At 64.1% G+C, this 55,365-nt stretch carries 53 protein-coding genes and 11 pseudogenes (1 of these 64 only partly in view); 41 read left to right on the forward strand and 23 right to left on the reverse strand.

What is annotated here, in order from left to right; genetic code table 11:
* Positions 1–106: 106 nt before the first annotated feature.
* Positions 107–463, forward strand: a pseudogene (locus tag A8M77_RS27300) (ATP-binding protein); the annotation flags it as partial.
* 53 nt (positions 464–516) lie between these two features.
* Here the strand turns inward: A8M77_RS27300 and A8M77_RS27305 are convergent.
* Positions 517–771: a transposase gene (locus A8M77_RS27305; protein WP_086924614.1), complete on the reverse strand. Its 255-nt coding sequence runs from the start codon at positions 769–771 to the stop codon at positions 517–519.
* Positions 772–1,074: 303 nt separating this feature from the next.
* On the opposite strand from A8M77_RS27305, the pseudogene A8M77_RS36995 reads away from it, so the two are divergent.
* Positions 1,075–1,501, forward strand: a pseudogene (locus A8M77_RS36995) (ISL3 family transposase); the annotation flags it as partial.
* A 21-nt stretch (positions 1,502–1,522) separates the two neighbouring features.
* On the opposite strand, the gene A8M77_RS27320 reads toward A8M77_RS36995, so the two are convergent.
* Complete coding sequence (locus A8M77_RS27320; RefSeq protein ID WP_086924617.1) at positions 1,523–1,780, reverse strand: hypothetical protein; 258 nt, start codon at positions 1,778–1,780, stop codon at positions 1,523–1,525.
* A 440-nt stretch (positions 1,781–2,220) separates the two neighbouring features.
* Here A8M77_RS27320 and A8M77_RS27325 point away from each other — a divergent pair, with 440 nt between their 5' ends.
* From A8M77_RS27325 to A8M77_RS35590, 5 genes and pseudogenes are all read left to right on the forward strand, one after another.
* Positions 2,221–2,565, forward strand: a complete 345-nt coding sequence (locus A8M77_RS27325) for a DegT/DnrJ/EryC1/StrS family aminotransferase (RefSeq protein ID WP_086924618.1) — start codon at positions 2,221–2,223, stop codon at positions 2,563–2,565.
* Positions 2,541–2,897, forward strand: a pseudogene (locus A8M77_RS36635) (formyltransferase family protein); the annotation flags it as partial. The gene A8M77_RS27325 and the pseudogene A8M77_RS36635, both read left to right, overlap by 25 nt.
* 46 nt (positions 2,898–2,943) lie before the next feature.
* Entirely contained in the window at positions 2,944–3,288 is a 345-nt protein-coding gene (locus A8M77_RS36640) for a hypothetical protein (RefSeq protein ID WP_202820668.1), read from the forward strand.
* Positions 3,289–3,293: 5 nt separating this feature from the next.
* Positions 3,294–4,197, forward strand: a pseudogene (locus tag A8M77_RS27335) (4-deoxy-4-formamido-L-arabinose-phosphoundecaprenol deformylase).
* Between the two features lie 237 nt (positions 4,198–4,434).
* Positions 4,435–4,614, forward strand: a complete 180-nt coding sequence (locus tag A8M77_RS35590; RefSeq protein WP_143694770.1) for a hypothetical protein — start codon at positions 4,435–4,437, stop codon at positions 4,612–4,614.
* Between the two features lie 406 nt (positions 4,615–5,020).
* Here A8M77_RS35590 and A8M77_RS27340 read toward each other — a convergent pair whose 3' ends face one another.
* From A8M77_RS27340 to cadR, 8 genes are all read right to left on the reverse strand, one after another.
* Positions 5,021–5,866, reverse strand: coding sequence for a ChbG/HpnK family deacetylase (locus A8M77_RS27340; RefSeq protein WP_238136987.1), 846 nt, complete (start codon positions 5,864–5,866; stop codon positions 5,021–5,023).
* 85 nt (positions 5,867–5,951) lie between these two features.
* Positions 5,952–7,514 (reverse strand): ArnT family glycosyltransferase, encoded by a 1,563-nt coding sequence (locus A8M77_RS27345; RefSeq protein ID WP_086924619.1) that lies wholly within the window; start codon positions 7,512–7,514, stop codon positions 5,952–5,954.
* On the reverse strand, positions 7,511–8,557 hold the full coding sequence (locus tag A8M77_RS27350) for a glycosyltransferase family 2 protein (RefSeq protein ID WP_086924620.1): 1,047 nt from the start codon (positions 8,555–8,557) through the stop codon (positions 7,511–7,513). Before A8M77_RS27350 ends, A8M77_RS27345 begins: the two co-directional genes overlap by 4 nt.
* Positions 8,554–9,114: a phosphatase PAP2 family protein gene (locus A8M77_RS27355; RefSeq protein ID WP_086924621.1), complete on the reverse strand. Its 561-nt coding sequence runs from the start codon at positions 9,112–9,114 to the stop codon at positions 8,554–8,556. Before A8M77_RS27355 ends, A8M77_RS27350 begins: the two co-directional genes overlap by 4 nt.
* A 621-nt stretch (positions 9,115–9,735) precedes the next feature.
* A complete protein-coding gene (locus tag A8M77_RS27360) occupies positions 9,736–10,503 on the reverse strand; it encodes a glycosyltransferase (protein WP_086924622.1) in 768 nt (255 codons plus the stop codon).
* 381 nt (positions 10,504–10,884) lie between these two features.
* A complete protein-coding gene (locus tag A8M77_RS27365) occupies positions 10,885–12,201 on the reverse strand; it encodes a phenylacetate--CoA ligase family protein (RefSeq protein ID WP_086924658.1) in 1,317 nt (438 codons plus the stop codon).
* Positions 12,202–12,441: 240 nt separating this feature from the next.
* Positions 12,442–14,388, reverse strand: a complete 1,947-nt coding sequence (locus A8M77_RS27370; protein ID WP_086924623.1) for an FTR1 family protein — start codon at positions 14,386–14,388, stop codon at positions 12,442–12,444.
* Between the two features lie 106 nt (positions 14,389–14,494).
* On the reverse strand, positions 14,495–14,899 hold the full coding sequence (gene cadR, locus A8M77_RS27375; protein WP_086924624.1) for a Cd(II)/Pb(II)-responsive transcriptional regulator: 405 nt from the start codon (positions 14,897–14,899) through the stop codon (positions 14,495–14,497).
* 92 nt (positions 14,900–14,991) lie between these two features.
* On the opposite strand from cadR, the pseudogene A8M77_RS37390 reads away from it, so the two are divergent.
* The 17 genes and pseudogenes from A8M77_RS37390 to A8M77_RS27455 all read left to right on the forward strand — a co-directional run.
* A pseudogene (locus A8M77_RS37390) lies at positions 14,992–15,207 on the forward strand (cation transporter); the annotation flags it as partial.
* A 39-nt stretch (positions 15,208–15,246) separates the two neighbouring features.
* Entirely contained in the window at positions 15,247–18,144 is a 2,898-nt protein-coding gene (locus tag A8M77_RS27380) for a heavy metal translocating P-type ATPase (RefSeq protein WP_086924659.1), read from the forward strand.
* Positions 18,141–18,779, forward strand: a complete 639-nt coding sequence (locus A8M77_RS27385) for a phosphatase PAP2 family protein (protein ID WP_086924625.1) — start codon at positions 18,141–18,143, stop codon at positions 18,777–18,779. Before A8M77_RS27380 ends, A8M77_RS27385 begins: the two co-directional genes overlap by 4 nt.
* 13 nt (positions 18,780–18,792) lie before the next feature.
* Positions 18,793–19,296: a signal peptidase II gene (gene lspA, locus A8M77_RS27390; RefSeq protein WP_158101003.1), complete on the forward strand. Its 504-nt coding sequence runs from the start codon at positions 18,793–18,795 to the stop codon at positions 19,294–19,296.
* A 72-nt stretch (positions 19,297–19,368) separates the two neighbouring features.
* Positions 19,369–20,118 carry a DeoR/GlpR family DNA-binding transcription regulator gene (locus tag A8M77_RS27395; protein ID WP_086924627.1) on the forward strand — a complete coding sequence of 250 codons (750 nt, stop codon included), beginning with the start codon at positions 19,369–19,371 and terminating at the stop codon, positions 20,116–20,118.
* A 76-nt stretch (positions 20,119–20,194) separates the two neighbouring features.
* Positions 20,195–20,677, forward strand: a complete 483-nt coding sequence (locus A8M77_RS37490) for a MerR family transcriptional regulator (RefSeq protein WP_443272756.1) — start codon at positions 20,195–20,197, stop codon at positions 20,675–20,677.
* 318 nt (positions 20,678–20,995) lie between these two features.
* Positions 20,996–22,186: a glycerate kinase family protein gene (locus A8M77_RS27410; RefSeq protein WP_086924629.1), complete on the forward strand. Its 1,191-nt coding sequence runs from the start codon at positions 20,996–20,998 to the stop codon at positions 22,184–22,186.
* A 254-nt stretch (positions 22,187–22,440) separates the two neighbouring features.
* A complete protein-coding gene (locus A8M77_RS27415) occupies positions 22,441–22,824 on the forward strand; it encodes a hypothetical protein (protein WP_086924630.1) in 384 nt (127 codons plus the stop codon).
* Between the two features lie 188 nt (positions 22,825–23,012).
* On the forward strand, positions 23,013–23,321 hold the full coding sequence (locus A8M77_RS36235) for a hypothetical protein (protein WP_158101004.1): 309 nt from the start codon (positions 23,013–23,015) through the stop codon (positions 23,319–23,321).
* On the forward strand, positions 23,318–23,890 hold the full coding sequence (locus tag A8M77_RS27420; RefSeq protein ID WP_158101005.1) for a TRAP transporter small permease subunit: 573 nt from the start codon (positions 23,318–23,320) through the stop codon (positions 23,888–23,890). Before A8M77_RS36235 ends, A8M77_RS27420 begins: the two co-directional genes overlap by 4 nt.
* Positions 23,887–25,302: a TRAP transporter large permease gene (locus A8M77_RS27425; RefSeq protein WP_086924632.1), complete on the forward strand. Its 1,416-nt coding sequence runs from the start codon at positions 23,887–23,889 to the stop codon at positions 25,300–25,302. Before A8M77_RS27420 ends, A8M77_RS27425 begins: the two co-directional genes overlap by 4 nt.
* Positions 25,303–25,800, forward strand: coding sequence for a signal peptidase II (gene lspA, locus A8M77_RS27430; protein WP_086924633.1), 498 nt, complete (start codon positions 25,303–25,305; stop codon positions 25,798–25,800).
* A 23-nt stretch (positions 25,801–25,823) separates the two neighbouring features.
* Positions 25,824–26,384, forward strand: coding sequence for an MAPEG family protein (locus A8M77_RS27435; RefSeq protein WP_143694774.1), 561 nt, complete (start codon positions 25,824–25,826; stop codon positions 26,382–26,384).
* 58 nt (positions 26,385–26,442) lie between these two features.
* On the forward strand, positions 26,443–26,946 hold the full coding sequence (locus A8M77_RS27440; RefSeq protein ID WP_086924635.1) for a peroxiredoxin family protein: 504 nt from the start codon (positions 26,443–26,445) through the stop codon (positions 26,944–26,946).
* A 75-nt stretch (positions 26,947–27,021) separates the two neighbouring features.
* A complete protein-coding gene (locus A8M77_RS27445; RefSeq protein WP_238136988.1) occupies positions 27,022–27,621 on the forward strand; it encodes a thiol:disulfide interchange protein DsbA/DsbL in 600 nt (199 codons plus the stop codon).
* A gap of 52 nt (positions 27,622–27,673) precedes the next feature.
* The gene (gene ccsB, locus A8M77_RS27450) at positions 27,674–28,990 is read left to right on the forward strand and encodes a c-type cytochrome biogenesis protein CcsB (RefSeq protein ID WP_086924637.1); all 1,317 of its coding nucleotides are present in this window, start codon (positions 27,674–27,676) and stop codon (positions 28,988–28,990) included.
* Positions 28,991–29,207: 217 nt separating this feature from the next.
* Positions 29,208–29,480 carry a DUF5666 domain-containing protein gene (locus A8M77_RS27455; protein ID WP_086924638.1) on the forward strand — a complete coding sequence of 91 codons (273 nt, stop codon included), beginning with the start codon at positions 29,208–29,210 and terminating at the stop codon, positions 29,478–29,480.
* Between the two features lie 199 nt (positions 29,481–29,679).
* Here the strand turns inward: A8M77_RS27455 and A8M77_RS27460 are convergent.
* From A8M77_RS27460 to A8M77_RS27470, 3 genes and pseudogenes are all read right to left on the reverse strand, one after another.
* Positions 29,680–29,969, reverse strand: a pseudogene (locus A8M77_RS27460) (aquaporin); the annotation flags it as partial.
* Positions 29,970–30,055: 86 nt separating this feature from the next.
* Positions 30,056–30,643: a plasmid pRiA4b ORF-3 family protein gene (locus A8M77_RS27465; protein ID WP_192871689.1), complete on the reverse strand. Its 588-nt coding sequence runs from the start codon at positions 30,641–30,643 to the stop codon at positions 30,056–30,058.
* Positions 30,640–30,897 (reverse strand): annotated as a pseudogene (locus A8M77_RS27470) (transposase domain-containing protein); the annotation flags it as partial. The gene A8M77_RS27465 and the pseudogene A8M77_RS27470, both read right to left, overlap by 4 nt.
* Positions 30,898–31,165: 268 nt before the next feature.
* Between A8M77_RS27470 and A8M77_RS27475 the strand changes: the two are divergent.
* Entirely contained in the window at positions 31,166–32,365 is a 1,200-nt protein-coding gene (locus tag A8M77_RS27475) for an IS110 family transposase (protein WP_086924660.1), read from the forward strand.
* On the opposite strand, the gene A8M77_RS27480 is transcribed toward A8M77_RS27475, so the two are convergent.
* On the reverse strand, positions 32,253–32,933 hold the full coding sequence (locus A8M77_RS27480) for an IS66 family transposase (protein ID WP_158101006.1): 681 nt from the start codon (positions 32,931–32,933) through the stop codon (positions 32,253–32,255). The genes A8M77_RS27475 and A8M77_RS27480 overlap by 113 nt on opposite strands.
* On the opposite strand from A8M77_RS27480, the pseudogene A8M77_RS37495 reads away from it, so the two are divergent.
* Positions 32,922–33,237, forward strand: a pseudogene (locus tag A8M77_RS37495) (transposase); the annotation flags it as partial. The gene A8M77_RS27480 and the pseudogene A8M77_RS37495 sit on opposite strands and share 12 nt — an antisense overlap.
* 213 nt (positions 33,238–33,450) lie before the next feature.
* Here the strand turns inward: A8M77_RS37495 and A8M77_RS27485 are convergent.
* On the reverse strand, positions 33,451–33,723 hold the full coding sequence (locus A8M77_RS27485; protein ID WP_086924640.1) for a TFIIB-type zinc ribbon-containing protein: 273 nt from the start codon (positions 33,721–33,723) through the stop codon (positions 33,451–33,453).
* A gap of 196 nt (positions 33,724–33,919) precedes the next feature.
* A complete protein-coding gene (locus tag A8M77_RS37500; RefSeq protein ID WP_443272740.1) occupies positions 33,920–34,189 on the reverse strand; it encodes a copper-binding protein in 270 nt (89 codons plus the stop codon).
* Here A8M77_RS37500 and A8M77_RS27495 point away from each other — a divergent pair.
* From A8M77_RS27495 to A8M77_RS37510, 5 genes and pseudogenes are all read left to right on the forward strand, one after another.
* Positions 34,171–34,439 (forward strand): annotated as a pseudogene (locus A8M77_RS27495) (winged helix-turn-helix domain-containing protein); the annotation flags it as partial. The gene A8M77_RS37500 and the pseudogene A8M77_RS27495 overlap by 19 nt on opposite strands.
* Before the next feature lie 31 nt (positions 34,440–34,470).
* Positions 34,471–34,689 (forward strand): hypothetical protein, encoded by a 219-nt coding sequence (locus A8M77_RS27500; RefSeq protein WP_086924641.1) that lies wholly within the window; start codon positions 34,471–34,473, stop codon positions 34,687–34,689.
* A gap of 459 nt (positions 34,690–35,148) precedes the next feature.
* Entirely contained in the window at positions 35,149–35,340 is a 192-nt protein-coding gene (locus A8M77_RS37505) for a histidine kinase dimerization/phospho-acceptor domain-containing protein (RefSeq protein ID WP_443272743.1), read from the forward strand.
* A gap of 87 nt (positions 35,341–35,427) precedes the next feature.
* Positions 35,428–36,192 (forward strand): hypothetical protein, encoded by a 765-nt coding sequence (locus A8M77_RS36245; protein ID WP_158101008.1) that lies wholly within the window; start codon positions 35,428–35,430, stop codon positions 36,190–36,192.
* Positions 36,193–36,253: 61 nt separating this feature from the next.
* On the forward strand, positions 36,254–36,409 hold the full coding sequence (locus A8M77_RS37510) for a hypothetical protein (RefSeq protein WP_158101009.1): 156 nt from the start codon (positions 36,254–36,256) through the stop codon (positions 36,407–36,409).
* Between the two features lie 187 nt (positions 36,410–36,596).
* Here the strand turns inward: A8M77_RS37510 and A8M77_RS37285 are convergent, their stop codons facing one another.
* Together A8M77_RS37285 and A8M77_RS27520 are read right to left on the reverse strand one after the other, a co-directional pair.
* The gene (locus A8M77_RS37285; protein ID WP_086924644.1) at positions 36,597–36,800 is read right to left on the reverse strand and encodes a disulfide bond formation protein B; all 204 of its coding nucleotides are present in this window, start codon (positions 36,798–36,800) and stop codon (positions 36,597–36,599) included.
* Between the two features lie 24 nt (positions 36,801–36,824).
* Positions 36,825–37,436 carry a TlpA family protein disulfide reductase gene (locus A8M77_RS27520; protein ID WP_158101010.1) on the reverse strand — a complete coding sequence of 204 codons (612 nt, stop codon included), beginning with the start codon at positions 37,434–37,436 and terminating at the stop codon, positions 36,825–36,827.
* Between the two features lie 155 nt (positions 37,437–37,591).
* Between A8M77_RS27520 and lpdA the strand changes: the two genes are divergently transcribed.
* The 7 genes and pseudogenes from lpdA to A8M77_RS37000 form a co-directional block, all read left to right on the forward strand.
* Positions 37,592–39,001 (forward strand): dihydrolipoyl dehydrogenase, encoded by a 1,410-nt coding sequence (gene lpdA / locus A8M77_RS27525; protein ID WP_086924646.1) that lies wholly within the window; start codon positions 37,592–37,594, stop codon positions 38,999–39,001.
* A gap of 128 nt (positions 39,002–39,129) precedes the next feature.
* Positions 39,130–39,852, forward strand: a complete 723-nt coding sequence (locus A8M77_RS27530) for a cytochrome b/b6 domain-containing protein (protein WP_158101011.1) — start codon at positions 39,130–39,132, stop codon at positions 39,850–39,852.
* Positions 39,853–40,000: 148 nt separating this feature from the next.
* Complete coding sequence (tnpA, locus tag A8M77_RS27535) at positions 40,001–40,396, forward strand: IS66-like element accessory protein TnpA (protein WP_143694776.1); 396 nt, start codon at positions 40,001–40,003, stop codon at positions 40,394–40,396.
* 5 nt (positions 40,397–40,401) lie between these two features.
* A complete protein-coding gene (gene tnpB / locus A8M77_RS27540) occupies positions 40,402–40,758 on the forward strand; it encodes an IS66 family insertion sequence element accessory protein TnpB (RefSeq protein ID WP_443272760.1) in 357 nt (118 codons plus the stop codon).
* Positions 40,759–40,829: 71 nt separating this feature from the next.
* Positions 40,830–42,377 carry an IS66 family transposase gene (gene tnpC / locus A8M77_RS27545; protein ID WP_143694777.1) on the forward strand — a complete coding sequence of 516 codons (1,548 nt, stop codon included), beginning with the start codon at positions 40,830–40,832 and terminating at the stop codon, positions 42,375–42,377.
* Positions 42,374–42,961, forward strand: coding sequence for a plasmid pRiA4b ORF-3 family protein (locus A8M77_RS27550; protein WP_202820667.1), 588 nt, complete (start codon positions 42,374–42,376; stop codon positions 42,959–42,961). Before tnpC ends, A8M77_RS27550 begins: the two co-directional genes overlap by 4 nt.
* A gap of 44 nt (positions 42,962–43,005) precedes the next feature.
* Positions 43,006–43,195 (forward strand): annotated as a pseudogene (locus A8M77_RS37000) (glycosyltransferase); the annotation flags it as partial.
* Between the two features lie 596 nt (positions 43,196–43,791).
* Here the strand turns inward: A8M77_RS37000 and A8M77_RS27565 are convergent.
* The 4 genes and pseudogenes from A8M77_RS27565 to A8M77_RS27580 form a co-directional block, all read right to left on the reverse strand.
* Positions 43,792–45,945 (reverse strand): protein-disulfide reductase DsbD family protein, encoded by a 2,154-nt coding sequence (locus A8M77_RS27565; protein WP_086924651.1) that lies wholly within the window; start codon positions 45,943–45,945, stop codon positions 43,792–43,794.
* 420 nt (positions 45,946–46,365) lie between these two features.
* A complete protein-coding gene (locus A8M77_RS27570; protein WP_086924652.1) occupies positions 46,366–46,764 on the reverse strand; it encodes a copper-binding protein in 399 nt (132 codons plus the stop codon).
* Positions 46,761–46,997 carry a hypothetical protein gene (locus tag A8M77_RS37290; RefSeq protein ID WP_086924653.1) on the reverse strand — a complete coding sequence of 79 codons (237 nt, stop codon included), beginning with the start codon at positions 46,995–46,997 and terminating at the stop codon, positions 46,761–46,763. The genes A8M77_RS27570 and A8M77_RS37290 overlap by 4 nt, the downstream gene beginning before the upstream one ends.
* Before the next feature lie 25 nt (positions 46,998–47,022).
* Positions 47,023–49,121 (reverse strand): annotated as a pseudogene (locus A8M77_RS27580) (copper-transporting P-type ATPase).
* 367 nt (positions 49,122–49,488) lie between these two features.
* Between A8M77_RS27580 and A8M77_RS27585 the strand changes: the two are divergent.
* The gene (locus A8M77_RS27585) at positions 49,489–49,740 is read left to right on the forward strand and encodes a hypothetical protein (RefSeq protein ID WP_086924654.1); all 252 of its coding nucleotides are present in this window, start codon (positions 49,489–49,491) and stop codon (positions 49,738–49,740) included.
* 54 nt (positions 49,741–49,794) lie between these two features.
* On the opposite strand, the gene A8M77_RS27590 is transcribed toward A8M77_RS27585, so the two are convergent.
* Positions 49,795–50,667 (reverse strand): hypothetical protein, encoded by an 873-nt coding sequence (locus A8M77_RS27590; protein WP_086924655.1) that lies wholly within the window; start codon positions 50,665–50,667, stop codon positions 49,795–49,797.
* A gap of 563 nt (positions 50,668–51,230) precedes the next feature.
* On the opposite strand from A8M77_RS27590, the gene A8M77_RS27595 reads away from it, so the two are divergent.
* Both A8M77_RS27595 and A8M77_RS27600 read left to right on the forward strand, forming a co-directional pair.
* Complete coding sequence (locus tag A8M77_RS27595; protein WP_158101012.1) at positions 51,231–51,956, forward strand: 2OG-Fe(II) oxygenase; 726 nt, start codon at positions 51,231–51,233, stop codon at positions 51,954–51,956.
* Positions 51,957–52,817: 861 nt separating this feature from the next.
* Positions 52,818–55,365: the start of a polyketide synthase gene (locus A8M77_RS27600; protein WP_238136991.1), read on the forward strand. Its footprint extends 4,346 nt past the window's final position; only the first 2,548 of its 6,894 coding nucleotides appear in the window; its start codon is at positions 52,818–52,820; the stop codon falls past the right edge of the window.

Consider the following 55,365-nt stretch of genomic DNA (forward strand, 5'->3'; position numbering starts at 1 on the left):
CTGACATCACGTTCCCATGTTGCTGTACATGGGAACGTAGCTTCATGGTCCATGGCGGCCGCCGCAAGGACGGGGTTTATTGAGCGCTTACGAAGCGGCCATCAACCGCCTGGACAACTTCCACCTGCTCATCCTTGACGACCTCGCCTACGTCACCAAGGATCAGGCGGAAACGTCCGTGCTGTTCGAGTTGATCAGCGCGCGCTACGAGCGACGCTCCATGATCATCACGGCCAATCAACCGTTCGGCGAATGGGGCAAGGTCTTCCCGGACCCGGCGATGACCCTCGCTGCCGTGGATCGGCTCGTGCACCACTCCACCATCTTCGAAATGAACGTGGAAAGCTATCGAAGGCGAACTGCCATCCAGCGCAAGCAAAGCGGCCCCGGGCGACCGGCAAGCTACGCGACAACCAAGAACGTTGGCACTGTGACGCCCAGCGTCAATCAAACTTCAACGTAGTCATTGCGCCCGGCAATCAATGCCGGCATCATCACTTCGCCGCGACATCGTTCTCATCCAGATTGTCGTGCGCCTCTCACCCAGATCGTCGCGCCACACTTGACCAGCTGTCGCTCATACAAGCGCACCCAGCTGTTCACCTGGTTCGCGTTGACGCCGCAATCGCGAGCCAGCTTCGCTATCGATACCCCGGGCTCACGACACGCCAAGACCAACTCGCGCTTGGCCTGCTCGTCGTAGATGCTTCGACCATCACGCTTGTGCCCGACAACCAGGCGCTTGGCCAAATCCGAAATCAACTCTGACATTACGTGCCCACGTTCTTGTACATGGTACGTAGCCTCACACTTCGTCGCGCTCGAAGGAAGGGCGTGGTTTATTGCAGTATCCCGGTGTATCCCGGACACTTACCACAAGCCTGCTTCTCGTGCCGGCTGTGCCTTCTGACTCAACCCGTCAATGTACTGAGGATAGGGCGTACGGATCTCGGGATCCGTCGGTCTGCGGGCATGTTTCGACGCGCCCACCGGCAAGCCGTATACATGCATGCAGACCGTTTGACGTCACCGTAAAGAGCTTGCAAAGGCGCACGGTCCATACACGCACTGAAACTAAATGGACCTCAGCACGAGTGCCACTTTCACGTGCGCACGCTGCGCGTCAAGCTGCCCAGCGGCTCGGTTCGCCTGGTCGAGCCCAACTTCGCTGGGCGCCTGCCAAGCTTCACGCTGGCGTTCAGAAGCCTTTTTCCTGATGCTAGCCCAGCAGATGCCCTGATGCCCTTTGCCGCCGTTGCCCGCAACGTGGGCGAGTCCGCCTATTAGGTCAAGGAAGTTTTGCAATCGCTACGTCGAGTTCGCGTTGGGGCTGGCCGACTTCAGCGAAGTCACCGCGCTGGCCATCGACGAGACCTCGCCTGCCCGGGCCCGGGGGCACTACTTGGTGACCTTGGCGGCCGACGCAATCGCTCGCCAAGTGCTCGTCGTCACCGAGGGCCGCGATGCTCAGACCATTGCAGCACTGGCCTGCCATCTTGCCTAACCCTGGACCTTGAGGGCCTCAAGCCCCGCGATCCTGCTGCCATTCTTCCAGCGCGGCCGGTTGCTTCGGCTCCCGGGCTACGCGGATCAGCCAGACGACCCCGTACGCGGCGGTTGTGATGAAGAAAGCAGCGATCGCCGTCCCCGGGTCATGCGTGAGCGCTGCGACGATGCAGCCGACGAGCGCAGAGAACCCCGTATGGTCCCGCCACGACTCGAAGCAGATCAGAGCAAAAAACACCCACATCAAGAAATCCTTGTCCAACACGATAGTCATGAGTAACTCCTTCGGTATCGAGCCCCGATCTTCAGCTACCACCTTTTGGGTCGCAAAGCTGAATCCTGGGAACTATTCATTGGCAGCGCCCTGTTCCGCGATCGCAGGCCCAGAGCGCAAGAAGCCCCGTGACGAAACATTCAGCGGTTGCCGTCAATTGTCTTGGTGCGCCGGCCGGGGGTCTGCGCGCCGCAGCGGGCTCTGGCACGTTGAACACAATAGAACTCAAGCAGCTTAGCCGCCAAACATCCTGCTTGTCCGGCAGCTGCTTTTGGTACTATGCCACGAGTGCCGGCGACAGTGTCTGGCTCCGCGCGCACTCGACCACCTCGCTATTCTTCGACGCGCATAGCGACAGCCATGGTCGGGTTTTTAGTGTGGCCAGCCGTGAAAGGCTCGCTCGGGTAGTCAAACATGGCATCTTTCTGGCACCCACACCAATGGCTGATGGTCGCCCGAGCTGGGCCGGCCGCAAGTTCGGCAGCTTCGGCGACCTGGTGTCGTTCAGCTTCCATGCCAATAAGAACCTCTGCACCGCCGAGGGCGGCTGCCTGGTGCTCAGCAACGAGGTAGAGGCCCGCCGCGTCGAGAAGCTGCGGCCGCAGGGCGTGAGCCGTCTGCCCGACGGCACCATGGACGTCGAGGACTGGGGCAGCAAGGCCAACCTGACCGACGTGGCCGCTGCCATCGGGCTCGGGCAGCTGCGACGGATCGACGATTTCACCGCGCGGCGGCGCCGCTTGGCCGAGCGCTACTTCGCTCGTTCTACTACCGCCAGATGCTGAAGCGGGACTGGCTCACGCTGCCGCCGCGCGGCGCCTTCGACATACACGGCTCGCTGCTGCCGCGCTACCGGGGGCGTGCCCCCGTGAACTGGGCCGTGATCCATGGCGAGCGCGAGACCGGCGCGACCCTGCGCCGGATGAACGAGAAGCCCGACAACGGCGCGATCGTTGACCAGTGCGCCGTGCCGATCCTGCGCGACGACACGGCGCACGAGATGTTCGGCAAGGTCACGGTCGCTGCCGAGATCGTGCTGGCGCGCAGCCTGCCCGCACCTGCTCGACGGCACCGCGGTGGAGCGGCCCCAGACCTGTCGCAGGGCCGGACGGCGGGCGCCAGCAACGCGCCTTCTCCTATGTCGAGAAGGCATCTCGGCGCTGGTGAAGAGCATCGCGAACGAGGGCGGCATCGCCGACGGCAAAATCCACAACATCGGCAATCCCGACAACAACCTGTCGATACGCGCGCTCGCCCGGATGATGCTGGACCTGGCGAGCACCTTGCCCGAGTACCGCGATGCCGCGGCCGCGGTGGAGTTGGTCGACGTGGCGTCCGCAGACTACTACGGCAGCGGCTACCAGGACGTGCTGTACCGCGTGCCCGACATCCGCCGCACCACGGCAGACCTGGGCTGGCGGCCCACCGTCGGCATGCCGACGGCCCTGCGCGAGATGTTCGCCTACTACCGCGACCACGCCGCGGCCGCCGCCGACCTGGAAGCCTGAGAAGGATGGCGCGGATCGCACTGAAGCTCGACGTCGACACCTGGCGCGGCACCCGCGAAGGCGTGCCCGCCCTGGTCCGCCTGCTGACGGCGAAGCGCTGCGGCGCGAGCTTTCTCTTCAGCCTGGGCCCGGACCACACCGGCCGCGCCGTCCTGCGGGTGCTGCGCCCGGGCTTCCTCGGCAAGGTCTCGCGCACCTCGGTGCTCGAGCACTACGGCCTGCGGACCCTGCTGCACGGCTGCCGGGACCGGACATCGGCCGGCGCGAAGCCGCCACGCTGCGCAGCGTTCGCGACGCCGGCTTCGAGGTGGGCGTGCATTGCTGGGACCACGTGCGTTGGCAGGACCGCCTGCTGGGCCGGGACGCCGCCTGGGCCGAGCGCGAGATGCGCCGCGCGCTGCAGCGCCATGCCGAGGTGTTCGGCGCCCCGGCGCGGCTGCACGGCGCCGCGGGCTGGCCGTTCAACCCAGCGGCGGCGCAGGCCGAAACGGCGCTGGGCATCGAGTTCGCCTCCGACACGCGCGGCAGCCACGCCTTCCTCCCTGTGGCGGATGACGGCGCCGCCCTCGGATCGCCGCAGTACCCGACCACGCTGCCGACGCTGGACAGCTCATCGGCGTCGACGGGCTCACGGCGGACAACGTGCACCTCCACCTGTTGGCGCTGACCGGGCAGACGACGCAGGACCAGGTCTACACGCTGCATGCCGAACTCGAGGGCATGAAGCTGCGCCAGGTTTTCGAGCGGCTGATCGCCGGCTGGCGGGCCCAGGGGCACCAACTCGTCGCGTTGGGCGAACTGCACCGCTCCCGCATCGGCGCAGGGCTGCCGCGCCATCGCATCGCGCTCGGCAGCGTCCCCGGCCGCTCCGGACTGCTCGCGCTGCAGGGTGCGGCCTGGCAAAGCTGACCCGGCAGCCGCCGTCGACTGTAGCCCAGCTCCTAGCCCATCTTTCTCGTGCGCCGTGCAAGGCGCTGTTTTTCAGCGGGTGCGAACCCCTCCCGGCAAATGTCGCTCCAGCCGGTAGCAATCGGAGCAATCGTGGAGGTAACGAAGCGGTTGAAGCCTTCGGTGTCGAGGCTAGAGTCCCCCGAATGCGACATTGAGGCATCTGCTGGCCGACCTTCTTCATCTAGGAAGCCCACCATGTTCCATACCCTCTTCTTTGAGTTGACCGCAGCACGTCAGCGATTCGGGGCCATTCGCGGCGGAGTCGAACGCTACTCGCTTCGGAACATCATCGAAGCGCTCAGCCTGCGACAACACCGGCAACGTGGCGCACTTGCTCGGAACGACCCGGCATGGTTCAAATTCCTCGGGTGGTAGCGTGAGGCGGAACCGTCCGGGGTGTTCGTTGGCGGCTCGATGCCTTCGTAGCGATCGATGCGTGATGAGCGCGGCTTGGCGCCATGCACCATTAAGCCATTAAGCCATTAAGCCATTAAGCCATTAAGCCATTAAGCTGTTGAGCAGTGGCGCGAGCGCACTGCAACACTGCAACGTTCCTGTTGGGGGGCGCGCAGACTGGCCGAAGTCTGGCGCCCTCGATAAGTGTCCGAGTTGCCCCGTCGTTGCTTGAGGCCGCCTGAGCGGCGATGGTCCGCTCTTCCTTCTATGGGAGAATTCAATAGTTCAATGACGGATCAAGCCGACCAGTCGACCAGTCGAAGCCGAAGCGCGAAACGCGGCTGCGGGATGCCCAGGCAAGGGACGCGGTTCGGTGGGACTGGGGCTAGGTACGAGCCTCGGAATCGCTGGATGGTTGGCGGGACAGAGGGCGCAGCAGGACCGTGCCCGCATCCGTCTTCATCGGGAAGGCCAGCGTGCGCAACACGGCGTACTCGTGGCGCCGGGCTGCGTCGTGCGCGACCGGGGCCGCATCGCCGAGCGAGGGGTGGCACAGCAACACGTCGCCACTGCGGCAGGCGGTGATCCATTGCTGCAGCCGATGTCGATAGGCCTCGGCGCCGCCGTCGAAGCCATAGACGCCGAGCAGGGCGCGGCTGGTCGTGATGCCGCGCTCGGCGGCCAGCGCGCGCAGACGCCGGCCGCCGAGCGCGAAGACCACGTCGGCCTTCGTCCTGGGAAAGGATCGCACCGCCGCCGGGGCGGTGCTGCGGATCCAGGGCGCCGCGATGCCATAGCGGGCAGCCATTTCTTCCACCAGCGCCTCCCGCACGACCGGCAGTTGGTGCACGTGGCGGTGCCCATCCACGAAGGCTGGGGACCTGCCCATCGCGTCCTCGAATCGCGCGAGTTGTTCCCGGATCTGTGCCCGGATCATGTCGGGACGCAGCAGGCCCAGGTAGCTGGCGGCTATCAGGCCGCGAAGCGCAGGTTCCGCCGGCGAGTCCGACGGCGCCCGGTTCAGGTCGAGGTGAAGTCCGATGTCGGCGGCGGTTGCGTCTATCTCGCGCAGGTCCGCGGCACCGGTCGCCCATGCGCCGCGCAGGACCATGCAGGAAGCGGCGCAGATCGCGGCCCGCGCGACGAGATCGAGCACCGCCGCATTGATGCCCTCGCTCATGCCGAAGTCGTCGGCGCAGATGCAGAGGAAGCGATCGCCGACGGCGTTCACTGGACCGGCTCCGCGCTGCGGTTCGTTCGAGTACCTTCGCCTTCGGCTGTGGTACGAGCCCGCTTCGGAACAGCCGGGCGGGGGCTCATGGCACAACACCCTCGCTCGGCTGCAGGCAGTTCGGATCGCGCGTGGCGCTGCCGGCAAAGCGCCACACGGCGGTGTCCGAGTCGACCGCCACCAGGCGCGCCTGCGCCAGCCAGGGAAGGACCGCGGGCGCGCCGGAAGCGCCGACGAGCCAGGTCGCGTGCGGCACGCACAGCGCCGCAGGGAGCCGGCGCACGTCGATCAGCAAGGCCGCGCTGCGCTCGGAGTCGAATCCGCCGGCCTCGTAGAGCTCCTTGCGCCAGTCGTCGCGCTGGGCCACGGTCGCGGGCGTCCAGTCGGCCGACACCTGCACCGGCTGCCGCAAGCCCCAGTAGAAAGGCAACTCGTAATAGTAGGCGCCCAGCATCAGCACCTGGTCCGCCGGCCCCACCGCCTCGCCGGCCGGCAGCCGCAGCCGCTGGCCGGGCGGGGCCGTCTGCATGGCGAGCCACGCGAGGCCGGCGATGCAGACCAGGCCCGAAGCGACCGCCGTCCAGCGCGGCGCGGAGGACCAGCGGCCGCCCGCCCGGGCCGCAGCCAGGGCCGCCTTCGCGATCAGGTACGCGAGCGGCGGCAGGGCCGGCAGCACATAGCCGACCAGCTTGGAGCGCGGCAGCGAGAAGAAGAGGACGATGCCAACGCACCAGATCCACATCAGCCAGTCCACCTCGGACAGCGGCGCACGCAGGCCACGCAAAGGCCGCAGCGCAGCAGCAGCCCATGCGATCCACGGCAGCGTGAACACCGCGATCACCGGCAGGTAGAACCAGAAGGGGTGCTCGCCGTTGAAGCCTCCGCTCGCGAAGCGGCGCACATGCTGCGTGAGGACGAAGTAGTCGAGGAAGCCGGGATGGCGCACCTGCACCGCCGCGAACCAGGGCACCGTGATCGCCAGCAGCAGCACCCAGCCGGGCGGCCAGGCCATCAGCCCGGCGAGCCGCGGCCGCCGGATGGCCGCGCACCAGGCCAGGAAGATCGCCCCCGGCAGCACCACGCCGATCAGACCCTTGGCCAGCACGCCGAGTGCGGCGAAAGCGAAGGCGCCGGCCAGCGCGATACGCCACGCCCTGCCCTGCGCCTTCGACAACGCCGCATCGGCCGCCAGCAGCAGCGTGGCCGCGATGCAGCCCGCGACCAGCATGTCGAGGTTGGCGAACTGCGCCCCGAGGTAGAAGAAGGGCATGGTGGCCAGCACCACGGTGGCCAGGGTCGCGCGAGCCGGATCGGCCCAGCGGCGCAGGAACAGGAAGAGTCCCCCCGCCGCCAGCGTGGCGCCGATCATCGACGGCAGGCGCGCCGGCCATTCGGAGGCGCCCATCAGCCCCATCGCAGCCGCGCTGATCCAGTAGAAGAGCGGCGGCTTGTGGAAGAAGGGCATCCCGTCCAGCCGCGGCACGAGCCAGTCGCCTGAGCGCAGCATCTCGAAGGCGACGCCGGCGTAGCGCCCTTCGTCCGGCGACATCAAGGGGCGCAGCCCGGCGGTGACGGCGAGCCAGGCGAAGAGGCAGGCCAGCACGAGCCCGGCCCGTACCAGGCCTATCGTTTCGCGCGCCGCCTTCATGGCAGCGGCGCGTCCAGGCCATGGCCCAGCACCTTCTTCACCACGTAGAGCGGGCGGCCCTTCACCTCCACGAAGATGCGCGCGACGTATTCCCCGACGATGCCGGTGGAGATCATCTGGATGCCGATGAAGAACATCAGGCTCACCACGATCGTGGTCCAGCCCGACACGGGGTTGCCCACCAGCATGTGCTCGGCGACGAGGAAGATCCCGTAGACCAGGGCCGGCAGCGCCAGCAGCAGCCCCACGATGCTGACCATGCGCAGGGGCCAGGTGGTGAAGGAGGTCAGCCCGTCGATGGCGAGGCTGACCAGGCGCGCGGTGTTGAAGCTGCTCTTGCCCTGGGCCCGCGGGCTCGGGGTGTAGGGCAGCGCCACTGCCCTGAAGCCGACCCACGCATACAGCCCCTTCATGAAGCGCGTGCGTTCCGGCAGGCTCAGCAGTGCGTCGACCACCCGGCGGTCCATCAGGCGGAAGTCGCCCGCGTCCTCGGGCAACTCGAAGCGCTGCGAGGCGTTCACCAGCTTGTAGAAGAGGCGTGCCCCCATGCGCTTGAGGGCATGCTCGTCCGTGCGCTGCTGCCGCACGGTGTAGACCACCTCGGCCCCCTCCTGCCATCGCTCCAGCATGTCAGCGATCAGCGAAGGCGAATGCTGCAGGTCGCCGTCGAGCAGCACGATGGCATCGCCACGGGCCGCCTGCAGGCCGGCAGTGAGCGCGGCTTCCTTGCCGAAGTTGCGCGACAGGCTGATGCAGAGAAAGCCCGAGAGCTGGCACCAGGCCTCGGCCACGGCGACGGTGTTGTCGGTGCTGCCGTCGTCGACCACGATGATTTCCCATTGGAAGTGCGTGGCCCACAGGGTCTCTTCCAGGTTCGACAGCAGGGCGTTGAGGTTGGCGCCTTCGTTGAAGCAGGGGATGACGCAGGAGATGCTGCGACCGGCCGGCGGGTGCAGGCGCTGCGCGCGCACCGGCCCGTCGTTGGCCGGCACGACGCTTTCGAGTCCCACCGGCGCACTCGATGCTTTCAGCGGGCTGTTCATGATGCCGCGCTCCTCAAGGGCCTCATCTTCGGCGCCATGTGGCGCCGCACCAGATGCTGCAGGCCCAGGAACAGGCCCGCCAGCGCCGCGGCCAGCAGCAGCCCGGCCAGGATGTCGCCCGGGAAGTGGACGCCGACGTGAACGCGCGCCCAACCGGTGAGCACGGCCATCGCGAAGACCGCCGCGCCCGCGCTGCGCAGTGCAGGTCGCGCCAGGCACATCAGCGCGGCCGTGAACATGACCGCCGCATGCGCGCTCGGCAGCGAGCCGCGTGCGCCGTGCGCGATGTAGGCCGGGCTCAGGCCCAGCATGAAGGGGCGCGGCAGGTTCAGCGCGGCAGCGATGGAATGGGCCAGTACCGCCGCCAGCGCCGCGAAGCCCACGACGGCCGCCAGGTGGCTGCGCTGCGGGGGCTGGCGCCAGGCCATCCAGCCCAGCAGGGCCGCACAGAGCCAGGGGCCGCCGACCGCGATGGCGCCGGCCACGACGACCAGCCAGGGGCGGGGTTCGAAGCCGGCGGCCATCCAGTGAAAGAGAAACAGGTCGAGCGCCTTCATGCGGAAAGCCCGAGTCGTGGGATCGGTTGCATGGCCGCGACTTTAGGCGGCGCCCATGAAGCAAATCTGAACGCTGCTTTCAGCTTTGGCGGCACCTGCCGCTGCCCTTCCTCAGGCAGCGAGCGCCGCGATGATGGCGGCGCTCAGTGCGCCGCTGCAGATGCGCAGGTCGTGCCTGTGCCCGCTAAAGGATTGGCCCCGTACTGCGAGCGGCCGAGCCAGTTCTGGGTCATCTCGCCGAACTGGCAGGGCACGCTGAACATCGGTCGCAATTGCCTCAGTCACCCCACACGTCGAGGCTCTCCTTGAAGCGGGACGGGGCGACCTTTCAGACTGGGATCCATTCTCACCGATGCGAGGTACACGGGATTACGACTGCTCGCGACTGCCGGCGCGCCGAACTTGAGGCCTCGTCGTCCTGTTCAAACAGCACGGCTGGCCGCCGCTAGCCATGACTAAAACCTGAAGCCGAAGGGCCCAAACGGGTGCGCTGCAGCGCGCGCCACCTTGTGGCAGCAAGGCTCGGGAAAATGGGGCGGCTCTGGGGCGAACAGCATGCCGGTCTACTCTAAGTGGGCCGAGTTTCCAGCGGCGTAGCTCCGGCGTATCCCTCATTGCGGCTCACTCCTTCCAGTGCTCGGCCACCCATCCCGCGGGGCGGATGAGGCGCCAGCGCCGATTGCGCTTCCCCGCGAGCGCGTCCGGCGGATTGCACTCGCCATGAAAGATCACGATGCGCGCATCCCGCGGCAGGAGAGGCGCGCGCCAGAAATTGCTCGGCCAGGCCGGGATGCAGTGGTACTTGAAACTCGGACACCAGTCCGTCGGCCAATAGGCGAGCTTTCCCTTGCGGTGCATGAAGTCCGAGAGGTACCCCTGCTCGTTTCGGAATGCAGCGCGCACTTCAGGGATGTGTGTCCGGAAATGCTCGAGCACGTCCGCATGGGCGCCAAGCTCGAAGCGGTAGACCGACGAATTGCCCGTCACGCGCCAAGGGCGCTTGTAATCGTGAATGATGAGAAACTCGCCCGGACGCTCGAAGAACACATCCAGGCTGCCGACGATCACCACGTCCAGGTCGAGGAAGAGCGCCGTGCCGCGCAGCCCGTGGAGGTCGGCGCTGAAGGTGACCAGCTTGGTCCAACCGCGCTCGGGGATGCCCGCGGGCAGGTCGAGCGAAGGGATGGACAGGCATTCCACCCCATAGTGAATGCCGCGGGCATCGTCCGTCAGGCAGACGAAGCGGAAATGGCCGCTCAAATGGCGGCGCACCATGGCATAGAGGCGGTTGACGTACTCGGGGCCGTACTTCGTGCCCCATTTCATACACAGGATGTGGCGCTCTGCGCCCAGTGCTCCAGTGAGCGTTGGTTCTTGGGGGGCCATCATTGGATCGTGAAAACTGACGGATCCGATTGGAAACCCTATAGTTACAGCAGAGTCAATAAGGCAGAGGCAACTGCTTGCTTCCGCGGCGCATGCCCTGTTGGTCCCATCGGAAGTCTCCCCCATCTTGACCTTCTGCTGGTTTAGGGCTCGCGATGGCGGAACTCAAGAGGTGCGACGCATGCCGGAAGTGAGCGACGACGACGACAACGACGAGCTGGGCGCCGGGCTGGACAACCTGGCCGATGCGTGGTCGTAGCTGGGATCGCCGCAAACGGCGGCCGCCAAATCTTGCAGGAGGCATCAAAGATCGCCCGGCACGCGAGCAGCCCGCAGGAGGCAAGCTGATCGCAGCAGCGGCAACCCATATCGCAGCAGGCGCGCTCAGTTCTTCAAGGGAATCACGGGCCGGTGCTTGCCGCCCTGTGTCCTCTCTGGTGCACGCTCATCCGCTGTGACGCGAACCGCACGGACCTCGTGGCTTGCCAAGATGCGCTCCACCTCAGTTGTCGCAGCACTGCGTACCGCCCGCTCGTCCTCGCCCGTTTCGGAGGTGACTCGCACAGATAGTGCGTCGGCGGAGGTTTGCACCACCTGGAATGCGTCCAATCCGTTCACACGGTCCTCAAGCGCAGCGAAGCTGAGGAAGGGTATCGATATCCGGCGCCCGCCGGGAGACCCCAACTCCAGGACGTCCGCTGTACGCCCCTCAACACGGATGGCAGGAAATGGGCTGCCGCACTCGCAAGGATCGGGCCGCTGGATGACCCGATCACCGAGGTCATATCGCAGGATCGGCTGCACCCAGTTCGCAAGATTGCTCAGCAACACCGTTTGCGAGCGCACGCCCGGGGCGACCGGTCGCAGGTGAGCGTCCACTGGCTCCAGCAGCGCCCAGTCGCTGTTGACATGCAGCCACCCGTGCGGGCAGCTGTGGCTGAGGAACGTGCATTCAGTGCAGGCGTAGCTGTTGCCGACCTCTGCGCCGAACACTCGCGCGATCCTTGCATATTCGGCTTGTAGGAGCCCTTCGGCCGAAAGCGCGAGCAGGGCCGGTGCGATACGCAGGCGCCCCGCCCCTTGTTCATTGGCCAGCTGAGCTGCCATGCTGGCATAGGGCGCGATGACTGCTGGCTGGAAGTCATTCAGCGCCCGCACGATCTTTGGCAATGGCGTGTGCACCGAGAGTACCTGCAGTCTTCGGTTGCGGCCATGCTTCTCCATGCGCGCGGCCGCGACTGCGGAGGCGAAGTGACCGCCTGTGGCCATCACCATGGAAAGGCGGCCGCCTGACCGGACGATCATCAGCATGTCCCGCCAGGAAAGCCAATCTCCGAGCATGCGGGTCGCGATCGCCTTGGTCACCTTCATCGCTCGCTCGTCCAAGACGAACATGCCCGGTACCCCAGTGGTGCCGGACGTGGTCGCCACCGTGTAGGTCCCGAGAAGTTGCTCGCCTATTCGTTGCACGTCCCGGCTGCAGGCCCGCACTTGATCGAAGGTGAGGCGGGGATCCGTGACCCAGTCATCGAACCGATCCATCAAGGCCTTCTTGGTGGTTACTGGCAGCTGGGAAGGATCTGCGACCGCCGGCGGCACGTCCCAATAGTGTTCGCGGTAGTACGGCGAATGGGCACGCGCATGCGCCACCAGCTGCTGCAGCCGACGCGACTGGAGCCGCCCCAGCGCGACGCTGTCCATTCGGCGAGCCCGGCGAACGCTGAGAATCAGGCCAAGTAAGGATGGAGGGGTGTCCATCCGGAAAAGCTACAACCTCCACCAGATGGAGGGTCAAGCGGTGCAGCGCTGGTGCAGATGACTCCCTGCGCTTTGAAAACGAGCGGCGCCTTCGCCATCGCTCAACCTCGCGTGCGCCCAATCATCATTGTTGGCGAGCAGCTGTCACCCAGGGCCATGCGCTGCCAGGCAAGCCCGTCGACGTCACCCCCGTCCCGGGATCTTGCTCGGCCGCAGGTTGGCGAGGAAGCCCGTGACTGCAATGAGCACCACCACCAACTGGGCGGAAAGCGTCTGCCAGGACGGATAGATTCCAAGCAGCTCGATGCGTGGAACCGCCGCCGGCGTCACATCCAGAAGGCCCGCCTCTTGAAGTTCCGCTACCCCCTTGCCGGCCAGCACGACGGCCAGCAAGGCCACCAGGAGGGAGCTGGCCGCGAAGAACTGGCCAATGGGCAGGCGCGCGCTGGTACGCAGCAGCACCCACGCGATAACCGCGAGCGATGCTGACCCTGCCGCCAGACCGGCCAGCAGCGGCAAGCCATTGCCTTCCGTCCATAGCGCGGCGAAGAACAACACGGTCTCGAAGACTTCGCGATAAACGGCGATGAACGCCAGCGAGAAGAGAAACCAGGCCGCGGTCCGCTGGTTGAGCGCGTTCGTCAGCTTTTCCTTGAGGTAGGCCTGCCACCGCCCGGCAACGCTCTTGCGATGCATCCACATGCCCACGCCCAACAGCACGACCGCCGCGAACAGTGAAGAGAAGCCCTCGGTGAGTTCGCGGCTTGCGCCGCTGACACTCACGAGGTAGGTCGCCGCAAACCACGTCAAGCCGCCGGCGGCGAGGGCCAGCATCCATCCGGCGTGCACGTACTGCAGAACTTCCGGGCGCTCGGCCTTGCGCAGGAATGCGATCATCGCAACGACCACCAGCAGCGCCTCGAGGCCCTCGCGCAGCAGGATGGTCAGCGCAGCGAGGAACATGGTGAGAGAGTCGTTCTCTCCGGGCTCCAGGTCCGACCGCGCGAGCTCCAACAGCGACTGGAGCGCCTGCTCAGCGCTTTCCACCTTGGCGCGATCTCCGGTGCCAATGGCCGCCCGGTAGGCACCCATGGCTGATTCGACCCGGGTGAGCAGCGCCGCGTTTCGGGCACGCAGTGCTGGCTCGAGCGGCTCGAAGCCGTCCAGGTACGCCGACAGCGCCAGCTTGCTTGCTCGCTCGCGATCGCCCTGCATAAACGCAGCCCGACTCTGCGCGAGTCGCTCCTTCGTCGCAGCGATGCCCTGCTGCGAAGCGGCGGCCTCGTCCGGGCGCGACCGCAAGAAGGCGATCACGGACGCTGCGGACTTGGGGTCAACCTTGCTGGCAAGCCCGCTTTCGGAAAGCTGGGCCACTGCGTCGAGCCCGCTCAATGACTCCCTGGTGCGTCGGTCCTCCTTCCAGCGTGCCGCCCCCGCCGTGCGATCGGCGTCGGAATACGATAAACCGCCCACGAAGAACGCCAGCGCCCACCGCTCGTCATCCGACAGGCTGTCCTTGAAGCTGGCCATGGCGGTGCCCTGAACACCCTGCGTCATGACCTGGTAGAGCGCGAGCGGTGATCGGTTGCGGGCGCGCTCCCGGTCCGAGAAATCGGTGGGATGCGGATCAAGGCGCGAGGCCAGCGGCCCATCGCCGGCGCCCCGCTCGCCATGGCATGCTGCGCAGGTGGACTTGAACAGGGCCGCACCGCGTGCGAGGTCCGGGGCCTTCGCAGGTGACAGCGGAAAGGGGTACGCCTTGGCCAGTGCCGCAGCCAGCCCATGGGCGGCATCGGAGACGGTGTTGGCGTCGGACTTCTGCGCCACGAGCTGGCCTAACGTGGCTACCTGGCGTCGAAGCTCCGCAAGCGCCTCCGTGCTTGGAAGGGTCTCCAGCTGCTGCGCGGCGGTCGCGACGAATTCCTTCATCTCCTCGTATTCGGATGCGCTCTCGACCTTCCCGTCGCGCACTGCGCCCTGGTAGTCCACAGCGACATAGTCGAGCAGTTGCCAGATTTGCCTGGCCTTGTCGGTCGCCGGCGCGTCGGCACCCCAGGATGGCCAACATGCCATGGCCAGTAGCGACGCCAGCACCAGCACCCGATTGCGGAGGAAGCCGAGAACGATCATGTTGTTGTATTGCGAATATGAAGTATTCTCATTTTAGAACCGAACGGCACATCCGCCCGCGACGGGTCGAGGGGTCCTCCCAGCGCGTCAGGCTGAGGACGAGCCTTCAGGCCGAATGCTGCTGCGCCAGCCCGTTGAGGATGCCGCAATCCTTTGCTGATCGACTGGAAGCGCAAGAATGGCGCAGTTCCGAGAGCTGCCGTTCCAACTCCTTCAGGTCCCGGATCTTGGCGCGCACCTGCGCGATATGGGCATCCACCAACTCGTTGACCTCGCCGCAGCCCACTTCGGGACGATCACGGAAACCCAGCAGCTGCCGTACTTCTTCCAGGGTCATGTCCCTGGCCCGGCACCTGCGGATGAACTGCAACCGTTCTAGGTGACTCTCGTCATAGAGCCGGAAGTTGCCTTCGCTGCGCGCGGGCTGGGGCAAAAGGCCCTCCCCTTCGTAGAAGCGAACCGTCTGCACGAGGCAATCGGCACGTTTTGCAAGTTCACCGATACGTAGCATGTCAATCTCCCAGAAGACTTGACTTTATACCAACTAGAGGTTGTTCAATCGAGCCTGTGTGGGGAAACCCGCTGCGAATCCAAGGAATCGAAATGAACAAGGACACGAACACCCAGTGCGGGTGCGGCGCCAAATCCTCCGCCGAAGCTACGGGCAATAGCGCACGGGAAGCGGTCTACCGGATCGACAACATGGACTGCCCAAGCGAAGAAAAGCTCATTCGCAATCGACTCGCGAAGGTGGCTGGGGTGCACGGGCTCGCCTTCAATCTTCAGCGGCGGACCCTGAAGGTCACCCACAACCTGGCTTCCCTTGATCCGATCGATCAAGCTCTCGCAGAGGTCGGTATGAACGCGCATCGCCAGGGTCCGTCCCCGCAGAAAACGGTCTTCCATATCGACAACATGGATTGCCGCAACGAGGAAGCCCTCGTCCGCCGCACCCTCGAAGGGATCGCCGGGCTCGAGAGCCTTGAGTTCGACCTGCCCCAGCGAACACTGACCGTCTTTCACAGCCTGGCCTCGACAGACATGCTCGAGGCATGCCTGCGATCGGTCGGTATGCACGCTCGGCGTGCTGACGACACAGTCCGCACCCTCTACCGGATTGAGAACATAGACTGCCCGAACGAGGAAAAGCTCATTCGCTCGCACCTGCAGGCGCTCAAGGGCATGCAGGACCTGCAGTTCGACCTTCAGCAACGCACCTTGGCGGTGACACATGCCGAACCGGTCCGCGCCGAGGTGGAATCCATCCTGGCCTCGATCGGCATGAAGGCCAGCATTGAAGAAGACGGCCCTCACACGCCTGCCTCGGAGGCGCCCGTCGCTCCGGTCGGTGCCCCGCCGGCCGCCGCGCCTGAGGCTGCGCCGAACCTCGATGCGCACACCTCAAAAGTGACCTTTCGCATTGAGAACATGGATTGCCCCACGGAGGAAGCGCTGATCAGAGATCGGTTGGGCAAGGTGAGCGGCATCCACGCCATGGATTTCAACCTCATGCAGCGTGTGCTTTCGGTCAGCCACGCCTTGCCCACGACCGAGCCCATCGAGAAGGCGCTGACGTCCATCGGCATGAAGGCCGAACGCCAAGATGCGCAGGGGGCCACGACGGTTCTGCATATCGCGAAAATGGATTGCCCGACCGAGGAGGGATTGATTCGGGGCAAGCTGCAGGGAATGCCCGGGGTCGGCGATCTTCAGTTCAACCTGATGCAGCGCACGCTCACCGTCAAGCACACGCCGCAGGCTATCGGCGCGGCCGTGCAGGCCATCGAATCATTGGGCTTCGAGACGGTGGTGCACACGACGGATGAGCCGCTCGATACCCAGGCGGTCGAACAAGGGACCAACTGGGTCCCGATGGCGGTGTCCGGCATCGCCGCAGTACTGGCCGAAGTCGTCTTCTGGATCCACAACGGTAATCACTGGGCGGTCGTAGCTCTCGCGCTGGTATCGATCTTCACCGGGGGTTTGAGCACCTACAAGAAGGGCTGGATCGCCCTGAAGAACCGCAACCTCAACATGAACGCCCTGATGTCCATTGCGGTCACGGGGGGCATGGCGATCGGCCACTGGCCGGAGGCTGCGATGGTCATGTTCCTGTTCGCCCTTGCCGAAGTGATCGAGGCCAAGTCATTGGACCGGGCGCGCAATGCCATCCGTGGCCTGATGGACCTCGCTCCCGCGACAGCGACGGTTCGTCAAGCCGACGGGTCCTGGAACGAGTTGCCTGCCAAGGATGTGCCGCTGCAGGCACTTGTGCGTGTGCGGCCAGGCGAACGCATCGCGCTCGATGGGGTGATCGCCTCGGGGCGCTCGGCCATCAACCAGGCACCCATCACCGGCGAAAGCCTGCCCGTGGAGAAGGCCGAGGGAGATCAGGTTTTCGCCGGGACGATCAACGAAACGGGCTCGTTCGAGTACAAGGTCACGGCCGGCGCAAATGACTCAACACTGGCGCGCATCATCCATGCCGTCGAGTCTGCGCAAGGCAGTCGGGCACCAACGCAGCGCTTCGTCGATCAGTTCGCGCGCGTCTACACGCCCGCCGTATTTGCCCTCGCCTTGCTCGTCGCCGTGATCCCGCCCTTGACCATGGGCGCGGACTGGATGGATTGGATCTACAAGGCCCTGGTGCTGTTGGTGATCGCCTGCCCGTGCGCGCTGGTGATCTCCACGCCGGTGACGATCGTCAGTGGCCTGGCGGCGGCGGCGCGCCGGGGCATCCTGATCAAGGGCGGCGTGTACCTGGAGGGTGGCCGCAAGCTCAAGGTTCTCGCCCTGGACAAGACCGGGACGCTCACACACGGCAAGCCCGAACAGACCGACTTCGTGGCCCTCACTGGCGATGGCCGCAAGGTGGCAGGCTGGGCGGCCAGCCTGGCGTCGCGTTCGGATCACCCCGTGTCTCAAGCCATCGCGCGCAGGGCGCTGCGGGATGGCGTCGTGCTGCAAGAAGTCGAGGCCTTCGCCGCGCTGCCGGGCCGTGGCGTCCGCGGATCGGTGGAAGGTCGGACGCTGCATATGGGCAATCATCGGCTGGCCCAGGAGCGCGGCCTGAGCGAGGCTCCGCTGCAGTCGCAGTTGGAAGCGCTGGAACGCCAAGGCAAGACCGCCGTGCTGCTGATGGATGACGCCAACGTTCTGGGTGTCTTCGCGGTCGCCGATACCGTGAAGGAAACGAGCCGCCAGGCGATTGCCGACCTGCAGGCACAGGGCATTCGCACGCTGATGCTCACCGGAGATAACCAGCACACGGCGCAGGCGATCGCCGCCCAGGTGGGCATCGCCGAAGCGCGGGGAGACCAGTTGCCAGAGGACAAGCTCAAGACGATCGAGGAGTTGGTCGGCCGCGATGGTCAAGTCGGCATGGTTGGCGATGGCATCAACGACTCACCGGCGCTCGCACGCGCCGACATCGGTTTTGCCATGGGTGCAGCCGGAACCGACACCGCCATCGAAACGGCCGACGTGGCCTTGATGGATGACGATCTGCGCAAGATCCCAACGTTCATTCGATTGTCCAAGACCACCGCGAATATTCTGACCCAGAACATCGTGCTGGCCCTTGGCATCAAGGCGATCTTTATCGCACTGACCTTCAGCGGCCACGCGACCATGTGGATGGCGGTCTTTGCCGATATGGGCGCGAGCCTGCTCGTGGTATTCAACGGGCTGCGATTGCTGGGGGCCACGAAAATGCCGGAGCATGCGGCCGCGCCGCAGGTTTTGAAGCCGGCATGAACCTGAAGCTGCTGGCTTACGACTGGCTGGGACTCAACCAGCTGCTGTTCGAAGGCATCAACGCCGCGACGCCGGCGAGCCTCGAGCCCCTGGTGCGGGTTGGCAGCGCGCTTGGAAACTACTGGGCGGCGCCCCTGGTGGTGGCCGCGCTTCTATTCTGGGGGCGACGCTGCGCCGATGTTGAGCACGGGGCAAGGATCATCGATCGGGCCGTTCTCTTTGGGTGGGCGTTTCTGTCGGCATTTGCCATCACAAGCGCGCTCAAATGGGGACTGGATCTTCCGCGACCCGGCACCGTACTGGGTCAAGCCGCACATGTGCTGGTCCCCGAGGAGCCTACGCATGGCTTTCCCAGCGGGCACTCGGTCTACGCCATGCTGGTTGTCGCCGCCATGTGGCCGATCGTGGCTGCGCCTGGTCGTGGCATGTTGCTGTTGGGCCTGCTGGGGGTCGGCTACTCGCGCGTTGCGCTGGGCGCGCACTTCCCCGCCGACGTGGTGGGCGGCTGGATGGTTGGTCTCGCCTGCTTTGTTGCTGCGAATGGCCTTACCAGGCGAATTCCCATGCTGCGGTCAGCACCGCACGCACTTGCCTTGCGACTCTTCGCCTTATCCCGGCACCGTGCAACTAAATGACAATATGCTCCGGATGAGCCGCATACGAATCGGTTTGCCGTGGTGGGCGCTCGGGGCCGCCGTCGTCTTCGCTGATTTCCTCACCAACCATTGGGTTCGCCTGGAGCTGGCGAAGAGCGCGGCGATTCCGCTGGCAAGCTTCTTCAATCTGGTGTCGGCGCGCAACTCAGGTGCCGCGTTCAGCATGTTTTCCGATGCTGGGAGCTGGTCGAGATATATCTTGATCGGCGTCGCATTGATGGTGGCGGCGCCCCTTGTCTGGCTGCTCACGATGCCGATGAAGCGTCTGGAGGGTCTCGCATATAGCCTTGTGCTCGGCGGCGCTGTCAGCAATGCGGTGGACCGCTGGGTCTATGGCCGCGTGACGGACTTCCTGGATTTCTATGCGGCAGACTGGCATTGGCCGGCCTTCAATGTTGCCGATATCGCAATCTGCTCAGGAGTAGCGAGCCTGATTGTGTCGACCTTCACGTCCGAATGGGACCGCCTGTGGTCTCCGGCGTGCAAGGAGCGATGAAACGGCTTTGCCCGAGGTCGCAACGTTGGTCAGCTTCAGGCCTCACGAGGCGCGGTGGGTGAAGGCTGCGTCATGACAGGCCTATCCCCAAGACAGTTGCGCATCCTTGACGCCCTGAGGCAAGATGGGCCTCTGAGCGTTCACGCCCTGGCCGAAAGCTTCGCTGTGACCGAACAGACCGTTCGACACGACGTGCACGTGCTCGAGGCCGAAGGACATCTTGTGCGCTTTCATGGTGGCGTGCGATTGCCGAGTCCGGATACCAAAAGCATTGATCAACGCAGGCTCATCAATAGCGATGCGCGTCGCCGCATTGCCCGGGCCGTCGCCATATCTGTGGAGAGCGGGCATTCGCTATTCCTGAGTCATGCACCGATGGTCATCGCAATCGCTCAAGCGTTAGTGCAGCACAGAGGTCTCCGCGTGGTCACCAACAACCTCCACGTTGCGACCACACTTTCATGCAACGCGGACTGCGAGCTGATTGTGACGCCGGGTCGAGTCCGGGGTGTGGACGGCGCGATCGTGGGCAACGCTGCCATCGATTTCATTGGTCAGTTCAAGGTCGATGTTTGTGTCATCGGCACTTTCGGCATAACCGACGGCACATTGGGCGGGCGCAGCAGTGAAGAGGTCGGCCTGACTCGCATGATCGTTGCGCACTCGCGCGCCGTTTGGCTGGCAGCAGAGTTCGGCAGTTTTTCACGCCCGGCTAGTCTTGAGCTCAGTGCTCTTAACGATTTCGATGTGATGTTCACCGATAGAGCACCTCCACCGTCCATCGAGCAGTTGATCGCAGGGCGCTGCGTCGTCGTAGCCTAAAGGCAAACTCCCGGCCAGTGATCCGCTGAAAGCCTGAATTTGTCATGGTCGATAAATGAACGAACTTACCGAACACATGAGGATCGGGGAACTGGCGAAGGCCTCAGCGACATCGGCGGAGACCATCCGCTTCTACGAGCGCAGGGGGTTGCTGTGCGAGTCAGCCCGGACCTCGGGAAATTTTCGTCTCTATTCCGGGGCGCACGTAGATCGCTTGAAGTTCATTCGGCTGTGCCGCCTCATGGACATGGGCTTGGATGACATCCGTGATCTGCTCGCCTCCAAAGCTTCGCCGCCCCTGCGACACAAATTAATGCGCCAGCAACTCGACAACCATCTCTCGACACTGGGCGAGCGCATCGAAGAGCTTGTCCAGTTGAAAAAGGAACTGCATGGAATGCGCCGGGTGGCAAGGTCCCAGCAATGCGAGATCCGGAGAGACGTAAGCGCAGGGAACTTGTCCGCAGAACGCCCGTGTGCGCACCCGGATCAGGGATGTTCGTCCCCAGCCATGTCACGAGCACTATCGCCCCGTTCACCAGGGGGTCGTCGTTGTTGAATATCGCCGATGCTTTGAAGTTGGCGTCGTGCCTGCGGTCGCGCTTCAGCAGGCGCAGACACACGATGTTCAGGCCTCCCGAATCGGTGAGCGCGGCCAGCTGTAGATCGGGTTGTCCTTCTAGAACTAGGCGGCCTCGAACAAGACGATCGCGATGCAAAGGAATTGCTGAGCCTGAGCGCCATCCTGAAGTCGATCATTGTGGTGCTTGTCATTGTTTTCCCGTTGTACGTCTGGCCCCGCTTCGGACTTCGCTCCGGGGGCGAAGTTCAGGTTGATGACGGTCCGTAGAACGCCGTTCGTGAGCAAGGATATGCCATGGCTTTGAACATCCTTGTTGCCCCGTCCGGCTTCAAGGAAAGCCTCGATGCTTGGGCTGTCGCCGAGGCGATCGCGACCGGCATCCACCGAGCCATGCCGGAAGCGCAGGTGCTGAAAGCCCCTCTGGTGGATGGCGGTGAGGGGTTCGTCAGAGCGCTGGTAGGGGTGACCGGTGGCACCACCCACCGGGTTGTCGTAACCGGTCCAATCGGCCTGCCCGTCGAGAGCTTCTTCGGCTTCCTTGGCGGCTCGGGACCGAAGACAGCCGTCATTGAGATCGCGGCTGCGGCTGGTCTCTCCCTCGTGCCCCGCGATCAGCGCGACCCGACCCGTACAACCAGCTTTGGTGTCGGTGAGCTGATCCGCGAAGCGCTCGACCATGGCGCCCAGCGGATCCTGATCGGCTGCGGCGATAGTGGCACCAATGATGGCGGCGCTGGAATGGCACAGGCGCTCGGCGTAGGCCTTCTCGATCGCGACGGCAATTCCATCGGCTTCGGCGGCGCTGAGCTTGGCCGGATCAGCCGTATCGACTTGTCTCAGCGGGACTCCCGTCTCAGTCATGTTGCAATCGATGCCGCCGTGAATTGGCATAATGTTCTTCTCGGGGCCCGGGGTGTGGCACGCCTGTTCGGTCCGCAGAAGGGCGCGAGTCCCGAGCAGGTCGCGGTCCTTGAGCAAGCACTCGAAGTCTACGCAGATCGCGTGCACGAGGCGACGGGGTGCGATATCTCGACCGCGCCCGGGGCTGGCGCGTCAGGCGGACTTGGCGCCGGGATTCGTGCATTCCTTGGCGGCAGGCTGCGTCCCCGGTATCAGGTCATCCTGCCCTTCCTGAACTTCGATGAGCTGCTCGCCAAAGTAGACCTCGTCATCACGGCAGAGGGGTCGCTGGACGGGCTGACGCCCGTCGGCAAAATTCCGACAGAGGTCGCTCGACGCGCGAAGGCGCACGGCCTACCCGTGGTGGCGCTCGCCGGCACTATTGGAAAGGGCTGCGCGGCCAACTTCAACCACGGCATTGACGCCTTCGCCAGCATCATAAAGCGGCCTTGCAGCCTCGACGAGGCGATCCGAGACGCTCAGAAGCTTCTCATATGTGCGACCGAAGACGCTGTTCGGATGATTCGGGTCGGGCTGGTGCTCGGGTTAAAGAAGTCAGCGAAATTGGGAGCCTCGTCCCCGTAGTTCCCCAGGGCGTTACGGCCGCAGCCCCGCCTTTACCCCGCGGCGCGCAACTCAGGTGCCGCGTTCAGCATGTTTTCCGGTGCTGGACGCTGCTCGAGATACATCTTGATCGGCGTCGCACTGATGGTGTCGGCAGCCCTTGTCTGGCTGCTCACGATGCCGGTGAGGCGTCTGGAGCCATGCTCTGACCTCCCTGAGCCTGACTAACAATTCCTGGATGACCCCGGTCGTTCCGGGCGCTAAACTGCATCGCAATGCTTCCCCGCCGCTCGCTCCACCGCTGCACCACCGCGTTTCTGATTGTGCTGTCGCTGCTGTTCTCCCAGCTGGCGTTGGCGAGCTATATTTGTGCTGGTATGTCTGACGCCGGAGCGATGGCCGAGATGTTGACGGCGGGTGAACCCTGCGAGGGAATGGATTCCGCTCAGCCGATGCTGTGCCGTCAGTACTCGGCCAACAAGTCGCTGTCATTCGAGCCGGTCAAGGTCGCAGCGCCATCGCTGCCCGCCGTCCTGCATGGCCTGGTGGTGCCAGTTGTCCATGTTTCCGATGGCCGCCATCTGCCTCCGCAGGGGCACCCCGACGAGCGGCCTCCGCCCGATCCCGTCTACCTTAAAACGCGCAGACTTCGAGTCTGAATCTCTGTCGACCTGAATCGGCGCTGGCGCGGCTTGTCCGGTTGCCAGCGAACGCCTCATTCGTCGTCGGAGAACCCATGTCCCCTCCCCTGATACGCACGCGCGGCAGCATTTGCCGCAGCCATGCTGCCCTTCCCTGTAGAGGCCGCCCCGCTGGCCACCGGGCCCCTCTGTTGACCGTAAAGGCCTTGTTCGCGCTGCTCGGTCAGGCCATCTACAGCGCCGCTTCCGCCCCCGACAGCCGCGACACCATGCCCAGTGGCCACTCGGAGTACGTCGGCGTTCTGGCGACGGCACGCTGGCCCGTATCGGGCCAGTACGGCCGGATCGGCCTGCGGCTCTTTGCCGGGGTGGTGGGCTTGCTGCGCATCGGACCGGGCGCGCGCTTCCCGGTCGTTATCGCCGGGTCTGCACCGGGCTGTGCCTGCGTTGCCATCGCGGGTCCACGGGCTCGCCCCCTTGCGCGGGGTCTGCCGCTCGCAGGAGCAACCCGGTGAAGGCCGGCTTCCAGGCTGCGCTGCGCGCGGCCGACGCGATCGACCGGGCCAACCGCCGGCTCGCCTTTGTCGTTCGCTGGGGCTTGCTGGCCAACGCACTGCTGATCGCCGGGAACGCGATCAGCCGCAAATTCTTCGGCATTGCCTCCTCCACCATGCAGGACGTACAGCCGCACTTCTTCGCGGCGGCGGTGCTCCTCATGGCCGCTTACACGTTCAAGCGCGATGAGCACGTGCGCATCGACGTGTTCTCGGGAATACTCGGGCCGCGCGGCATGGCGTGGCTGGATCTCGCCGGCATTGCCCTCGTGCTGCTGCCGCTGTGCGTCATCGCGGTATGGGTGACCTGGCCGGACTTCGTCACCTCGTTCGTGACCGGCGAAACCCGCGAGAGCCGCGAAAGCCTCAGCCGACTCCCGGCCTGGATCATGAAAGGCATGATCCCGCTCGGCTTCCTGAGTTTGGCCGCCCAAGGCGCAGCCGAGGCGGTGCGCTGCGTCGCATTCCTGGCGGGCGTCGCGCCGCGGCCCCTGGGAGTCGAGCATCCGGACCGTCGGGGATTCGCATGAGCCCGGATCTGCTCGCTCCCCTGATGTTCACGACACTGGTTGTCGTGCTGCTGGCCGGGTTCCCGGTGGCCTTCTCGCTGGCCGCAGTGGCGGCGGCATTCGGCGCCCTCGGAGTGGCGCTCGGGCAGTTCAACCCGTCCTTCCTGCTTGCCATGCCGCTGCGCCTGCAGGGCGTCTTCAACAGCGACAACTTCCTGGCGGTGCCGCTGGTCGTGCTCATGGGCTTGATCCTGGAGCGCACGGGCGTGGCCGAAGACATCCTGGTCGCATTGGGCCGCCTCTTCGGGCGCGCGCCGGGCGGACTGCTCTACGCGACGATCATCGTCGGCGCCGTGCTGTCAGCGATCACGGGTTTCGTGTCGGCGTCGATCATCGCCTTGGGCCTAATCTCGCTGCCGGCGATGCTCAAGGCGGGCTATGACGCGCGGCTGGCGACAGGATCGATCGCCGCCGCCGGCACTTTGGCACAGATGCTGCCCCCCAGCCTGGTGTTGATCGTGCTCGCCGAGCAATTGGAGGTGCCGCTGATCGAGGTCTTTCATGCCGCGCTGCTGCCAAGCGCGATCCTGGTCGGGCTTTATCTGCTCTTCGTGCTGGTCGTGACAGGACTGCGGCCTTCGCTCGCACCGCCGATCGCCTCCGCGGTCAATGCTTCCCGCAGGCAGGTGTGGCTCGAAGCGGCGGTCGCCGCAGGCGTACCCCTTGGCCTCATTCTGGCAATTCTCGCTTCGATCTACTTCGGGATCGCCACGCCTACGGGCGGCGGGGCCATCGGGGCCTGCGGTGCACTGGTGATTGGAGCATGGCGCAGGAGACTTGCCGGAGGCCGGCTCAGCCAGGCCCTGACCAGCACGGGCGTCCTGTGCTCCAGTGTCATCTTCCTGCTGCTCGGCGCCTCGTTCTTCACGCTTGTCTTCCGGGGATTCGACGGCCAAGTGTGGATCGAAGGCATCTTCAAGCACCTGCCGGAGGGACAGGCCCCGTTCCTGCTCACCGTGACGCTGGGTATTTTCCTGCTCGGCTTCTTCCTCGATTTCTTCGAGATCGCGTTCATTGTCGTCCCACTGATCGTGCCCGTTGCGCGCAAGCTCGGGGTCGACATGGTGTGGTTGACCGTGATGGTCGCGGTGATCCTGCAGACTTCGTTCATGCACCCCCCCTTCGGGATCGCGCTGTACAACCTGCGCAGCGTCGCGCCTGCCACGGTCCGCACGACGCAGATGTATGTGGGTGCAATTCCGTTCCTTGCGATCCAGTTGCTGATGGTCGGCCTCCTGGTCGCCTTCCCCGGGCTGGCGACCACGCAGCAGTTGCAGGTCCGGGCCACAGAGCAGGAAATCGAAAATGCGCTTCGGCCTGCTCCTGCCGAACCTTTGCCGGAGTCGGAACCCCATGAACTCGAAAAGAAGTAGATGAACCATCCCCCACGAAAAGCGCAGTGGTATGCACTCGCAATCGTCGCATCTGCAGGCGACCAAGCAGCCAAGAGCTACATCGACATGACGACGCCCTTGGGGTGGTCGCACGAGGTGACGTCCTTCTTCAATCTGGTCCACGTACTCAACCCCGGCGCGGCGTTCAGCTTCCTGGCCGGCGCGGGTGGCTGGCAACGATGGTTCTTCCTCGCGATCGCCCTCGGCGTCTCTGCATGGCTAGCGTGGCAGATTTCACGGCCACTGCGGCGAATGGAAGCCCTTTCTTACAGCCTCATCCTGGGCGGCGCCCTGGGCAATGCATTCGATCGCGCGGTGCGCGGGCATGTGATCGATTACCTGGATTTCCACGTCGGCGGCTGGCATTGGCCAGCATTCAACATTGCCGACATGGCCATCGTGGGCGGTGCGATTGCACTTGTTGTCCAGTCGCTGGTGAGCGTCGACGACCGCGCTGCAGCAAAAGAGTCCCGTTGAAGGGGGCAGCTTGGACGTTCGACATGAACACGGCGCACGACATCGATCTGAGAAAAGAAGTCCAAGGCATCCGAAGGGCCGCAGTCAGGGCGCTGATGCTGTCTGCGGCCGGCTTCGCGACGGGCTACACGCTGCTTCCCAAGCTCGTGAGCTTTCCCACGACCACCTTCGATGGGCTGGTCTTTACGTTGCGGGTCAACCTGTTCATCCTGCTGTGGGTCATGCTGGCGGTTGGCCTCGTCTCGCATGCCCGGCGGCAGTCCACGGCTGACATCCGCGGGGCCGCTTTCGGCGTGCCCAGCGATGCCATCAGGATCAAGAACGCGTTTCTGCAGAACACGCTCGAACAGGGCTTCATCGCCATATGCACGCACCTCGGCTTCGGCACGCTGTTCACCGGCCCCGCTTTATCGCTCGTCGTCGTGGCGGCGGCGCTGTTCGCGGTCGGGCGCATCACCTTCTACCGTGGGTACCCCCAAGGTGCGGCGGCACGGGCGTTCGGCATGGTCACCACCGCCATTCCCACCCTGGTCCTCCTGGCCCTGAGCATGGTGGCGCTGGCAAGTTCCGCAATCGCCCCGTGAACATCGAACTTCATCGTTCGCAGGAATCCCCAGGAAGCGCCATCTGCTCGGAGTACGCATGAGAAACGTCCGTAATCCTCTGGCAATCGCCATCGCAGTCGCAGTCGCAGTCGCACTGACACTTTCAGGTTGCCTGAAATCCTCAGCCGCGCCGCAGACCACTTTCATCCTGTTGGACGGTTCTTCGAGGACCGCTGCCGACCTCCAAGGCAAGGTGGTATTGATCAACTTCTGGGCAACCAGTTGCACCACCTGCGTCGCGCAGATGCCCAAGCTCGCCAGCACCTACGACAAGTTCCGTGGCCGCGGCTACGAAACCATCGCGGTGGCCATGAGCTACGACCGGCCAAGCGATGTGGTCAACTTAGCGCAAACGCGCAAGCTGCCTTTCCCAGTTGCCATCGACAATACCGGCGCGGTGGCCAAGGCATGGGGAGATGTCAAGCTCACCCCGATGACCTACCTCGTGAACAAGCGAGGGGAGATCGTCAAGCGCTTCGTGGGGCAGCTTGATTTCGTCCGACTTCATCAACTCATCGACCAGTTGCTCTCCGAAAGCTGAGCTGGCTTCACAATTTCTCACTTTCTATTTCTCACCATGATCAAGAGACGCGCTTTCTGCAGCCTCGCAATCCCGTTGACCCTCGCCGTACAAACCGCCGCGCATGCTCAGGAGCCCTTTGTCGAAGGCAGGCACTATGTGGAAGTTTCTCCACGCCAGCCAACCAAGGACCCGAAGCAAGTCGAGGTGCTGGAATTCTTCGCCTACAGCTGTTCCCACTGCAATGCGTTCGAGCCTGCACTCGAGGCGTGGCTCAAGAAGTTGCCCCCGGACGTCCTGTTCCGGCGGATCCCGGTTGCCTTTCGCGAGGACGTCGTGATCCATCAGCAACTTTACTTCACGCTGGAGGCGCTGGGACTTGTCGAGCAGCTGCATGGAAAGGTGTTTCACGCGATCCATGCTGAGCGACAGCGCCTCGCAACGGCCGCGGACATCGCCGCCTTCGCTGCAAAGAACGGCGCCGACGGCAAGCGCCTTGTGGAGACCATGGGCTCATTCGGGGTCGCCGGCAAGGTCAGGCAGGCGACGGCCCTGGCAGCCGGCTACAAGATCGAGGGCACGCCCTCGCTCGGCGTGAACGGCAGGTGGCTCACCTCGGGCTCTCTGGCCGGCTCCAACCCGCGCACGTTGCTCGTGGCCGAACACCTGATTGCACTGGCCAAGAAGGGGCCATGAGCGTCGGCTTCCCTTTTACAGAAACTCGAGTTCCGCTCAGCGGATCGCTAGCATGAACACCAAGACGCTCACCCTGACCCTCAATGAAGGCTATTTCGTCCGGAGAACCTGGTTCGACTGGTTCTTCGCACTGGCTGCACTCGCAGGCGGCGGGTACGCGCTCCTGCGGTATAGCGGCTACATGGACGTTTACGAGAAGGCGATCCTGATCTGCAGCATTCCCGCGGCCATCTGGATCGGCTGGTTCTGGAAGAACCTTCGCATCTTGATGCTGGCCGTGGCCAGCATCTCCGTCATGGCCGTGGTTTCGTATGGGGGCAGCCTCGAGCGTGCCGAGACCGCATTCTGGTTGAAGTACTTCTTCTCCAGCCAGTCGGCCATCCTCTGGATGAGTCTCCTGTTCTTCATGAGTACTGCTTTTTATTGGATCGGGATGCTCGCGGGGTCAGGCAGGGATGGGATGCAGCGCGTCGGGACCGGTTTGACCTGGGCCGCGATCGGCATGGGGCTGATTGGCAGCTTCGTTCGCTGGTACGAGAGCTACCTTATGGGACCCGATATCGGTCATATTCCGGTGAGCAACCTGTACGAGGTGTTCGTGTTGTTCTGCTGGTTGACCGCTGCTTTCTATCTGTACTTCGAGGACCAGTACGAGACACGAGCGATGGGCGCGTTCGTCATGCTGGTGGTCAGCGCCGCGGTAGGCTTCCTGCTTTGGTACACCCTTGTGCGTGAACAACACGAGATTCAGCCGCTCGTGCCTGCCCTGCAAAGTTGGTGGATGAAGGTCCATGTGCCCGCCAACTTCGTGGGATACGGCACCTTCGCACTGTCCGCAATGGTGGCGTTCGCCTACTTGGTCAAGCAGCGGGCCGCAGAAGCCAGGTGGTACAAGCTCGCTCCGCTGTGGCTGCTCGGTGTCGCACTGTGCTTCGAGCCCGTCGTGTTTCGGAGGGGGGATGGCGTTGGGGGGTATTGGGCGATCTATTTTGGCGTGTCGGCATTGGTCGTGGCTGGCATCCTCATGGGCCGCCAGCGCATCGCGCGCCAGCTACCCTCGTTGGAGGTGCTAGAGGACGTGATGTACAAATCCATTGCAGTGGGCTTCGCGTTTTTCACTGTCGCGACCGTGCTCGGCGCGCTCTGGGCTGCCGAGGCCTGGGGTGGCTACTGGAGTTGGGACCCGAAGGAAACCTGGGCGCTGATCGTCTGGCTCAACTACGCGGCCTGGCTGCATATGCGCTTGCTGAAGGGCCTGCGCGGCACCGTCGCGGCATGGTGGGCGCTGGTCGGTTTGGCGGTGACTTCGTTCGCGTTCCTCGGCGTGAACATGTTCTTGTCGGGTTTGCACAGCTACGGCTCGCTTTAGGAGGTTCCGGTGTGTCCAGTGGAGTGAGCAGTGGAGGTGGCGACCTGTGACTCCCAACGGTCCCGCGCAAGTTGCCCGCGGATTGTCGCAGTCCGCACCACAGCGGGTCGAATGATCTGGTGCAATAGTGCCTCGGTGCATCGGAGGCAAGCAGACCTTAGGTCACGCGTGGCATTCGAAAAGTGCCTTAAACGTTTCGTTTTATGAGGAGATCGCAATGAAACACCCTGGACCAGCCCTGATTCTTGCCATTAGCGCGCTCGTGAGTTCGGTGGCGCAGGCGCATGACATTGAGGGGGTCGTCGACAGGATCGATAGCAATGCGAGGAGCTTCGTCATTAAGAGCCAGACAATCTATGTCGACGCCAATACTAAGTACGATGACGGAATGACCCGCTTTGAGGACATCAAAGTCGGAGACCGGCTTGAGGTTGACGTTCATGAGAAAAGCGGTCGTAAAGTTGCACATGAGATCGACCGGGACGATTGATCCATGAACGTCCGCCAACGGCCTTCCCTGAGTACCTTGTTCACGGCCAGCGTCGGTCGATAAGAAGCGGGCGAGCGTGCGGAGCGACCCATTTGGTTGCAGCGTCGCAGCGCCAGGGTGACCGAGGCTGGGGTGGTTTCCCCGAACACTGAAAGGTCGCGCAGTACGCGAGGATCGCTGCGCGCAACCGGGCCGAGCGGTCGAACATCGCATGCGCCAGTCGGGCCCCCAGCAGGGCGCCGATGAGTTGGGCCGCCACATGCGGCAACAAGCTCGATGCGGGTAATTCACAGCGCCAGGCCATCATGGCGCTGACCGCGGGATTGAAGTGCGCGCCGGTACCGAACCGAACACCTCGATCAGGATGTACAGGCCGCCGACCTTGGCCAGGGCGTTGGCCAGCAAGGCCAACGCGACGTTGCCGCCGGCCAGGCGCTCGGCCCTGATGCCCGAGCCGATCACCACGGCCAGCAGCAGCGCCGTGCCCAGGACTTCCGCCCGAGACCCGAGAGTTGTAAGCGTGCGACCAAGGCCCTCTTGACGGGCCGTCTGCCCGTCAGCTGCTCATAGCTTGATCAGGGCGAGACGGTCGTTGACCTCGATGCTGTGATGCTGTCGAACGCTGCCGGGTCCCAGGTATCGGCACCGATCCACTGCGCCAGGTGCGCGTGCTCGGGGTGGTCCGGATCGGCCATGGCGCGCACGAAGTCCTCATACCCGCAGACGCCCCCGCAATCCTCGGGCGGCGTCGCGCCAGCCCCGCCGACGCAGAACGGAAGTTCCAGCAGCAGATCCCCGGCGAGCGTCTTGTCCACCGTGATGCGATGGTCCCAGTAGTCGCCGAAGTCGTAGACGTAGCTCAGCGTCGAGGACCGCAGCACCGTGGTCAGGCGCACATTGTCGCTGCTGACGGCTTCGGCGTCGTCGTACATCGGGTCGGGGCTGCCGAAGCGCTCGCCGTCACCGGCAATGAACTCATGCAGATGTCCTCCGCCCCAGCCGAAGGCGGCCCGGATCACCGAGTGAAGCTTGCGCAGCGTGATGGTCTGCGGCACCAGCACCCGGCGCCAGATCTTGGGCTTGGTACCGCGCAATTCGATACGCAGTTGCAGGATGGTGGTGGCAGCAGTTCTTTTGCGGGGCGTCGTGGTCGCCATGGTCATGCGGCTTGTCGTTGTTGCTCAGCGCATCGGCCGATGTTCCACGGCAGCAGTTCTTCGATGCGGTTGATGGGGTGCTCGGCGATGCGCTCGAACACGTCGCGCAAATACTTCTCGGGATCAAGCCCGTTGAGCTTGGCAGTCTCCACCAGACTGTAGATCCCCGCTGCACGCTTGCCTCCGCCGTCGGAGCCGAAGAGCAAGAAGTTCTTCCATCTAAGGCCGCCGCCGCGCAGCGCGCGTTCGGCCGCATTGTTACCCGGCATGCTTGACCCGCGCGCCGCTCGGCGCGCGGTCGATGCAACCGGCGGAGTATCGTCCGCGCACCGGGATAGGGGCGACGGGAGCATGTCTTTGCGGGCAGGCCGGCGTTAGACAATGAGCTGCGAGCTCGGGTTGTTATCTGGCTGCCCCTTCGATTCGCCCGGTTGCGCTGCGAGCGCGAATCCGTAGTTGTCGTGTTGCCCGCGAGCTTCCGCCGTGTTCTTGCACTACTGCAGGAGGTCGCCTATGAGAGTCATCGGACTGGACGTTCATCGAAGCTTCGCGCAGGTTGCGATCCTCGACCAGGGAGTCGTGAAGGACCACGGTCGTTTCACCATGGAGCGCGAAGCCGTGCTTGCCTTCGCCGACAGGGTGTTGACCAAGGAAGACGACATCGTCCTCGAGGCTACCGGCAACACTGCCGTCATCGTTCGCCTCTTGGCGCCATTCGTGCATCGCGTGGTCATTGCCAATCCGCTTCAGGTGCGAGCAATCGCCTGGGCCAAGGTCAAGACCGACAAGATCGATGCCGCAACGCTCGCGCGCCTGCACGCCGCGCAGTTCCTGCCCGAGGTGTGGATGCCTCCCGAGGACGTCGAGCTGCAGCGGCGCGTGATCGCCGAGCGCACACAGCTCGTATCGCAGATGACGCGCTTGAAGAACCGCATCCACTCCATCCTGCACGCCAACCTGATGCCGCGCGAGACCGGGCGCATCTTCAGCAAGAGCGGACGCGCACGGCTCGAAGCGCTGCCGCTGCCTGTCGACCAGATGCGAATGGCGCTGCGCCATCACGACGAGCTCGGCCGTCTGGCAGCCGAGCTCGCGGTCATCGATCGAGATCTCGCCCAGCGAGCGCTGGACGATCCGAACGTTCGGCGCCTCATGACCATCGGCGGTATCAATGCGATCGTGGCTGCAAGTGTGCTGGCCGCCATCGGCGACATCACGCGCTTTGCAAGCCCCGAGAAGTTGGTCAGCTACCTCGGACTGAATCCTTCGGTGCACCAATCGGGCGATCATCCGGCGTTCCATGGGCACATCACCCACCGGGGTCGCGGCCATGCGCGCGGCATGCTCGTGGAAGCCGCGTGGTCTCTCGCTCCGAGCCCGGGTCCGCTGAGTGCATTCTTCCATCGCATCAGCCTGAAGCGAGGCAAGCAGGTTGCCGCGGTGGCGACAGCCCGCAAGCTAACCGTTCTCGTCTGGCACATGCTCACGAAGAGCCAGGACTACGCTTGGACCCGACCTGCATTGCTCCAATACAAGCTGCGGGCGCTGGAGCTGACCGCCGGTCGCGCATCGCGGCGCGGCGGAAACAAGCCAGGTCCCGCTCGCGACTACAGCCTCAAGACTGTGCGCGATCAGGAGCGTGCTTGGCTTGCCAAGGCCGAACACGAGTACCGACACTTCGTCGCTGCGTGGCGAGAGCGGCCACCTGCCAAGACAAGGCCTGCTTAGCAGGAGGGGGACTGCTGAGACTCTTGTCGAAAGCATCCGTGTCGATCTCGATGTGCCCGTCGTCACAGTAGCGCGTCAGCGCCTGCCAGTGCGTGAGCGTGTAGCCAATGGCTCGCGCCAGTTCTGACTTGGCCGACACACGCCCGACCATGTCTCTGAGCCAGTCGTGCAGATCCTTCAGCAACGGTGCCGCACGCGCTTGCCGCTGTCGTTGTCGTTCCTCGGGGAGTTGGCCGCGGATGTCGCTCTCGATCGCATACAACGCGGCGATGCGATGCAGCCCCTGCTCGACCACGGATCCCGGGGCGAACTTGTTGTCCTCGTGCACCTCCCAGTAGTACCTCCTCGCGTGCGCGCAACAGGCCGCGTGCTGGACACGGCCGCTGTTGTAGACGCCCTCGTAGCCCGAGTAGGCGTCAGCCTGCAGGATGCCGCGGTAGCGCTTGAGGTGTTCGCGCGGGTGCTTGCCCTGGCGGTCCGGCGAGTAGCGGAACCACACCGCCGGTGGGTCGTGGCTGCCGCAGGGACGGTCATCACGCACGTACACCCACAGCCGATTGGCCGCCACCTTGCCGAGTGCGACTGCCGACTGGACGCCTTGTCGGACGCGCGCAGCCGCACCCCGGTGGACATCAGCAAGCAGCCGCGCTCGGCAGCAAGGCCCGAACGGAGCACGACATCCGCCAGCGGCTGGCGACTGGACCTGGGCGGGCGCGGACCTCACGCGCATCAATGGCCTGGGGGTGACAGTGGTGACGAAGCTGTGAAATCGGCCCGAATGTCAGCCGCTTTGCAGCGTCAAGCACTTTTGCCCCTGGCGGGGGTTGTGTCCGGGCATCAAGATCAGCGGCGGCAAGGTGCTGTCCTCTCGGGCACCAAGCGCTCGGCCAAGGCAGCCGCATGAGAACGGCTGTCGTCAGTTCCGCTTCTTGAGAGAGCTCATGAGCAGTCCGCATCTGCGGAAAGTTCGGCGATTGTCGACGTTCTTTTCCACAACCGCTCCCCCATGAGCTTCATGCCGCCATCGCAACGCTGATGTCAGGATGCGCCACGACTGTGCCGCACGGCAGGGAAACTAAACCCCGTCAGTCAAAAAGATCCTTCAAGAACCCACGACGCTTCTGCGGGTGGTTCCCATATTTTCCGCGATCGTCACAGTCGCCGCGCGAAACCTGGCCGTAGCCGGGCTGAATCGCCCCCGCCCCTGCAGAGCCGGTCTCGCCCATGGACCGCTCAACAATCTTGTCGAGCTCACCCCGGTCGAGCCAGACCCCCCGGCAATTCGGGCAGTAGTCGATCTCAATTCCTTGGCGCGCGGTCATGACCAGCACTGATTCCACACAGGTGGGACATTTCATTTGGATATCTCCGGAAGAGTACGAGTATTTGAAACCCTCTAGCCGCTTGAGTGTCAACCATTCCCCGCGAATCCATGAGGCCTCGTCCGCCTTGATGAGGTTTCGCGAACAGACATCCTCGAAAACCACAAGATGGGATGACCTCGGTTTCGGTGCAGTTCGTAGCGGCTTGAGATGCGTGTAAACCTTCGGCGGATCACTTCACCTTGGTGACGACGTAGTCCTTGCCCTCCTGGGTGAACTCGACTTCGACCTGTTTGCCCTCGGCGAGCTTCTCCCACAACGCCTTGTCCTTGACGAGGAACTTCATGGTCATGGGCGGCCAGTTCAGGCTGGCAATCGGTCCGTGCACCAGCACGACGCTGCCGGCTGGTCGGCGACTTTCACCGTGTCCTTGGCCTCGTGGACGGCAGCCTTTCCGGTTGTCGGCTTCTTGCTCATGTCCAGGTGCGGCACCGCGCCACACGCACCGGGCAGCGCATCGACCTGTCGGCCAAGGAATTCCCCTTGCTGATACTGCTAGCCCCGCGCGAGGTCGTGTCGCGCACGCAGATCGCCTCGCTGATCTGGGACATCCGCTTCGACTCGGACACCAACGTGGTGGAGGTGGCCATCCGCAGGCTGCGGGCCAAGATCGACGATCCCTTCCCTGACACAAGCTGATCCACACTGTACGGGGTGTCGGCTACGTGCTGGAGCGCCGACCGGCGCCATAGTTGCATGAATCGGGGAACCTCTCCTTCACGCATGTCCCTTGCGCTGAGAATCGCGCTCGCCAGTGCGCTCTTCGGCCTGGTCGTCGCGGGAGGAGTGGCGGCTCTCGGCTATCTGGCCCTGACGCAGCAGCTGGACGAGCGCTCGGCCAGCGAACTCCTCGGCAGACGCGACTTGCTCGCGCATCTCTGGCAGAAGTCCCCAGCCAAGGTGCGGTCGCACAGGACCGCCACCGCTTCGAAGACCTTCTGATCGGTCATGACGACCTGCACCTGGCGTTGGCCGATGTGCAGACCGACGCGGTGGTCGGCGAGTTCTCTCCATTGGGCGGGCAGTCCGTCCTGGCTCTCGCCGAAATGGCCGATGGTCCTTCAATCATCCTTGAGTGGCGAGGTCCGCGGCAGGAGCGCTTCAGCGAGATCCGGGGCATCACGCAAATTGCCGGTCGCCGACCCATCCGTTGCAACAACTCGCTGGACCGGCGACATGACAGCCGCCTCTTGGCCGGGTTCCTGCGAGCCACTGCCGTTGGACTAGCTTCCGTGCTCCTACTCGTGGCCGCAGGTGCTTGGGTGATCGCGCGCACCAGCCTGGGGCCGTTGCGGAGGTTTCACCGCCTCGCCTCGACGATCGGCGCGGACTCTCTGGATGCGCGCGTGAGCTTGGCTGGCTTGCCGAGCGAACTGGCGGCGCTCGCGCGATCTGAATGCTATGCTGGAACGCATCGACCTTGGGTACCGCAGGCTCCAGGACTTCTCCGCAGATCTCGCACACGAGATGAGGACTCCGGTGGCGACGCTCCTGGGTCGCACGCAGGTGGCCTTTCGCGCTCGCGAAGCGAGAATGAATTGCGCGAGGCGCAGGAGGGGAATGCCGAAGAGTTGGAGCGGTTGTCGCGCCTGATCGCCGACATGCTGTTCATCGCGAGTGCGGACGCCAGTGAGTCGCCGCTGCACAAGGAATTGGTTCATCTCAACGTGGGAAGACTGGATGCGCCAAGTCGACCAGGTGCTTGCCGACACGCAGCTCGTGCAGCTGGTCTACGAGGTGCTGGCGCGCCGCTGGACGCACAGCCTCACGCGCGGGCGCAAGGGCACGCCCGCAGAGGTGGTGCTGCGACTGCTGCTGCTCAAGCACATGCGCAACTGGAGTTACGCCGTCCTTGAGCGCGAGGGGCCAATCTCGTACCGCCAATTCACCCGCGTCGGAGCGGGCAAGGTCCCTGACGCGAAGACCTTGGGCAAGCTGGGGGTGGCGTTGGGGCCGGACGTGGTCGAGCGGACCCATCGGCGTGTAGTGGCCATCGCTCAGGAGCCCAAGATCGTCCAGGGCCGGCGCATGCGCGTGGACACCACCGTCCGTGGAGACCAACATCCACTACCCGACGGACGGCTCGCTGCTGGGCGACGGCGTGCGCGTACTCACGCGCACCATGAAGAAGATCGAACGGCTGACCGCGGCGGGCGCGAAGCTGCGCGATCGCATGAGGAGCACGCGGCGCCGTCTGGTGCGCATCGGCCGCGCCAGCCGCAGCTTCCGCACCGATCAGGGCAAGGAGCGGCTGCGCCAGTGCTACGCGCGGCTGCTGACCATAACCAGCCGGTCAGTCCGCCAGGCCAAGCGCTTCGTGCGCGAGGTGCAAACGGCATCAAGGCCGGCACGTGCGCTATCACGCAGGCGGCCATCGAAGCGCACGGCGACTATCTCCAGACGACGATCCCGCGGGTGCAGCAGGTAATGCGCCAAACGAGGTAACGCCGGTTCCAGGGAAAAAACGCGTGCGCCCGGCAAGCTCGTCAGCCTGTTCGAGCCCCATATGGAGATCATCCGCAAGGGCAAGGCCTCCAAGCCCACCGAGTTCGGCAAGATGATGAAGATCCAGGAGGCCGAGCAGCAGATTCGTCACGCATTACGAGGTTTACGACGAACGGCCCAGCGACACCGACTTGCTGGTCCCGGCGATCCGATGTAGCGAGTGCGCGCGCTATCGGTTGCCGTCAGGCGCGCCCGTCCGCCCGCGCGGTGGAACCGGGTTCACAGCGCGCCGCAGCTCTGCAGGCCGACGGGAACATTCCCGCCGGAAAGCGAGCATGGTAGCGGCGGTCGCATCGCGCTGGTGCACGGCCTGCAGCAGCAGCGCTTCCCCCTGTGGAATGAGATCAAGCATGGCCAACTCCTCGGCGCCATCGGCCGAGGTGCGCTCTGCGCTGATGCCTCGCGATTCGCTGATACCAGCACAACACGCAGGGCTGCAGCTGCATCACCTCGGTGAAGAAGAGGCTCCCCAGAGTGGCAGCTGGCTGGACAGCGATGCCAGAGACAGCAGGTCCACGCCGGGCGAGGCAGGTCCTGCGCAGACGCAGATAGGCCGATCGCTTGCGCGGTGTTCAGGACGACTCCTTGAGATAAGACTGGATCAGTTCGACCGCAGGCCTTTCGTCCCAGGCCGCGGCGCCAGAGAGCCGACCGATCTCGCGCCCCTGGGCGTCGATCAGCAACGTCGTGGGAACCGTGGTCACTCCCAGTGTGCTCATTGCCTGCCCCTCGGTATCCGCATACGCCTGGAGCGTGGTGGCCTTGATCTGCCGCAGGAAAGCATCCGCCTTGGCTGGCGAATCAAGCGCCAGCGCCACCACGGCGAATTTGTCGCCGCCTACACGCGCGTTCAGGCGGTCCAGGGCGGGCATTTCTTCCCGGCATGGCGGGCACCAGGTCGCCCACACGTTCAGGAGGATCGTCCGGCCGCGGAAGTCGCCCAAGCTGGCCGGCCTGCCGGCGGTGTCGGAGAACCTCAAGTCGGGGAGAGCACGCGGCTTCGCCCAGCGCTGGAACTTCTGGCCGCTCAGCTCAACGATCTGGGCGGCAGCTCGCGGATCATCTTTGCCTGCCCCGGCTTGCTCCGGCACACTGCCGTCGATTGCCTCGCGGGCGATAAAACCCAGGGCGGCGAACACCACCAACGCGGCTGCAACAGCGGAAATTCTCAAGATCCAGGACATGGCACGACCAACGATTGGACAACCTCTAGCCGGTGGAGAGTCAACGGCACGGGGTAATCCCTTGGCGATGCGCTGCCCAATGTCACCGTCGTGGACGTTCCGGGCGAACATCGGTGGTCCGCCACGCCGGTGGCGAACCAAGGAGAAGAACGAGGATGAGTGATTTCGACGTAGTGATCATCGGCGGCGGCCCGGGCGGCTACCAGGCCGCCATCCGAGGTGCCCAGTTGGGGATGCGCATCGCTTGTGTGGAGAACCGCCCGCGGCTCGGCGGCACCTGCTTGAACGTGGGCTGCATTCCCTCCAAAGCGTTGCTGGAATCTTCCGAGCGCTACTTGGAGGCACGCACGGCCTTCGGCAAGCATGGCATTGCCTTCAGCGGCCTAACGGTCGACCTGTCGAAGCTGCTCGCGCACAAGGACGACGTGGTCGACGAACTGGGACGCGGCATCGACTTCCTGTTCGTCAAGCACAAGATCACCCGGCTGCTCGGCCAGGGTCGCCTGGACGGTCCAGGCCGGGTCGTCGTGCGTGAAGAATCGGGCGCAGAGCAGACCATCACGGCCCGGCAGATCGTGATCGCGACTGGATCCAAAGCCAGTGTCGTGCCCGGCGTTCAGATGGACGAAGCGCGCGTCGTCTCGTCCACTGGTGCCCTGAGCTTTCCGAAGATCCCGGAACACCTTGTGGTGATCGGTGGCGGCTACATTGGCCTTGAACTGGGTTCGGTCTGGCATCGACTCGGGTCCAAGGTCACTGTCGTGGAGTATTTGGATCGCATCACTCCGGGCGTGGACACCGAGATGGCCACGCAGTTGCACAAGATCCTGCACAAGGCCGGCTTCGATTTCATGCTTTCCACCAAGGTGATCGGCGTACGGCAGGCGGGAGCAGTACTGGTCGACGTGGCGCCGGTCGATGCAGGAGAGCCCACGCGCGAGCCGCTCGCGTGCGACGCCGTGTTGGTGAGCGTCGGTCGCAAGCCGAACACCGAGGGCTTAGCATTGGAGTCCGCCAATCTCAAAACCGACGCCAAAGGATTCATTGCGGTGAACCCGAAGACGTTCGCCACGGCAACTCCTGGGATCTACGCCATCGGGGACGTAATCGGAGGGGCTATGCTGGCGCACAAGGCGTCCGAGGAAGGAATCGCACTCATGGAGATGTTGGCGGGCCAGCAGTCGCACGTGAACTACAACGCCATTCCTTCGGTGATCTACACAGCGCCAGAAGTGGCGTCGGTCGGGCAGACCGAAGAGGCGCTCAAGAAGGCAGGCGTTCCATACAAGGCCGGAAGGTTCCCATTCAGCGCCAGCGCACGCGCCAAGGCCAAGGCGCACACCACCGGACTCGTGAAGGTGCTGGCCCACGCGGCTACGGACGAGATCCTGGGCGTCCACATCATCGGTCCGGAGGCCGGATCACTGATTCACGAGGCGGTGGTTGCCATTGAATTCAAGGCATCTTCGGAGGATATCGCGCGATGCTGCCACGCGCATCCGACCCTGCCAGAGGCCTTGCGCGAGGCGGCGCTCGCGGTGGAAGGGCGCGCCCTTCACGTCTGACCGGATCTCAAGCACCACGACGCTCCTGCGAACGACCCCAGTGTGGTCTTCGTCGTTCGTTGAGCAAGGCACTGTCTCCTCGAGAGCACGCCCACGATGATCGCCGAAAACGAACCAGAGCTTCTGCGATGAACAATCCGACCTCCAATACACCGCTTCTGCCTTTTCTGAGAGTGCTAGTCTGGGATGCTCCAGTACGCGTCTGCTATGCGCTCATGGTTGCGTGCTTCACGGGCGCTTATTTGACGGCTGGGCAGGAAGAGTGGCGAATAGTCCATGCGACGTCGGGATACACCTTGGGTGGGCTCGCGATCTTTCGCATTATCTGGGGCTTCGCAGGCACGCGCTACGCGAGGTTTTCGAGCTTCCTGAGAGGACCCGGCGCGATCGCGAACCAACTGCGGCAACTTCCGTATGGATGGGCGAAGCGTCACATAGGTCACAGCCCCGTTGGGGCCTTGTTGATCATCGGCGTGTTGATGTTGTCGCTGGTCGCAGGCGCCTCCGGCTGGGCAAGCTCTGGCACCCCCGCGGCCGACTGGTTGGAACAATTCCACACAACCGCGGCGAACGTGTTACTTGCGGTCGCTGGCTTACACATCGCCACAGTGGCTTTCGGAAGCTGGCGTGCGGGCGAAAATCCGGTGCTGTCAATGATCCGCGGTAGCAAGCTCGGCTCAGCCGACGAGTCTATTCAGAACGCGCGGGGCGGCGTGGCTTTGCTCTTGGTAGCAGCGGTTCTCGGCTTCTGGTGGTATCAATTGGAGAGTGCTGGCGCTGCCACCTCTGCACCTGAACAACGCACACCCGTCACCGAAGTCCATCGTGGGCAGGACGGCGACAAGCCGTGATCAGCGCCAAGCGGCACATTCTCATGAACTGTGGCACGAAGGTAAGCGTGCGACCGAGGCCCTCTTGAATGCGACGTACTGTATGAAGACGATCGTGTGATCGTGCTCGCCGAAGGATGGTGTGCACTTCACGCAACAGGTGCACACCATGTCTTCGCAAGACACACCCTCGAAGTCGACGCGCCGTAAGTACACGGCCACCTTCAAGCGCGAACTCGTCGAGCGTTGCCTGCGGCCCGACGCCTCGGTGTCGGGAATCGCGCTGGAGAGCGGGATCAATGCCAACGTGCTATTCCGCTGGCGGCGCGAACATGTGCGGGGTACCACGCGTGCCAAGGTTCATGATGCTGCACAGGCCGTGCTGGTGCCGGTGAACGTGGCAGCTGAGGTGGCGCAGGCCGTGCCGGAAGCGACGCCGGCAACCCCGTCGAAGCCCGTGGGCATCATCGAGATTGACATCGGCGGCGCGCGCGTTCGCCTGCACGGCCAGGTTGATGAGTCCAACGTGCGCTGCGTGTTGCGCACGTTGCGAGGGCTGTCGTGATCGGGATGCCGGCCAACACGCGCGTATGGCTTGCAGCGGGCCATACCGACATGCGCCGCGGCTTCGATGGCCTGGCGGCGATGGTGCAGACGGTGCTGGCGGCCAACCCATTCTGCGGGCACGTGTTCGTCTTCCGTGGCCGCCGCGGGGACATCTTGAAGTGCCTGTGGTTCGATGGCCAAGGCCTATGCCTGCTCACGAAGCGATTAGAGAGGGGCCGCTTCGTCTGGCCGCAGGCCGACAGCGGCGCGGTGTCGCTGACGCCTGCGCAGTTGTCGATGCTGCTGGAGGGCATTGATTGGCGTATGCCGCAACGCACCTGGCAGCCCGACGCGCTGCGCGTGCCGCAGATCGCGGCGTGAGTACTGGATAAGAATCCCTCGGGTGCACCCCTGATAGCGCTGCGCACGAGGTGGCGGGCACAGTGGTGCTCGTGCCCAATTCCGCCACCATCCCGCTGACCGTCGATGAGCTGCTGCGCATCGTCGCCGAGCGAGACGTCGAGGTGGCATTGCTGAAGCTCACTGTCGACAAGCTCAAGCTGCAGCTCGCGCGCCGAGCCCGCGAGCAATACGGCACCTCCAGCGAACAACTTGGCGCACAGCTCACGCTCGTCCCCGCGGCGCCACCGCAGCCGGCACCGACGGCCGAGCCGCCGAAGAACAAGCAGCGGCGCAAGGCCGGGCGCAAACCGCGCGAGTTGCCTGCACACCTGCCGCGTGAGACTCAGGTGCACTACCCCAAGGGACATGGTGGCGACGCGCCGTGCGCATGCAGCGAATGTGGCGGCAAGCTGCGCCAGCTCGGCGAAGACGTCTCGGAGCAGTTGGAGTACGTGCCTGGGCGCTTCAAGGTCATCCGTCATGTGCGGCCCAAGCTGGCGTGCATGGGCTGCCAGGGCATCTTCCAGGCCGCTGCGCCCAGTCGTCCGATCCAGCGGGGGCTGCCCGGGCCGGCGCTGCTGGCGCACGTCTTCGTCGGCAAATATTGCGACCATGCGCCGCTGTACCGCCAGAGCCGCATCTACGCGCGCGACGGCGTGGAGATCGATCGCTCGACGATGACAGGCTGGGTCGATGGCGGCCATCAACTGCTGGACCCGCTGGTGGCGGCGGCAGGTCGCTACGTGCTGGCCGCTGGCAAGGTCCACGCCGACGACACGCCCGTGCCAGTGCTCGATCCCGGCCGCGGGCGGACCAAGACGGGGCGGCTGTGGGTGTACGTGCGCGATGACCGCCCCTGCGGCAGCCACGACCCACCGGCGGTGTGGTTCCGCTACTCGCCAGACCGCCAGGGCAAGCACCCGCGCGAACACCTGAAGCGCTACCGCGGCATCCTGCAAGCTGACGCCTACTCGGGCTATGAGGGCGTCTACAACAGCGGCCGTGTGCAGCACGCGGCCTGTTGGGCGCACGCGAGGAGGTACTACTGGGAAGTGCACGAGGACAACAAGTTTGCCCCGGGATCCGTGGCCGAACAGGCGCTGCATCGCATTGCCGAGTTGTATGAGGTCGAGAGCGACATCCGAGGCCAACTTCCCGAGGAACGACAACGACAGCGGCAAGCGCGTGCAGCGCCGTTGCTGAAGGATCTGCACGACTGGCTCAGAGACATGGTCAGGCGTGTGTCGGCCAAGTCTGAACTGGCGCGAGCCATTGGCTACACGCTCACGCACTGGCAGGCGCTGACGCGCTACTGCGACGACGGGCACATCGAGATCGACAACAATGCGGCCGAACGCGCGCTGCGCGGCGTCGGCCTTGGAAGGAAGAACTTCTTGTTCTTCGGCTCCGACGGCGGAGGTGAGCGTGCCGCAGGGATCTATGGCCTGGTGGAGTCGGCAAAACTCAACGGACTCGATCCCGAGAAGTATTTGCGCGACGTGTTCGAGCGCATCGCCGAGCACCCCATCAACCGCATCGAAGAACTGCTGCCGTGGAACATCGGCCGATGCGCAGAGCAACAACTACAAGCCGCATGACCATGGCGACCAAGACAACTCGCAAACGCACCGCCACTACCATCCTGCAACTGCGTATCGAATTGCGCGGTACCAAGCCCAAGATCTGGCGCCGGGTGCTAGTGCCGCAGACCATCACGCTGCGCAAGCTGCATTCGGTGATCCGGGCCGCCTTCGGGTGGAGCGGAGGACATCTGCACGAGTTCATCGCCGGTGACGGCGAGCGCTTCGGCAGCCCCGACCCGATGTACGACGACGCCGAGGCCGTCAGCAGCGACAACGTGCGCCTGACCACGGTGCTGCGGTCCTCGACGCTGAGCTATGTCTACGACTTCGGCGACTACTGGGACCACCGCATCACGGTGGACAAGACTCTCGCCGGGGATCCCCTGCTGGAGCTTCCGTTCTGCGTCGGCGGGGCTGGCGCAACGCCGCCCGAAGATTGCGGGGGCGTCTCCGGGTACGAGGACTTCGTACGCGCCATGGCCGATCCGGACCACCCCGAACACGCGCACCTGGCGGAGTGGATCGGTGCCGATACATGGGACCCGGCAGCGCTCGACAGCATCGAGGTCAATGACCGTCTTGCCCTGATCAAGCTATGAGCAGCTGACGGCCCGTCAAGAGGGCCTCGAGCGCACGCTTACGCACGAAGTACGGACCCGAGTACGTCAATCCCTCTATGCCATGGTGCGCCGCCATTTGAGCGGCCATTTCCGCTTCGTCTGCCTGATGACGGACGATGCCCGCGGCATTCACCATGCGGTGGACGCCTGTCCATCCCTTCACTCGACCTGCCCGCGGGTATTCCCGAGCGCGGCTGGACCAAGCTGGTAACGATCCGCCGGACGCGCTCCCGGGCAGGCGCAATCGGCGCTGGCGCTTCATCCGCCCTGCGGGATGGGTGGCCAAGCACTGGAAGGTGTAAGCCGCAATGAGGGACACGCCGAAGCTACGCACGCTCGGCGGCCACTCCCCCCATGACGGCGGCAACGGTGTGGAGGCGTGGACGTACAACGGAAGACTGGCGCGTCACAGATTGCGGTCAGGTCAGCGAGACGCTCGGAAGAGCGCGAGACAGGGCGCACGTGGGCCGCATCGGCGCATCGGCGCATCGGCGCATCGGCGCATCGGCGCATCGGCGCATCGGCGCATCGGCGCATCGGCGCATCGGCAACGGTGAATGACTGAATGACTCCTTGCAAGAGCGGTTTTCCGTACGCACTGGAGCGCTGCGCCTTCGGGGTGAACCGCGAAGGCTCGGACCTTCGCACTCAGGATCCAACGACACCGGCCTGTGATCGCCGCATTGGAAGGTCAGCCGGTGCCGCCTCATAAGACCCAGGGCGGCGCCATCCACTGCCACATCCTGGAGCACCAGGACTGACGGCGGGATGATGAGCGTGGTGCAGGTTGGCTGAGCGTGCTGCTCGCACTACAGTGCCGCGAGCGCTGCGTGCACTTCAGATGGACTCAGGATTTCGGACAGTACTCGGGGAGGGGCCCCCTTGCTATAAAGCACGTAGACCGGTACGCCCGAGCGCCCAAGCTCGACCAGAGCAGCCGTGATGGCGGGGTCCCGCAGCGTCCAATCGGCCCTGAGCAAGGCCACGTTTCTGGCTGCAAGGGCCGCAATGACATCGGGATCTGAGAGCGTTGTGGCCTTGTTGTATTGACAGGTGACACACCAGGCGGCGGTGAAGTCAACGAACACCGGCCGGCCGGTCGCCAGGATCTTCTGCACCCGCCCCGGCTGCCACGGCTCCCAAGACTCGTCCGCGCTCAAGGACGTGGTGGCGGGTGTCCGGGCCGCCACAGGTCCGGTAGCGGTGATCCGCCCAGCGCTCGCCCAGAGTAGCCCCGCAAGCAATGCCAGCGACATGCCGCTCAAGGTAGCGCGTGCCCCACCTTGCAGGGAGAAGGTCCACACCGCCATGCTCATGGCGAGTAGTACTGCCAATAGTGCGGCCATGGCATCGATACCGCTCTGTCGGCCCAGAACCCACAACAGCCAGACCACTGCCGCGAACATCGGGAAAGCCATGAACTTGCGGAAGGTCAGCATCCACCCCCCCGGCCTTGGCATCAGGCGTGCGACCGTCGGGATCCAACTCGTGGCCAGATAGGGCAGCGCCATTCCGAGGCCCAGAACCATGAAGATGGCGAGCGCTTGCGCCAAAGGCAAGCTGGCCGCAACGCCCAGGGCCGCGCCCATGAATGGCGCCGTGCACGGCGAAGCAATCGCTACCGCCAGCACCCCAGAGAGGAAGGCGTTGATGACCGGATGGCTGGCCTCCAAAGAGGCGAGGCGCGACGGCAGCAAACGGCCGAACTCGAACACGCCGGCGAAGTTCAATGCGATCAGCGTGAACAGGGCTGCGAGTACAGCGATGAACCCGGGCGCTTGCAACTGGAACCCCCAGCCCACCTGCTCACCTGCGGCGCGCAGCCCTGCCACAAGCCCACCGAGTGCGGCAAAGGACAACACCACGCCCGCCGAGTACGCGACGCCGTCCAGTCGGCGGGCGCGTTGATCGCGTGCGTGCTTGGTGAAGCCGATCACCTTGATGGCGAGAACGGGAAACACGCAGGGCATCAGGTTCAAGATCAGCCCACCGAGCAGTGCCGCAAGCAGGGCAGCGGCAAACCCCACTCGCGGCGATTGCTGCGCCGCGGCGTTGCTGCGAAGCGCCTCCTGCAATGCCGGCGAGATGGCCGCCGGGGCCGCCATTGCCGGCCACGTTCCGCTGACCGACGCCTCCACACGCCAGCCCTTGTCGCCGAGCGTCAGCACAAGCGGCATGACAGCGGGGCTCTGCGCGCGATGAGGTGAGAGCGGCACCTGCGCCGTCCACGTGGCTCCTTCCCAGGCTTGCGTCCAGTCACCGGAAGTGTGGATCACTTCCGCAATCTCCGGGAAGAATTCAAGCTGCTTTCCCTTGGCCGCTGCCGGCAGCCCGGAAACGTAGACCTTCAAGGTATTGCCATCGACGTGAATCCGCGCATCGTTCGCGAGCGCTTGTGGCTGGGCAGCGAAGCTCGCCTCGAACGCTGCGGCGTGAAGCGCAGTGGTGCTCCTGACCGGAATCGACAGCGCAAACTCGCCCTCCTCGGGGATGCACTCCTTGCGACATACCAGCCATTGGGCCTTCAGCTTGACCTCGAGCACCTCCTTGAAAGGCGGCGGCTGGAAATCCGGCGAGATCGTCAAGGCCACGGGCAGCAGCACAGTGTCGGCGTACCCGTAGTTGATGAGGGTGCCGATAGGATACTTGCGCGGAATCGGCCAGGCGACCTCGCCGGCGATCACGCCGGGCGGCAAGCTCCATTCAAGCCGCGTAGGCAAACCGGAATCCCCGGAATTCTTCCAGTAGGAATGCCACTCCGGCTGGTGCGCGAGTTGTAGCCCGACCCATACCGGCTTGCCCGGTTCGACGCCCTCTGGCGCATGGGCGAGCAATTCGGCGCGCGTGCGTTCGGTGGCGACCCGGTTCTGAGGTGTGCCTTGGGCAAGCGTGGGAAGGCTGGCGAGCAGGGCCGCGGCCAAGACCAAGCGATAGAAGACCAGCAAAAAAGAACGAGCTCGCATGCGGAACAGATCAGGGTGTAGCGGGGGGCGTACACCGACCCGCGATCGAACCGACTATAGGCCGAAATCGGTGACCACCGGATCCATGACCATCCAGTTGAACGGCCAATGGCTGCACCCGCTCGACCCTGCCTGCAAAAGAAGACGAAACGTTATGAAACCCGGAGCCACCTGCTTTTTCAGCAGTCGATCTGATACGGCAGCTATCCGGCGGTCATGGCCGGTACGGCCTTTCTGCTCTCGCGGCCCTCTTAATGCGCACGGGCGCCAGCTCGCCGATCGAGAGCTCGAGGACGCGGGGTAACTGGCTCGGCGCGAGGCCGGACAATCATGCTGGACTGGCCACCAGAAGAATTCCTGACATCACTAAACCGGGCGCTGTGCCGTGATCCCGGGGCACCTGCGGAAATGCCCGCTGGCCTACTTGAGAGATTTGATGACGTAGGTCTTGCCTTCCTCGGCAAACTCAAACTCGACATGCTTGCCGTTGTCGAGCTTCTTCAACAGCATCTTGTCCTTCACCTTGAAGTCCATCCTCATAGCTGGCCAGTTCATGCTTTGGACGGGCTCGTGCGCGATGGTGACCATTCCGGACTTCGCATCGATTTTCTTGACGACACCCTTGGCCATGTGAGTGCTCTGCTTGCCGGCGGCCGGCTTCTTAAACATGTCCGGGCAGTCCATGTTCATACCTTTCATGACCATGCCCTTCATGTCCATGCAGTTCATGCTGTCCTTCTTCATCGTCTCTTGGGCGAACACGCCGGCGGCGTGCAATGTCAAGGCCAGAGCGATGGCGGCGAGAGTGATCTTCTTCATTTGAATCTCCTGCTGAGATGGGTTGCAAAAAAACAGCGCGCAGTCTTCGGACCGTCGTGCTGCACGGACGTGCGCAGCAAGGTGGTTGAGAAAAAGCCCGAACTGGAAGCGCGCATCAAAGCCATGAAGGAGATGTCCCAGGCGCTGGACCAGCTCATCGCCGACTGCAGCAACGACGCCCGGCCGGCCGAAGGCTGCTCCATCCTGGTTGCACTGTCAGGAAGCGCCTTCATCGTCGCATCGATCCTCCCACGGCAGCTAGTCGGCCACTTTGCTCGCTCGCAGCCGCAGCGAATCGGCAATCACGCTCACCGACGACAGCGCCATCGCCGCTGCCGCCACCACTGGCGACAGGAGGATGCCGAAGAACGGGTACAGCACGCCAGCTGCGATCGGAATCCCGACGACGTTGTAGAAGAAGGCGAAAAACAGATTGGTCCGGATGTTCTTCATCGTGGCCTGCGAGACCCGGCGCGCACGCGCGATCCCCATGAGATCGCCATGCAGCAGCGTCACCCCTGAACTTTCCATGGCCACGTCGGTGCCGGTTCCCATGGCGATCCCAACGTCCGCTGCAGCCAGCGCCGGAGCGTCATTGACACCATAGCCGGCCATGGCGACCACCTGGCCCTCGGCCTTCAGCCGTTGCACCACCGCTGCCTTGTCTTGCGGCAGAACGTCTGCAATGACTTCGTCGATGCCGAGCTCGCGACCTATGACCTGCGCGGTGGTCTTGCCATCCCCCGTAAGCATGACCACGCGGATGGCCTCGCGGCGCAGCGCCGCGATGGCTTGCGGGTTGCTCGGCTTGATGGGATCGGCAATGCCAACGAAGCCCCGCCAGGCGGCCCTCGATGCCCACAAAGATGACCGTTGCCGCCTGCGCGCGTACAGCATCCGCCACCGCGACCATGCTGCTCACGTCAATATCGTTCTCAGCAAGAAACTTCGCACTGCCGCAGATCACCCGCGCTCCATCAACCAGGCCGACCACGCCCTTGCCGGCGGGCGAGTCAAAGTCCAGAACCGGCGACAAGGTCAGTTGGCGCTCCTCGGCGTCGGCTACGATGGCGGCGGCCAGAGGGTGTTCGCTCGCCCGCTCCACGCTGGCAAGCTTCTGAAGCACCGCGGAGACATCGAAGCCGGGCGCCGGTTCGACGCGCACCACCTTGGGCCGCCCCTGCGTCAACGTGCCCGTCTTGTCTACCACCAGCGTATCGATCTTCTCCATGCGCTCCAGCGCCTCCGCATCCCGGATCAGCACGCCGTGCTGCGCGCCTTTGCCGACGCCCACCATGATGGACATCGGCGTGGCCAAGCCCAAGGCGCAGGGGCAGGCGATGATGAGCACCGCCACGGCCGAGACGATCGCATACGCGAACGCAGGGCTGGGGCCCCAGACCAGCCACGCGACAAAGGCGAGAAATGCGATCCCGATCACGACCGGGACGAACCAGCCCGCCACCTGGTCGGCCATCCGCTGAATCGGGGCACGGCTGCGCTGGGCGGAAGCGACCATCTGGACAACCTGGGCCAGCAGGGTGTCAGCGCCCACCTTTTCGGCCCGCATGACGAAGCCACCCGTCTGGTTCAGTGTGCCGGCTGTGACCTTGGAGCCGGGCGCCTTGACGACTGGAGTCGGTTCGCCCGTGACCATCGACTCGTCGACCGTCGCCTTCCCTTCCACGACCTCGCCGTCTACCGGCACCTTCTCGCCCGGGCGAACCCGCAGTCGTTCGCCAACCTCGACAGCGTCGAGGTCGACCGTCTCGTCGGAGCCGTCGTCCTTCACTCGCAAGGCCGTTTTGGGCGCCAGATCGAGCAACGCGCGTATCGCTCCGGATGTTTTCTCGCGCGCGCGCAGTTCGAGGACCTGTCCCAGGAGCACCAGCACCGTGATGACCGCCGCGGCTTCGAAGTAGATCGGCACCGCCCCATCCATGCCGCGCAGCTCCGGCGGGAACCATCCGGGCGCCAGCGTGCCGACTACGCTGTAGAGCCATGCGACGCCGTGCCCAATGCAATGGGGCTGAACATGTTGAGACTGCGGTTCTTCACCGAGGCCCAGCCTCGAACGAAGAAGGGCCAGCCAGCCCAGATGACGACCGGCGTGCCGAAGAGCATCTGCGCCCAGTTGGACGTTTTCTGGGTCAGGAAACGATGCAGGTCGATCAGGTGCCCGCCCATCTCGAGCAGGACCACGGGCACGCTGAGCACCAGGCCAATCCAGAAGCGTCGGCTCATATCCCGCAATTCGGGGCTTTCGCCGATCGCGTCTCGGTCGCCATGACCGGCTCCAACGCCATGCCGCAGATGGGACAGCTTCCAGGCCCCATCTGGCGAACCTCCGGGTGCATGGGGCAGGTGTACTCGACATCCTGCGCACTGCCTGTCGCAGGCGCGGCGCCACCATGCGCATCAGCCGCTGGGTGGTGCCGATGATGATTGTGGTGGTGATCTTGCGGGCCGTGCTCTACCGAATGGTTGGCGCCGCGGTTTGAATGCTGATTCATAGGACTTCCTCTTTTTTTTTGCCAATCTCAACCCTTCCACGATGGGAATTTCAACCAGTTCATTGAACCGCCTGTTCCGCAAGGGAATTCATCTTTCCCCAAGGCACCTTGCCGAGGGCGCAACCGTCCTACGCACCACGCGCCCCGTGGCTGATGCCGCTTGGCGATTAATTGCTCTACACAGAGCTCTTCCCAACCCAGGAGATTCAAGATGAAGACTGTCGTTTCAGGGCTCCTTTGCGCGACCATCGCCCTCGCGACGGGCATGGCTTTCGCCCAGGATACAAAAAAGCCTGAGGCCAGGACCAAGGATCGCGCGCAGAGTCAAATGACCACGCAAGAATGCAAGGAGCATATGGCCATGTCCAAGAAGGGCGAGATGAAGATGGATGACGCGATGATGAAGATGTGCTCTGACATGATGAAGAAGGAAAAGAAGGCCAGCACTGCGAAGAAGCAGTAGAAGGCTGAGCGAGTGGGCCCCGCACGCTTGGTTTCGGCGCGCTTTTCTACGCCCTTAGCGAGCCACCCTCATGCGTTGAAACTCTTCCTGTTTCATCGCGATGTAGGCGCTTCGATCCATCTCATGGAGTTGCCGCGCGTAACGCGCGGTCCCGTCGAACCACTTGGACAGACGTTCGCTCAGCTGCTGATCCTCAGGCGCGTCCAAGTACGCCTCGATCGCGAGGTAGTAGCGCATTGTGTTGCGTTCCACGACACCTCGCACCCCTCCTACGTATTCCCGCTCACCGGCTGAGTTCGTGCCAGTCACCGTGAACCCAATCTTGCCGCTCCCGGTCGTTGCAAGGTAGATCTGCATCGCAAGCCGTGCGACTATCCCGTCGGAATAGGCATAGCCGAGGTGAATGAAGGTTTTGCCATCGTCGATCGGTGTGGCCTTGAGCTCGATGCGATAGTCGCGGGTCGCGAGCGGACCGTGGGTCGCGCTCAGACGTACGGCCAGATAGTCGGGTGCGATGGAGACCGTGCGCCAGGCAAGGTCGATGCGCTGCGCGTCGGAGAGTGGCTGGTCGTAGGTGCGGCCGATCGCGACAACCAACGACGTCCTCGCCGAAGTCTCTTGCACGAGGCAATGCTTGGTGTTGAGGTGCAGCATCAAGATCTCGCACCACACCGCAGGCACACGCAAAGCGTTGCTTACCTCGAGGAACGGATGAGCAATCACCGCGTGGGCATCTCCCCGTAGTTGGTCAGGCATCTCCGCCGATTCGAGCACCATGCGGCCGTCGAGAAGGTTGTGCTCGAACTGCCGTCGGACTTCATTGAATTTGGCGCGCAACGCAGCGGCGTCGCCGCCCTGCGCCACTGCGATTGCCGGCGCCATGAGACAACATAGCCCGAGCAGAGCCACGCTGATGAGCTTTTTCATGAGCGATACCTTGGGCGGGAGGCGCCTTCGTGTTCGCAGGATGAATGGCTCAGATGATGTGAGCCTCGAGGAAGCAGGTCATCGCATCGCCGGTTGCTCACTGGCTTCCTTTCCTGCAAGGCGGCAGTGACCGCCTACCTCCCGCGCATCTTGGATCGGCAATCTGTCTATCTGATGCCTGACACCTCAGTGAGGGGGCGGGGCGAGTTGCCTCGAAGAACCCGATGGACGTCCGGAGTTGCCGCCTGGCACCGCAGCGCAAAAAGTCTGGGCATGAAAATTCTCACACGCGGTCGAAACTTAGGTTTACAGTTAATACAATAGGATTCAACATGCGGTCAAGACTGCATGCGCGAGGAGGTACCGCCATGGCTGCATTGCCAACTGGTTTGTGCTCGCACGACTTTTCGGTTCATCAGCCGTTGGCGCTCCTGTCGCCAGATGAACTGTCGGAGCCCTCCGCTGACTTCCTAAGTGTTCGTTCCGTGCTCCTGCCGAGGACGGAACTGGTCGACCGTTCTTTTTTCTCGCCGAAGCAGCGCGAGCGCCTGCACGATCAGCTGATGTCTGCCGCGCCCTTCCCCCACCTGGTGCTGGAGAACATCTTCAATCCGGCGCTGCTGGAACTGGTCGTCGAGGAGTTCGACACCCAACCCGACAACTGGACCGAGGTCAAGAGCCGCTACGAATCGACCCGCCGCTCGGTGCTGGGCCCGACACTGGGGCCTGCGACGCAGCTGTATTTCGACATCATCCATTCCGGCTGGTTCATCGACTGGCTGTCCTCCCTGACCGGCGTGCCCTACCTGCTGCCCGACCCCAAGCTGTTCGGCGGCGGGCTGCACGAAAGCCGCACCGGCGCGACCTTTGCTGTGCACCGCGATTTCAATCGCCACCGTCATCTGGGGCTGAAGAACGAGATGGTCTTCATCACCTACCTCAACAAGGGATGGGACCCGGATTGGGGCTCCGGCCTGGAGCTCTGGGACAAGAAGCACGACCGCTGCGTGACCACCGTGCAGCCCGAGTTCGGCCGCACCATCCTGCTGCCGCACGGGCCGATCAGCTACCACGGCCACACCAAGCCGCTGCAGGCGCCGGACGACCGCCCGCGCCGCTCGGTCGCCGCCTACTACTACAGCAGCCCGCTGGCCGGCAAGCAGCACGGCGACGAGTCGGCCTCGGTGTTCATGAAAACGCACCGCGTCGACCGTGCCAAGGCCGTTGCCCGCATGCTGACGCCGCCGGTGCTTTGGCTTCTGGCACGAAAGATCGCCGGCCGCAGTTGACTACGGGGACGAGACGACCCGGTGCCAGAAAAGTGCTGATCTTTCCACGTTTCAGGATCATGAATCGGCGCGTACATGTAATCCCTAAGTATTCACATGTAAGAGTTCGCGCACAGTCGTGCCTTCGGCCTTTTCGGCGAATCGAACAAACGCAACAAGTGCATCGGCATATGTCGATAGGTGGATGCACAAGAGGGAGTAGCCGTACTTCTTGGTGGTTTGCAGCGCGCGTTCGTTCACGCAAGATGGGGTGCGAATTGATACTTTGTTAGTAAGCGGAGCGGCTGCGCCGAATGATTCGGTACGGCTTGTCGCAACCTGTAACAGACGATCGATCGAGGGGGCCCAATGGAACGTCGTGCACATTCCGCTATCGAGTCAGCACCCGCGTCCGGGGCCACCTCGGGCCACGGGTACGGGAATGAGGGGCTTCCGCCAAGTGTGTTCTCGGCGACAGAGCTTCCGTCCGACCGTCGACGAACGCCGCAATCACGCTCTGCGCCTGCTGCGGTGAGCCTCAACCTGGGCGGCGAAGCAGTCGCATCAGCCGCCCGGCTCGCCGAAGCAGCAGCAGCCTCGATCGAGTCCGTTCTTTTTTGTGTGTTCGCGGCCATGGTGCATTGGCTGACCCAACAGGAGAGTGTGCTCGTCGGCGCCCTCCCTGCAAAAGCACCGGGAAAGCTGCTCCCGATGCACTTGCCAGTTGCTCCCGGCATGACTTTGCGCCAACTCCTGGAGCGGAGCGATGCAGCTTTACGCGAAGGCAGTTGGCACGCCGAGGGACTGACCGAAGCTTTGCCACCGACGGAACAATCAGGCGCAGTACGCCCGACAACCTTCTTTGGCTTTGCCGCCGAAGCGATGCCGCCTCCCAACCTGCAGGCCGATCTGGTGCTGCAAGCAGGCGATACCCCTCAGGGGTTGAATCTGAACTCGCGCTACAACAGCGAACTCTTCGATCGTTCCACCATCGAACGCTGGCTTCTCATCTATCGCGCTGCCTTGGCCCGATGGGCCGCAAACACGGAGATTGGTCTGGCGGATGCCTTTGCGCTCACCGACGCCGATCGATCACTGCTTGCATCGTTCAACGCGACCGCAGTAGCACTGGAAGAGGGGCTGCGCATCGAGGTACTGATTGGCCGCCAAGTCGCTGCAACGCCAGATGCCATCGCCATCACCGCAGGTGGCGTGAGACTGAGCTTCAAAGACCTGGCTCAACGCGCAAACGGACTCACTGAGGCGCTGCGGGCACGCGGTGTCCAGGCTGGCGACCTCGTTGGACTTTCCTGTGACCGGAATGAGCACATGGTGGTGGCGCTCTACGGCATCCTGCAGGCAGGCGCCGGCTACGTGCCGCTGGATCCTTCGTTCCCTCCGGATCGCCTGGATTTCATGGCCGAAGACGCAGGCCTGCGGGTGATGGTCGTAGATGGCTCGACCGTCGATTGCTGGTCGGGAAAAGCGGTCTCCCTCGTGCGTGCCGATAACGTCACGTCCACAGGCATAGTCCCACCGCCACAAGCCGATCCGGAGGCGGTTGCGTATGTGATCTACACCTCCGGCTCGACGGGGCGCCCCAAGGGGGTGCGTGTGCCGCATCGCAGCGTGTGCAATCTGTTGACCAGCCTCCGTACTGTCCCGGGCCTCAGCGCTGACCATGTGACTCTCGCGGTGACGACGCTATCGTTCGACATCGCAGTGTCCGAGGTTCTGCTGCCGCTGACCATCGGCTCGCGCATCGTCATGGCGGACAAAGACCAGACCACGGACGGCATGCTGCTGCGTTCTCTCATCGAGCGTGAAGAGGTCACCTTTGTCGACGCAACCCCTTCGACCTGGCGTTTGCTGCTCGGGGCGGGTTGGTCTGGCCGCGCGGACATGCTGGCGATCTGTACCGGCGAGCCGCTTCCCCCAGACCTCGGCCGAAAGCTGCTCCCGATGGTGCAGCAGCTTTGGAACGGCTACGGCCCGACCGAGACGACGGTTTGGTCGAGCTTTCACCGGCTTGAGCAGGTCGATACGGTCGTGCCGATCGGCCGCCCAGTTGCGAACACCCAGTTCCACGTGCTGAATGCGGCGCTTCAGCCGCTTCCTGTCGGCGTGGTCGGCGAACTCTTCATCGGTGGCGCGGGCGTGACGCTGGGCTACCTGAATCGCCCCGAGCTCACATCGGAGCGCTTCGTAGCAAATCCGTTCGGCGCCCAGGACAACGCGGTGCTCTACAGAACCGGCGATCTGGGGCGCTGGCGTGCCGACGGCGTGCTCGAATGCCTGGGTCGCAATGACCATCAGGTCAAGATCCGTGGTTATCGCATCGAACTCGGCGAGATCGAGAACGCCCTCTTGCAGCATCCCGGCGTGCGCCAGACCGTGGTTATCCCGCGCGAGGACCAGCCCGGCAACGTGCGGCTGGTCGCCTATTTCACGACAGAGCGATCGCCAGGCGTGGAAGCGCTGCGCGCGCACCTCGGCACGCTGCTGCCGCCCTATATGGTGCCCAGCGCGTACGTCGTGCTCGATGTACTTCCGTTGCTTCCCAACGGCAAGCTGGACCGCCGCTCCCTGCCTGCGCCGCTGGCAGAGCGCCCCGATTTGTCCGAGCCCTATGAAGAGGGCCGCAGCCCGGCGGAACGGCGCGTGTGCGCCGCCTTCGCAAAGGCGCTCGGGATCGACAAGGTGGGCCGCTCCGACAACTTTTTCGATCTGGGCGGCGACTCGCTGCTGGTCCTGAAGGTGTTGACCGACCTGCAGCAGTCCAGCGCACAGCCGTTGTCGGCCAACCTGTTCTTCCAGCAACCAACGCCGCGCGCGTTGGCGCTAAAACTCGAAGGCGAAGCGCCCGCCCGACAGTTCGCAGCCCCACAGCAGCCTCGATCCAGGCCTTCCGCCGGCACGGACGAGCCGATCGCGTTGATTGCCATGGCGGGACGCTTTCCAGGCGCGGCTGATGTCGAGCACTTCTGGGACAACCTCTGCGCAGGGCGCGATTCGATCACATTCTTCGATGACGCGACACTCGACGCAGGTGTCAACGCTGCTCTCCGGGCCGACCCCAACTATGTTCGAGCGCGCGGGGTGATCGACGACGTCGAGTGGTTCGATGCCGCCTTCTTCGGCATCAACCCGAAGGAAGCACAGCTGATGGACCCGCAGCAGCGCCTGTTCTTGGAGATCTGCTGGGAGTGCATGGAGCGTGCGGGCTACACCCCTGACCAGTGCCCGGGGTCGGTCGGCGTCTATGCCGGCATGTACAACGCCACCTACTTCCTGCAGCACGTCCAGAAGCGGCCTGAGCTGATCGAAGAGATGGGTGCGTTCCAGGTGATGCTCGCCAACGAGAAGGACTACATTGCGACGCGGGTGGCGCATCGCCTGAACCTGACCGGGCCCGCGATCGCGATTCACA

This window comes from Variovorax sp. JS1663 (assembly GCF_002157355.1).
Taxonomy (GTDB): domain Bacteria; phylum Pseudomonadota; class Gammaproteobacteria; order Burkholderiales; family Burkholderiaceae_C; genus Variovorax.

Excerpts from the sequence above, each read along its gene's own strand:
- ccsB (WP_086924637.1), top strand. The coding sequence starts at position 27,674 with ATGAACACCAAGACGCTCACCCTGACCCTCAATGAAGGCTATTTCGTC.
- A8M77_RS37510 (WP_158101009.1), top strand. The coding sequence starts at position 36,254 with ATGGAGATCATCCGCAAGGGCAAGGCCTCCAAGCCCACCGAGTTCGGC.
- A8M77_RS37490 (WP_443272756.1), top strand. The coding sequence starts at position 20,195 with ATGAGGATCGGGGAACTGGCGAAGGCCTCAGCGACATCGGCGGAGACC.
- cadR (WP_086924624.1), bottom strand. The coding sequence starts at position 14,899 with ATGCTACGTATCGGTGAACTTGCAAAACGTGCCGATTGCCTCGTGCAG.
- lpdA (WP_086924646.1), top strand. The coding sequence starts at position 37,592 with ATGAGTGATTTCGACGTAGTGATCATCGGCGGCGGCCCGGGCGGCTAC.
- A8M77_RS27355 (WP_086924621.1), bottom strand. The coding sequence starts at position 9,114 with ATGAAGGCGCTCGACCTGTTTCTCTTTCACTGGATGGCCGCCGGCTTC.
- tnpA (WP_143694776.1), top strand. The coding sequence starts at position 40,001 with ATGTCTTCGCAAGACACACCCTCGAAGTCGACGCGCCGTAAGTACACG.
- A8M77_RS37290 (WP_086924653.1), bottom strand. The coding sequence starts at position 46,997 with ATGAAGGCGCTTCCTGACAGTGCAACCAGGATGGAGCAGCCTTCGGCC.
- A8M77_RS27485 (WP_086924640.1), bottom strand. The coding sequence starts at position 33,723 with ATGAAATGTCCCACCTGTGTGGAATCAGTGCTGGTCATGACCGCGCGC.
- A8M77_RS27595 (WP_158101012.1), top strand. The coding sequence starts at position 51,231 with ATGTCTGCCGCGCCCTTCCCCCACCTGGTGCTGGAGAACATCTTCAAT.
- A8M77_RS27550 (WP_202820667.1), top strand. The coding sequence starts at position 42,374 with ATGACCATGGCGACCAAGACAACTCGCAAACGCACCGCCACTACCATC.
- A8M77_RS27385 (WP_086924625.1), top strand. The coding sequence starts at position 18,141 with ATGAACCTGAAGCTGCTGGCTTACGACTGGCTGGGACTCAACCAGCTG.
- A8M77_RS27320 (WP_086924617.1), bottom strand. The coding sequence starts at position 1,780 with ATGACTATCGTGTTGGACAAGGATTTCTTGATGTGGGTGTTTTTTGCT.
- A8M77_RS27465 (WP_192871689.1), bottom strand. The coding sequence starts at position 30,643 with ATGACCATGGCGACCACGACGCCCCGCAAAAGAACTGCTGCCACCACC.
- A8M77_RS27415 (WP_086924630.1), top strand. The coding sequence starts at position 22,441 with ATGCTTCCCCGCCGCTCGCTCCACCGCTGCACCACCGCGTTTCTGATT.
- A8M77_RS27395 (WP_086924627.1), top strand. The coding sequence starts at position 19,369 with ATGACAGGCCTATCCCCAAGACAGTTGCGCATCCTTGACGCCCTGAGG.
- A8M77_RS27590 (WP_086924655.1), bottom strand. The coding sequence starts at position 50,667 with ATGAAAAAGCTCATCAGCGTGGCTCTGCTCGGGCTATGTTGTCTCATG.
- A8M77_RS27435 (WP_143694774.1), top strand. The coding sequence starts at position 25,824 with ATGAACACGGCGCACGACATCGATCTGAGAAAAGAAGTCCAAGGCATC.
- A8M77_RS27410 (WP_086924629.1), top strand. The coding sequence starts at position 20,996 with ATGGCTTTGAACATCCTTGTTGCCCCGTCCGGCTTCAAGGAAAGCCTC.
- A8M77_RS27570 (WP_086924652.1), bottom strand. The coding sequence starts at position 46,764 with ATGAAGAAGATCACTCTCGCCGCCATCGCTCTGGCCTTGACATTGCAC.
- A8M77_RS27365 (WP_086924658.1), bottom strand. The coding sequence starts at position 12,201 with ATGGACAGCGTCGCGCTGGGGCGGCTCCAGTCGCGTCGGCTGCAGCAG.
- A8M77_RS27380 (WP_086924659.1), top strand. The coding sequence starts at position 15,247 with ATGAACGCGCATCGCCAGGGTCCGTCCCCGCAGAAAACGGTCTTCCAT.
- A8M77_RS27350 (WP_086924620.1), bottom strand. The coding sequence starts at position 8,557 with ATGAACAGCCCGCTGAAAGCATCGAGTGCGCCGGTGGGACTCGAAAGC.
- A8M77_RS27325 (WP_086924618.1), top strand. The coding sequence starts at position 2,221 with ATGGCTGATGGTCGCCCGAGCTGGGCCGGCCGCAAGTTCGGCAGCTTC.
- A8M77_RS27425 (WP_086924632.1), top strand. The coding sequence starts at position 23,887 with ATGAGCCCGGATCTGCTCGCTCCCCTGATGTTCACGACACTGGTTGTC.
- A8M77_RS27500 (WP_086924641.1), top strand. The coding sequence starts at position 34,471 with ATGTCCCTTGCGCTGAGAATCGCGCTCGCCAGTGCGCTCTTCGGCCTG.
- A8M77_RS27455 (WP_086924638.1), top strand. The coding sequence starts at position 29,208 with ATGAAACACCCTGGACCAGCCCTGATTCTTGCCATTAGCGCGCTCGTG.
- A8M77_RS27345 (WP_086924619.1), bottom strand. The coding sequence starts at position 7,514 with ATGAAGGCGGCGCGCGAAACGATAGGCCTGGTACGGGCCGGGCTCGTG.
- A8M77_RS36245 (WP_158101008.1), top strand. The coding sequence starts at position 35,428 with ATGCGCCAAGTCGACCAGGTGCTTGCCGACACGCAGCTCGTGCAGCTG.
- A8M77_RS27360 (WP_086924622.1), bottom strand. The coding sequence starts at position 10,503 with ATGATGGCCCCCCAAGAACCAACGCTCACTGGAGCACTGGGCGCAGAG.
- A8M77_RS27440 (WP_086924635.1), top strand. The coding sequence starts at position 26,443 with ATGAGAAACGTCCGTAATCCTCTGGCAATCGCCATCGCAGTCGCAGTC.
- A8M77_RS27530 (WP_158101011.1), top strand. The coding sequence starts at position 39,130 with ATGAACAATCCGACCTCCAATACACCGCTTCTGCCTTTTCTGAGAGTG.
- lspA (WP_158101003.1), top strand. The coding sequence starts at position 18,793 with ATGAGCCGCATACGAATCGGTTTGCCGTGGTGGGCGCTCGGGGCCGCC.
- A8M77_RS27565 (WP_086924651.1), bottom strand. The coding sequence starts at position 45,945 with ATGCGAGCTCGTTCTTTTTTGCTGGTCTTCTATCGCTTGGTCTTGGCC.
- tnpB (WP_443272760.1), top strand. The coding sequence starts at position 40,402 with ATGCCGGCCAACACGCGCGTATGGCTTGCAGCGGGCCATACCGACATG.
- A8M77_RS27585 (WP_086924654.1), top strand. The coding sequence starts at position 49,489 with ATGAAGACTGTCGTTTCAGGGCTCCTTTGCGCGACCATCGCCCTCGCG.
- A8M77_RS27370 (WP_086924623.1), bottom strand. The coding sequence starts at position 14,388 with ATGATCGTTCTCGGCTTCCTCCGCAATCGGGTGCTGGTGCTGGCGTCG.
- A8M77_RS37505 (WP_443272743.1), top strand. The coding sequence starts at position 35,149 with ATGCTGGAACGCATCGACCTTGGGTACCGCAGGCTCCAGGACTTCTCC.
- A8M77_RS35590 (WP_143694770.1), top strand. The coding sequence starts at position 4,435 with ATGTTCCATACCCTCTTCTTTGAGTTGACCGCAGCACGTCAGCGATTC.
- A8M77_RS27520 (WP_158101010.1), bottom strand. The coding sequence starts at position 37,436 with ATGTCCTGGATCTTGAGAATTTCCGCTGTTGCAGCCGCGTTGGTGGTG.
- A8M77_RS27305 (WP_086924614.1), bottom strand. The coding sequence starts at position 771 with ATGTCAGAGTTGATTTCGGATTTGGCCAAGCGCCTGGTTGTCGGGCAC.
- lspA (WP_086924633.1), top strand. The coding sequence starts at position 25,303 with ATGAACCATCCCCCACGAAAAGCGCAGTGGTATGCACTCGCAATCGTC.